We start from the raw sequence: 56887 nt of genomic DNA, 5'->3' as shown, positions 1-56887 counted from the left end.
TCGTCCTCACGCTCGTCGTCACGTTGTACTCACACCGTCCCCCAGCGGTGGTCGCCGGCGAGCCGTCCGAGCTCGGCCAGATCGCGCTCGGCGTGACTCTGTCGGATGTAGATGCTCAAATCGGCCACCCGTTGGGCATGCCGGCCGTCCTGACACAGCGGGCCCGGTCCCAGCGCGCGCCCGGTGCGGGTGATGGCTTCGTCGGCCGCGTGTTCGATGACGCTGCGGACGCGACGGGCGAGCAGTTGCGCGGTGTCGGCCCGGTCGAATGGGTCGTCGTCGATCTGGGCCGCAGCGGTGGCCAGCATTGCGTCGCCGGCCGCCAGTGCGGCGTCCACCGCGCCCAGATGGGCTAGTGAGTAGGCGTCAGCCGATTTGCTTCCGGCGCAACGGTATAGCGGTTCGGCGACCCGGCGTGCGCCGCCGAGCCAGCACGCGGCGACGCCGATCGCGGCGTGCCAGAACCCGGGGCGGTTCAGGTAGTCACCGGGGTCGCCCACAGCGACGGCGTGGGCGTTGGTGAACTGGACCGGCCGCGTGTCGCTGCCGGCCATCCCGGCGTTCCACCACGTGCTGGGCAGCGCTTTGACGGCATGGTCGGCGACCGCCACCGCGAACAGTCCCCGTCTTCCGTCGTCCAGCCGCGCGGTCACGAGCGCATTGGTGCAGAACCCGGCACCCTGGCACCACACCTTGGTGCCGTTCAGCGCGAATGCGCCGCCGCGGATATTGGTCGCCGTCAGCACCGCATCGGGGGATTCGGCCGCCCAGACGGCCCACAGCTGGCCCGATTCCGGTGGCTTGCCGCCCAATTCGTCCAAAATTGCGACGGCGTCGACGTGGGTCTCGGCGATCCGGGCCGCCGCGATGTCCTCTTCGGCGAGACGCGCCAGGCCTTGCCAGCGCTCAGCGGTACGGCCCGACGCCGGCAGCGGCAACTCGAGTCGTCCCGACTCAAGCCAATGCTGCACCAGGCCCGCAGTCACGCGCGGTCACCCGACGCCGATCTTTGCGCTGACATACCTGGTCGATTGCCCATTCGGCCGACGCTTAAACGACGCTTAAACGACACTTAAAGGGGTTGCGCACGTCAGCCGCCGGGTATCACCTATCCACGATGAAACCCGTTCAGACGGACGCACACGTGTCCGCCGAGTGTGCGCGGTTGCGTGAGGCGCTGCGTGGCGCGGCGTCGGCTCTCAAAGAGAATGGGCCGCGTTTCGCGCTGGCGGGCAGCTACGCGCTGTGGGCATACGGCGCACCCGAACCCAGCCACGATGTGGATCTGGTGGTCACCGAGGACGATGCGGCGACCGCCGCCGCGACCCTCAAAGACGCCGGATTCGCCGTCGAACACCCGCCGGAGGACTGGCTATTCAAGGCCCGCACCGGAAACACGGTCGTGGACGTGTTGCACCGGCTGAACGGCGTTCCGGTGGATCGGGCCACCCTAGACTGCGCCGAGCAGCGCGACGTGTTGGCGATATCGATGCCGGTGCTGCCGCCGACCCTGGTGGTTATCCAGAAATTGCGCGCGCTCAACGAGCACCACTGCGATTTCGCGAAGCTGCTGCCGGCCGTGCGCGCGATCCGCGAACGGTTGGACTGGGATCGCATCAGATCACGGACCGCCGACAACGACTACGCGGTCGCATTCTTGGTGCTGGCCGAGCGGCTGGGGCTGATCGACTGATCTGGCGCCAGGCTCAGTGGTTACGCAGTTTGGCGACCAGCTTGTCTTTCGTCAGGCCCGAATACCCCGAGATGCCAAGCTCTTTGGCTCTCTTCTTCAATTCCGGGACCGTCCAGTCGGCGTAGGATCCGGACTTGCCGCCCTTGCGGCCCACCGAAGACTTACCCCTACTGGCGGCCGCGTTGGAGATCCGCGCGGCCTTCTCCTTGGAGTCACCCTGCTTACGCAGTTCCTGGTACATCTCTTCGTTCTTGATCGACGATCTGGGCACGATAAACCTCCTGTGCTAGGCGGGGACGGGATCCGTCTGCCGTTGCCAGCAGCGGTGTTGGGCGAGGGCTGCGGCGAATTCGTCGACGAACCCCTCGGGAAATTCGTCGGCGGCCGCCGTGGTGGTCACGACGGCCTGGTCGCTGACGACGCTGGTGTCATCGGCGGCGGTGTCATCGGCCAGCCGGTTCTCGATGTTGGCGGCGCGGAGTAGGTCGATCCCGGCCCCGAACGCACCCACCGGCTTGAGGTGCTTGTAGGCCTCGACCACGAAGTGCACGGCGTAGCCGTCATTGGCAAGGGTCGACACCGAGCGGGGTCCGCAGGCCACCACGACGGCGTCGTAAAGGACCGACGCCATGGTGGTGAAGGCGCGGTCGACGGGCAACTGGCCGCCGGATCCGCCCTCCAGAGTTCCGCCGGCGATCGGGGCGAGGACTTCAACCATCGCACCGCGCTGCTGCATGAGCTCGATGAAGCGCTGCGTTCCGACGACGTCGACGCCGTCGGCGGCCAGCACCGCGATCTTGCGCGAGGCGATCGTGTCGGGGACGTCGGTCAGTTGGGAAAGTGCCGGCGACTCCGGCACCTCGTCGACCTGCTGGCGCTCCGGCTCGGGAAGCCCGAGCTTCGCCGCCACCTGACCCGCCAGCTCGTGGTCGATGTGGGCGAGTTGGCCCACCACCGCCGAGCGGATGTCGGGCACCTCGACCTTGCCTAGTTCGAAGGCGAACGCCGCCACGATGTGTTCGGCCTCGACCGCAGACATGCTCTTCCAGAACATCCGCGCCTGGCTGTAGTGATTCTCAAAAGACTTGGCGCGCTTGCGCATCGCAGCACCGTCGACCCGCTGGGTGTAGTGGCGGAAGACGTCGTCTTCTACTCCCGAGGCCAGCGCCGGACATCCGCTGCCCAAGGTGTTCTTGTAATAGCTGGACCGCCCCTGTGGGATCGCGTGCTGACCGTAGCCGTCCTGCTGGTTATTGAGCACCTCGGCCACCGGCCGATTGACCGGCAACTGAGCGAAGTTCGGACCGCCGAGACGGATCAGCTGGGTGTCGAGGTAGGAGAAGTTGCGGAACTGCAGCAACGGATCGTTGGTGAAGTCGATCCCCGGTACCACGTTCGCCGTGTGAAACGCCACCTGTTCGGTCTCGGCGAAAAAGTTGTCCGGGTTGCGGTTCAGCACCATCTTGCCCACGGGCCGCACCGGAACCTGTTCCTCGGGAATGATTTTCGTGGCGTCGAGAAGGTCGAAGTCGAACTTGAACTCGTCGGCCTCGGCCACTAGCTGGACACCAAGTTCCCATTCCGGGTACTGGCCCGACTCGATAGCCTCCCAAAGGTCGCGCCGGTTGTAATCGGGGTCCTTGCCTGCCACCTTCTGGCATTCGTCCCAGATCAGCGAGTGCACGCCGAGCCGCGGCTTCCAATGGAACTTCACGAAAGTGCCTTCACCGCTGTCGTTTACCAGTCGGAACGTGTGCACACCGAAGCCCTGCATCATCCGGTAGCTGCGCGGTAGCGCGCGGTCCGACATCAGCCACATGATCGCGTGCAGCGTTTCGGGCTGCAGCGAGACGAAGTCCCACAGCGTGTCGTGCGCCGATTGCGCCTGCGGAATCTCGTTGTGCGGCTCGGGTTTGACGGCGTGCACAAAGTCGGGAAACTTGATGCCGTCCTGGATGAAGAAGACCGGAAAGTTGTTGCCCACCAGGTCGTAATTGCCTTGTGCCGTATAGAATTTGGTGGCGAAGCCGCGCACGTCGCGGACGGTGTCGGCAGATCCCCGCGATCCGGCCACGGTGGAGAAGCGGACGAACACCGGGGTCCTGGTTCCGGGTGTGGTCAGAAATTTCGCCGCGGTGTACTCGGCCAGCCAGTCGTCGTACGGTTCGAAGAAGCCGTACGCGCCGGCACCGCGCGCGTGCACCACCCGCTCCGGTATGCGCTCATGGTCGAAGTGGGTGATCTTCTCCCGGGCGTGGAAATCCTCCAGCAGCGTGGGGCCTCGCTCGCCGACTGTCAGCGAATCATCGGTGCTGTCGACGCGGACGCCCTGCTGAGTGGTCAGGTATCCGGTGTCGCGGCGAACCCGGGACGGTTCCAGATCGCGCTGCTTCGGATCGGGCGTGCCGTCGGTCCCCATAGTTCCCTCCTGTGTTGCGTGGGCTGCTTGGTCTCCGGGTACCACTGATAAACCGGCGCAAACTCCGCACGTCGCGCACCTATCAACCTGCCGCAGGGTTGCCTACCCTGGAGGCGGGTAGTCGAGAGTGGTGATTCAGGCGACCGGCAACAACGGCGACCTTCGTGGGGGCGACCTTCGTGGGGGCGACCTTCGTGGGGGCGACCTTCGTGGGGTAGTGGCGATCGGTGCATCGGCGGGAGGAGTCGAAGCGCTGTCGAATCTGGCCGCCGGATTGCCGACCGATCTGCCCTACGCGTACTTGATGGCTTTGCACATTCCAGCCGGTGCACCGAGCATCCTGGCGCGCATCGTCGACCGCAGCGGGCCGCTGCCCGCGGCCGCAGCCGAAGATGGGGCGAGTCTGCAGCCGGGACACATCTATGTCGCACAGCCCGACCGGCATCTGCTCGTCGCCGATCACCGCGTGGTGTTGTCGCAGGGCCCGACCGAGAACGGACATCGGCCGGCGATCAATGCTCTATTCCGCTCGGTGGCGGTGGCTTTCGGTCCCCGCGCCGTCGGGATCCTGATGTCTGGTGTGCTCGACGACGGTGTGCTGGGGCTGGCAGCGATCCACTCGCGCGGCGGTATCACGATCGGCCAGTCACTCGACGACGCACTTTTTCCGGCGCTGCCGACCAAGGCGCGCGAAGCCGGCGTATTGGACGATGAGGCGGCCGCGGCGGACATGGGCGAAATGCTGAAAAAGCTTTCGCAGCGTGAGATCAAGGAGCCGAACATGGAACCCGACGCTCGGATGGAGCTCGAGAACCGCATCGCGATGACGCGCCGATTCTCCACCAACTTCGATACCCAGGAACTGGGTCCGGCATCGGGGTACACGTGCCCGGACTGCAACGGGTCGTTGGTTTCGATCGGCGAGGGTCATTTCCGCTGCCGCGTGGGTCACGCATGGACCCCCGACTCGCTGCTGACCGCCCGCGACGACGAAGTCGAGAACGCGCTGTGGGTCGCGCTGCGCAGCCTCCAGGAAAAGGCGAGGCTGGCCAGGCAACTCGCCGACAGCGTCGGCCATGGACCGCTCCATTCGCGCTATACCGCGCTGGCTGAGGAAACCGAAGGTGCCCTGACGGTGCTCGGCGAGCGGCTATCGGCCAGCGCCCCCCGGCCGGGTGATGTCGGTGACCCCGCGGGCTGAATTCACCGAGCCCGTCCGGGTCGACGTGGAACGGCGCGACGACGTGGCGTTCGTGGCGGTCACCGGTGTGCTGGACGGCGCTACGTACCGTGGCTTGCGCGACGCCATCATCAAGGCCGCGCTCGACGAGCCGCGCGCTGTGATCGTCGACGTCGACAACCTGTGGGTGCCGTCCGAATCCGCATGGTCGGCATTCACCAGCGCCCGCTGGCACGTCAGCGTCTGGCCGGACGTGCCGATCCTGTTGGTGTGCGAACCGGAGCGGTCGGTGCGGGCGATCACCGCCACTGGCGTGTCGCGGTATGTTCCCGTGCACCCGACCCGGCAGTCGGCGCTGGACGCCGTCCGCGATCGGTCGTTACCGCTGCGGCGGCGGGCGCGCACCCAGCTCCCCGCCACCAGGATCAGCGTCGGCCTTGCCCGCGCGATGGTTACCGATTGGCTCACCAGGTGGAACATGCGTGAGCTGATTCCAACGGCGGCGACGGTAGCGACGGTCTTCGTCGAAAACGTCCTCGCCCACACCGACAGCGCGCCGGTCCTGATCGTCGAGTCCTACAAGGACAGCGTCACGGTCGCGGTCGAGGACGGCAGTGACCGGCAGCCGGCCCGGCACGAGGATCGCGATCGAGGCGCCGACATAGTGTCCGGGCTGGCGATCGTTTCCGCGCTTTGTCGTGCGTGGCGAAGCACCCCGACGGCTTCGGGCAAGACGGTATGGGCCGTCGTCGGTCCCGAAAACAAGTTCTGACGTCGCGAGTAGTGTTCTAGCGGCAGACGCTTTCTTCGAAACGGGACCGAATGGACGGCACCACCGACGAAGCCTTCGAGGCCTTGTTGCGCTACATGCGGGATTCCCGCGGCTTCGACTTCACCGGCTACAAGCGGACGTCGCTGATGCGGCGCGTCCGTCACCGGATGGATCAGGCCGGATACACCTCGTTCGAGGAATACCTCGACGTCCTGCAGGCCAGCTCGGACGAATTCGCGTCGCTGTTCAACACCATCCTCATCAACGTCACCGCGTTCTTCCGGGATCCCGAAGCGTGGGAATTCATCAGCGCCGAGGTCATCCCGCGGATGCTGGCCGAGCGCGGTCCCGACGACCCGGTTCGGGTCTGGAGCGCGGGATGCGCGTCCGGGCAGGAGGCCTACACGTTGGCCATGCTGCTGGCGGAGGCGCTGGGTCCCGACGCGTTTCGGCAGCGGGTCAAGATCTACGCCACGGACATCGACGAGGATGCGCTCGCCGAGGCGCGCACCGCCTCGTATGACGCCAGGGCTGTCGAGTCGGTGCCGCAGGATCTGTTGGCGCGCTATTTCGAACAGTTCAACGGCCGCTACATATTTCACAAGGATTTGCGCCGTGCGGTGATATTCGGTCGCAACGACCTTGTGAAGGATGCGCCGATCTCCCGCGTCGACTTGCTGGTATGTCGTAATACATTGATGTACCTCAACGCCGAGACTCAGCGAAACGTCTTGGGGCGCCTGCATTTTGCGCTGGGTCCGCAGGGCACGCTGTTCCTCGGCCACGCCGAGATGCTGCTGAGCCACGGTGACCGGTTCACCCCGCTGAACCTGAAGAACCGGATCTTCCGCAAGGCCGCGGGGACCCACAACGGGATAGAACGCTACGATCCGGCCGCGGCGTTCTACGACCGACACGGCGAGATGCCGGGCCTTACGACGGTGCGCGACTTGGCCTTTCGCGCCAGCCCGGTTGCGCAGATCGTGGTCACCGGCGAAGACACCGTGGCGATGATCAACCAGCAGGCGGAGACCGTCTTCGGCCTATCGGCTCGCGACATCGGCCGGCTGCTGCGTGACCTGGAAGTGTCGTATCGTCCGGTCGAGCTGCGGGCCTACCTGGAGCAGGCCAAGGTGGAGCGACGTTCAGCGCGGATTCCCGACGTCAAATGGCAACGGCCGGGCGCCGAAACGGTGTGGTTCGAGATCCATGTCAACCCGCTCGTCGACGCCGAAAACGGCCTGCTCGGGGTTTCCATCGTGTTCTTCGACGTCACCGCGACGCGCGCGCTGCTGGACAAGGTCGTGCAGACCAACCGCCAGCTCGAGGCGGCCTACGAAGAACTGCAATCCACCAACGAGGAGCTGGAGACGACCAACGAGGAACTGCAGTCCACGGTGGAGGAGCTCGAGACCACCAACGAGGAATTGCAGTCCACCAACGAAGAACTCGAGACGATGAACGAGGAGTTGCAGTCCACGAACGACGAACTGCACACCATCAACGAAACGCTGCGCGAACGCAGCGTGGAACTCGACGACGCCAAGAACTTCCTGGATTCGCTGATCAATTCCGTCCAGCTGGGAATGGTCGTGGTCGACCGGGAAATGCGGGTGGTGGTCTGGAACCGTGGCTGCGAGGACCTATGGGGCCTGCGGGCCGACGAAACGACGGGCTCGAAATTGACCGGGCTGGACATCGGCTTGCCCATCGAAACGGTGCGTCCGCTGATCGGCAACGCGTTTGTCGACTCCGATACCTCCAGTCAGACGGTGGTGGACGCGATCAACCGGCGCGGCCGGCCCGCGCAAGTACGGGTCACCTGCACGCCGTTCCGCTCGCCGGGGGGAGACGTCGGCGGGGCGCTGCTACTGATGGAGGTTGTGGGCTAGGCGGGGCCGTCAGTGCCCGGGTCAGTGTCCGCGTCAGCGCCCCCACCTCAATGTCCCCATTCCGCGGCCGCGCGTGAGGCGGCCTGGTGCGCCAGTTGCGCGCGGCGCAACGACTCTTGGGCCCTGCGCCGCGCGATGGCCACCGTCTCCGCGCTGGGGCCGAGACCCGCGGACAGCTCCTCGCGTCTGCGCCGGAGTTCCATCGCACGCAGCCGGGCGGTTTCGGCGCGCGCGGCCGCGCTGTTGGGGGCCTGGATTTCCTGAATTGTTTCGGCAGCGTCGGCGGTCCGGCCGGCAGTGCCGGAACCGCTGAGGCTGCCGCTAGTGGAGCCGCCCGGCAGTGGCGCGCCTCCGACGACGTCGGCCAGGACCCCGCCGATCTCGTGGATCGGCAGCACCAGGTCAGCGCCGGCCTCGGCGGCGGCCATCGGCATCGAGGGGTAGTCGGCGGTGTCGGGGCTCTGCGCGATCACGATGCCGCCGGCTCGCTTCATCGCAGCGGTGCCCACGGCCCCGTCGCGGCCGGAGCCCGACAACACCACCGCTAATCCCCGGGGCCCATACGAGCGCGCCACCGAGGTCAGCAGCACGTCGAAGGGCCGGTCGACCCGCTCCCGCACTTTGTGCAGACAGCAGGAACCGTCGCGCCCCAGCTCCATGTGCATTTCCGGCGGGCACACGACCACCTGCCCCGGTTCGAGCGCCTGCCCGTCGGACGCCCAGCCCACCCGATGCTCCGTTGACCTGGCCAGGATCGTGGGCAGCACGCTCGAAGACCCGCCGAGATGCTGCTGCACGACGACGGCCGCGGGAAACTCGGGCGGCAGATCGTGCAGGACCACCGACAACGCGTCCAAGCCACCCGCTGAGGCGAGCAGCACCACCAGCTCAACAGCCGTGGCTTGCGTTGTCACCAATCCAGTGTCCACCCGGCAGCGGCCTACGGCAGTCCCGGCGGCGAAGCGCCCCTTTCCGGCCCCTTTCCGGCCCTTTTCCGGCCCCTTTCTGGCCCCTTTCTGGTCCCTTCCTGCCTGCGGTGTATCCACCATCCGAAGCGCTCGGGCCAGCAGACGAAGTACCGGGCAGGCTGAGTTTCGCCGATACCGCGCGCTGGGTACGGATTTATTGCGTTCATTGCGCGCGTGCTGGCCAGAGCGACCGAAGGGATCCCCGAACCCCGAAGGGAATCTGCGGTGAAGATTGCAATCGTCGGCGGTGACGACTTCGTTGGTGACGACGCCGGGCGGCTGTGCGCCGCGCTTGCAGACCAGGGGCATGACGCCACCGCTTACGTGCGGCAATCGGATCGGCCATCGGATCGATGCCCTGGAGAGGTCGGCGCCGACCGGCGCTATCGGGCCGTCGGGCTACCGGTCGGCCCCGCGAGCGTGGCCAAAGACGCCGACCTGTTGCCGTTCGTCGGCGAGTGGGCGGCCGAACTCGAGCGGCTATGGTCCGCGGATCGACCGGACATCGTGCACGCATATGGGTGGCTGGGCGGGCTAGCGGCTCAGCTGGCCGCGAGACGACAAGACCTACCAACCGTTCAGACCTTCGGGCCACTGGTGTCGTTTCCGCAATCCGCGCGGTCCGGCGGCGGCAAGCGCAAAGTCACTCGGGTCACTGAGCGCGAACGCATCGAGCCGCTCTTGGCGCGCAATGCGAACTGGGTGACCGTCGAGAGCAGCGCCGATGTCTCTGCGCTGGCCAGGCTGCGCCGCAGTCGCGCGCGAGTCTCCGTCCTGGCGAGCGGGGTCGACGTCGAGCAGTACACCTCGGTGGGTCCGGTGCTCGGCCGTGCCAATCTGCATCGCGTTCTATGTATGGCGTCGAACCCGTTGCCGGACAACGGATTCGACATCGTGATTGGCGTGATGCCAAGAGTTCCGGGCACCGAGCTTGTGGTCGCGGAGACAGATGTCACCGACCGTGCCGCCGACCGCAACCACACCAAGGCGCGCAACCGTCTCAAACGCCTTGCCGCAGAATTGGGGGTGGCCGATCGCGTGCACTTCGTCGGCACCGTCTCCGGCGACGAGCTACCGATGATGGTGCGATCCGCCGATGTTCTCGTGTGCACACCTCGGCAGCCACCGCGTGCGACCTCGGCTTTAGCGGCCATGGCCAGCGGGGTGGCGGTGGTTGCGTTGCCGGTCGGCGCGTTGATCGACGTGGTTGTGGATTCGGTAACCGGGTTGATGTTGGATCACCCCAACGAATTGGCTGCGGTTTTGAGAAACCTTCTGGCACATGACTTTCAGTGCCGGAGCATGGGTGCCGCGGGTCGCAGCCGGGTAGAGTCGCGCTTCACCTGGGACCGGGTCGCGCTCGACGCGCTGAACATATACCGGCAGCTCGGTGCCGAATACGCGCCGATGCGATCTTTGCAGCCGACGGGTACACCGTGACTACGCCCTGACTTTGTGGGCGGCGGGCGAGGTGCGTTGTAGTCTGGGATAGGCCGCGATGCCGAGTCCTACAATGACGAGCATCACCGAAAACATAGCTTCCGGCCCCGTCCTGGGCCCAGCCGGTGAGTTCGGCGCGGTCCACGTTGACCTGCACAACGCAGATCATGCCGGTCCAGCCCGCGCCCATGACGTCGATCCCGGCGCCATGCACGCCCCGGCGGCCGTCCGGTACGAGCAATTCCGCACCGGCGATCCCGTTGCGGCGACTCGATTCTTCGCGGACGCCTACACACCGGGCTGGCTGATCACCGGCCTAACTGGGGGCTCGACCGTCGCCCATCGGCGGAGTGAAGCGGCTGCGCTGAGTTTCGACGAGGTGACGATTCAGGGTCGGATGGCGTGCAAGATTCCACCCGGCGACTCCGTGCTGGTGATCCAGCCCCGGGCCGGATCGTTGTCGGTGACCGGTGGTCCGCTGCCGATCGGGGACTCACCGCTGCTGATAGCCCACGGCATGTCCTGCGTGCTGCACGTGAACGGCGCGCGCTTCGACGTCGTCACCGTCGGGGCCGAGGCGCTGCGCAAGGTCGCCGCTGACCGGCTTACTCCGGTACCGCAGCACATTCGGTTCCTCAGCTGGCGCCCACGCTCGGGCGCCGCCGTGCGCGCGTGGCATCGAGCGCTGGATTACGTGACCGCCACCCTTGCTTCGCCGGATACCGTCCACCAACCGTTAATCGCCGCGGCGGCGGCGCCCCTGCTGGCCACGGCGCTGCTCGAGTGCTACCCGTCGAACGTCACCCTGCAGCAGGACCTGCTAAGCGACCCGGCGGTGCCGGGCACGCTGAAAGACGCGGTGAAATTCATCCATCGCCACGCCGCCGGTGACGTCGGCGTGACCGACGTCGCGGCCGCGGTGCATCTGACGCCCCGCGCGGTGCAATACCTCTTCCGACAGCGGCTCGACACCACCCCGACTGAGTATCTGCGTCGCGTTCGGCTGCACCGCGCGCACCAAGACTTGATGAATCGCGACCGTTCCGAGACCACCGTCACCGAGGTTGCGCAGCGTTGGGGCTTTGCCCACACGGGCCGGTTCGCGGTGCTCTATCGGCAGACCTACGGCCAGAGCCCACACACGACGCTCAATCAATGAGCTGACTGCAAGCCGAAAAACGAAGCGGATCAGGGGTTCCGAGCCAGGAAACGAAGGCTCCGCGGCTGCTCGGGCAGGCCGAACAAACCCGGAATAGCCTGTGCGGCAGATTGTTCGGCCCTGGCCGGCGAATTGCGCGGCCTCGTTGCGGCATCGCTCTATGCGGTCGCCGGCGTACGCTATACCTCAAGTTGAGTCCACAGCTACCCGTTCACCCGGGTCATCGTCACCACGCTTGATGGGCGCAATCACATGGCTGCCTTCGCCTTCTCCGCACCGGATCTCCACAGACCAGACCTGATCGATTGTGCCGGGGCGCAACTGTGGGTACACACGCGGGGCCTAGCCACCGTCGTACGCGTCGGCGGCGAAATCGACGCGTCGAACGCCGACTTGGTATCCCGGGCGATCCGCCGCATCGAGCGGCCGGACGTTCCACTGATTCTCGATCTGCGTCACCTCGACTTTCTCGATGTAGCCGGCCTTCGCGCGCTGATCACCCTCAATCACGAAAACCAAGAAGCCAGGTTGCGGTGCGACATGGTCAGCGGTCCGACGCTGCGTCGGCTCACCCGAGTCGTGGCCGACCACGGCTTGCCTCTCGTCGATTCGGTTCCCGAAGCCCTGCAGCTCGTTGAAGAATCGCAGCACACTTGAACGAAAAACCCTCGTAAGCAAAGCTTTACGACGGACCCTGCCGGCATGGGTCGAATGGCGTCTAGCATGTGGTCATGGTCGAGATTCATTTGGAGCGGACGATCGCGGCGCCGGTGGACCAGGTCTTCGACTGGCTGGCCGACCCGGCCAACCTGGCGGCCGCTCCGCTCGTCCTCAAGGCCGGTTACGCGAAGGACTCTGCGGCGCCCGGCGCGGGTGCGGTGCGCGAGGTGGTCGGGCTTGGCACGTGGTTTCGCGAAGAGATCACGGCCTACGATCGGCCGCACACCTATTCGTACCTCATCGTCCGGTCGTTCCCGCCGTTCGACCACGAGGGCGGCACGCTGACGTTCACGTCTTCGGGCACGTCTTCGGGCATGTCTTTGGGTGGTGGCACTCACGTCGACTGGCTGACCAACTACACCCATCCGGCGGTGGCCGGCGGCAAGGTGCTGGAGGCGATCAGCTATCGGCTGCTGCGTTCCAGCTTCCTCGCGATCCTCAACGCCTGCGCCGTGGCGCTGGAGCGGTAGTCACGAATTGTGGTGCGGGACTGCCTAATTCAACAATAACCGTCATGTCCCGATCTTCACCCGCTGCATCAACTGGCCGGCGGCGTAGCGGCCGCTGAACACGGCGCCGGTGACGGTGGACGGATTGTTGACGCCGACGGCCTCGCCCGCGAGATATAGCCGGTCGCCGATCGGCTCCTGCAGCTGCCGCCGGTCGTCGAGGCCGGAGCCGGGTGCGTGAAACGAGTAGGCGCCGCGGGCGTACGGGTCGGCGGACCACGCCGAGGTCGCGACGTCAACCGGCGAGACGTCGTCGCCGAACAGTTGCCGGGCGACGGGCAGCGCGCCGGCCATAAGATCGGTCGGTGAGGACGACTCCACCGCGCGGCCACGATCACCGGCATTGAACGCCAACACAATCGGCCCCGAGGAGCTCGGCAGGGTGAACCATTGCGCCCACGCGCCGGGGTCGGTCCCCAGGTACAGGTAGAAGGCGTTCTCCGCGTCCCAGGTGCGCCGGCTGAACCGGAAGTAGCTCTTGGACAGCACGCCGAACCCGAGCGCGTCGATCGCGTGGGCGTGTCCGTCGGGAAGGCGCGGATCGAAGGTGATCGCACCGGATTTCAGCACGCCGAGGGGAACCGTGACTATCGCGGCGGGTCCCTCGAAGGAGCGGTCTTTCGTGCGCACGACGACGGAGCGGTCTCGTCGCACGATCGCGGTGACCGGGCTATTCAGCCGGATCTGCAGCCCGTCGGCCAGTAGCCGAGGCAGGGCGTCATAGCCGGTTGTGACCACGTCCTGGTCGCCGCTGCAGTAGTCGCCCTTGTCAAATGTCTTGGCGGACAGCTGATCAGCGCCGGCCGCGTACTCGTCCTCGATCTCGGTGGCGACGAAAAATGCCAACTGGGCGCGCTCGGACTCGGAAAGGTCCGCGGCAGCGGCGTGGACGGCGGTGCCGAGACTTCCGCCGTCGACATCGTCGCGGGCCTGGTCGACGAACGCGCGCCAGTGCCGTGGGTGGTAGTCCAGCGGCGGCAGCCGCGGATCAACCGCGAGCTTCGCCCATCCGTGATAGTCGGTCGGAACATGTTGTGCCTGCGCCCGCCGTGCCAGCTCCGTCAGCGGGTTGTTCGTCGTGCCGTGGATCCACGACGCGCCCATCTCGAGCGGTGCGCCCCAATTGCGGTTCGTGTACACCCTGCCGCCGATGCGATCGCGGGCTTCGATCACGCGCACCGGCCACCCCGCGTCGGCGAGGCTGCGCGCGGCGGACAAACCCGCCATCCCCGCACCGACGATGAGGACGGAGTTGGTGTCCGATCTGGTGTCCGATCTGGTGTCCGGTGGCGACGGGGCATCCGACGCGCAGGCGGCCGCCAGCGTCCCCCCGACCACGCTCGTCGTGGCCGCCAAGAACTCCCGACGCGACATCGGGGACACGTTGGTCAGCGTCTCATACCCTGCGTGATTTGATCCCGGGATTTGTTGGACGGGATTTGTTGGACGGGCGTCCGAAATTTTCGGCATATATTTGGCCGATTCCGGCAAGTCCGTCGTTGATTCCACGTAAACTCGGTCACATCCAGGGTGCGGCAACGGGGCCGTGTTCGAGGGGGGAGCAGCGATGAGTGCTCGACAAGCGACTAGCGCGATTCACCGGCTGCCGGATGCACTGCCCCCGAGCCGTACTCTGACCGTCCGCGCGGCGGACGGCACCCCGCTGCACACGGAGGTCTTCGGGCCGCCCGACGGCTATCCGATTGTTCTGACGCACGGCATCACCTGCGCGATACGCGCGTGGACGTACCAGATCGCCGACCTCGCCTCCGACTATCGGGTGATCGCCTTCGACCATCGCGGCCACGGCCGCAGCGGTGTGCCCAAGGGCAAGGGGCGCGGCGGCTACAGCCTCGAACACCTTGCGTCCGACCTGAATTCGGTGCTGGAGGCGACGTTGGCGCCGCACGAGCGTGCGGTGCTGGCGGGGCACTCGATGGGTGGCATCACCATCGCCGCCTGGTCGGCGCACTACCGCGACAGGGTTCGCCAGCGCGCCGACGCGGTCGCGCTGATCAACACCACCACCGGGGACTTGGTGCGCGAAGTGAAGCTGATGTCGGTCCCCAGGGAACTGCGCGGATTTTCGGAGGCCCGCGTCATGGCCGCGCGCGGACTGATCGGCGCGTTCGGCGGGTTTCCGGTACCCACGGCGGCCCGGATCGCGAGTCGCTACCTGGTTGCGATGCTGGCGGTCGGCAGGGACGCCGACCCGAGCGCCGCGCGGCTCATCTACGAGCTGTTCGCTCGCACATCACCGGCGGGGCGCGGCGGCTGCGCGAAGATGCTCGTGGATGCCCTGGGTTCGCGTTACCTCGAGTTGGATGGATTGACCGTGCCCACGTTGGTCATCGGCAGCGAACGCGATCGCCTGACGCCGATCGGTCAGTCCCGCAGGATCGCGCGCACCGCGCCCAACGTCGTCGGCCTTGTCGAGTTGCCGGGTGGGCACTGCTCGATGCTGGAACACCCCCGCGAGGTGAACGGTCAGCTGCGAACGCTGGCCGAATCGGTAGCCCGCGAGGTGCCCGCCCGCGAGGTACAGCTGAGTTCATAGCAGGTCGGCTCATAGCAGCTGGGCGGTGATCTCCGCGGCCGCCCGCTGGCCCGACCGGACGGCGCCGTCGAGAAATCCGGTCCACTCGTCCGCGGTCTCGGTGCCAGCCCAGTGAATCGGGCCGACGGGCTCGCGCAACCACGGACCGTATCGCGTCCACGACCCGGGTGGCACGGCCGCAGTCGGGCCGCCGGGCGCGAAATACTCTGCGCCCCAACGGTGATCGACATAGTCGAGCGGTTTGAGCGCCTCGTCGCCGAACAGGCTGGCGAAGCAGCGCAACGCATCGCGGCGGCGTTGGTCGGTGGGTAGCGAGTCGAATGCGCGGGCGTCGACGAACCCCATCAAGATGCCGGGGCCGTCGGCGTGCGGGCTGACGTCGAAAGTGATGAACACCGGGCCCTCGTCGGACAGCGCCTGGCCGGAGAAGCCGTTTTCCCGCCAGAACGGCGTGGAGTAGGCGGCGTAGGCCTTGCTGAGCCGGCCCTGCGGCCAATTCTTGGCCAGCTCGGTGTACTCGGGCGGCAGCGGGGGAGCGAATTCGATGGATGCGCGATGGGCCGGGGGGATGGCGACGATGACGAACCCGGCCTCGGTCTGGCCGCGCTCGGAGGACACCGTCACGCCGGCACCGTGTCTTTCGATCCGGCGCACCGGCGCGTTGAGCATTACCCGGTCGCCCAGTTCGGCGGCCGCCGCCTCGGCGATCTGCTGGGTGCCGCCCGGGAAACGGTCCTGCTGGGCACCGTTTTCGACGTCGAGCAGCCGGTCCAGGCCGCCGGCGGCGTGCGTGTAGCGGGCGGCGTGCAACATCGACACGTCGTCGGGTTCGCAGCCCCAGGTCACCCGCGCCATGATGGCGAGCAGGTCGCGGGACGAGGCGGTGGCGCGCATCGCGCGCAGCCACTCGCCGAGCGAGAGGTCGTCGAGCTCGCGGGCGCGGCGCGCGTCCCAGGGGGCTGCCAGCGGGATGCTGCGCGCAATTCTGTCGAATTGCCAACGCAGCCTGGCGATGTCGATCAGCCCGGTCAGTGAGAGCTTGGGGATGGTGCCGCGGTAGGAACGCGCCCAGCCGCGCCAGTGGATCACGTTCTTGCCGTCGTGGTGCGTCGGCGCGGTCGAGACGTCGAGCTCGGCCGCCAGCGCAAGGACCGCGTCCTGGGTTGGGCCGACGAAGGTGCCGCCTAGATCGGCGGGCAATCCCGCGACGCTGCCGGTGAACGAGCGCCCGCCGACCCGGTCGCGGCCCTCGAAGACCAGCACATCATGACCCTGTCGCGCCAGCTCCCGCGCTGCGGTCAACCCGGCAAAGCCGGCCCCTACCACGACGACGTCGACAATCCGGGGAGGGTCGGTCACGGGCTCTAGTCAACCGCATTTTGACGCGTTCGTAGCATAATTCTGGATTCGCGGTTACGGGGCGACCGTTAACCAGTCCTTGAAACCCGACGGGTCGTGGCGGCCCAGCGCACCGTGCTCGTAGAGGCCCCAGCCCTCGACCGGTTCCCCGTCGCCGTCGCGGCACAGCGCACGCCCGACATGGTCGATCACGCCGAAGCCGGAGCGCCCGATGATCGCCGGGTCGGTCATGTCGTATGTCAGGCGTTCGACGAACTTTTCGCCTTTCCACATGCCGTGCAGCCAGTCCGAATCGCCGCCGTATCCGCCGCCCACGTGGATGGGCACCGGCAGCTTGGATTCCACGTCGAAGTGGACCGGGGTGCCGTCGGGCGCGGTCGCGTCGATGGTGGCGCCGGTCGGGATGCGGGTACCGGAGCGGTAGTGAATCTTGACCCGCGGCCAGCCCAGCTGTTCGACCCTGCCGTCGCGCCACACCCTGGTGCAATCGTTGAGCGAACGGAACCCGTCGGGCGCCTCCTGGATGATCAGCACGATCGCGAACTCGTCGAAGGCCATCGGCACGTAGAGCCACCACATGCCCTCGAATGGCGGGTCGGCGGGCCGGCCGGCCGGCTCGGGTTCGCCGATCGGCCGGATGCCCCAGGACCGGTCGCGGCTGCCGAGCCAGGTCGCGGGGTCGACGGCGATCTCCTGCCCGTCGATGGCGATGTGGCCGCTCCAGGAGCCGAGCTGGGCGAAGCGCTGCGCGTCCAGCGTCACCCGGTTGCCGGAGCGCATCAGGTGCGGCTGTTCCTGGACGACGTCGAACAGGCCTTCCCAGGTGAGATCGGCTGCGATGCCTTCGGTTTCGTTGAGGACCAGCCGGAGTTTGTGCAGCGGCTCGATCACCTCGATCCGGTAGCCGTTGACGTTCTGGTTGAGCCGGTCCTGGTCGATGGCGTCGGACAGGTGCACCGCGGTCTGCGTGTCGCCGCGCCGGACGAGAAAGAACGCATCCTTGACCCCAAGGTTGGGGTAGTAGCCGATGCCGCTGATCACGAAGATGTCCCCGGTGCGGTCGTGGGCGTTGAAGTAGGAGCGGTCGTAGAAGTTGCGGTCCGAGGAACCCGCCCACGCGATCGGCTGGGGAACCTGATGTAGGGGGAACTCGTCGAGCGGGCCTAGCATTATTGATCCTCTCCGATTGAACCCTCACCGATTAGACCCTCGCCGATTAGACCTTCGTCGATTAAACGTCTCATCAATCCGGCGTGGTAGAACAGCGATTCGACGTCGTCGGGTTTTTCGGTTTCGCCGAAGTGCACTCGTCGCGCACCGGTGCGCATGAACACAACGGCCCACATCACCCCCGAGTAGACGTAGAACCAATGCAGGTCGCCCACGTCGACGCCGGTGAGTCGCTCATAGGTGGCACGGACGTCGTCCTCACGCATCACCTCGGGCAGGCCCGGCAGCGTCGCTAGCCCGGCGAGCTCTTGAAACACCATGTGCGCGAATATCATCCAGGCAACGTCGAGCTCCCGTGGGCCCAGCGTCACCATCTCCCAATCCAGCACCGCCACCGGGGCAAAGTCGCGGTACAGCACGTTGCCCACCCGCGCGTCACCCCACAGCAGCACGGGCTCTCGCGCGTCCACCTCGTGCGGCCAGTTGTGCTCGAGCCACTCGAAAGTCCGCTCCAGCAGCGGCGATGCGCCGATGTCGGGCACTGCGAAGTCGTACCACGCCCGCACCCAATTGAAGTGCCCCCGCAGCGCGGTATCGCCACCTTGAGAGAGAAAACCAAATGTCTTCTGGGCGTTCGGGATTGCGTGCAACTTGGCCAGCACGCCGACGGTGGCGTCCTGCAGCTCGCGCTGCCGCTCGGCGGGCGCATCGGCGAACCAATTGCCGCCGAAGGTGTAGGGCATGACGTCCGGCGGGACCTCGCCGTCGACGTAGTCCATGAGGAAGAAGGGTGTGCCCAGAACCTCTCCGGTGGGCTCGAGCCAGCGCACGCGGGGGACCGGGACATCGGTGAGTTCGCCGACCTTGCGGATGACTTCGAATTGGTGGTCCAGGCGATAGGTCGGAAAGACCTGCACGTCTTCGGCGCTGGGCGCCACCCGCGCCACGAGTTTCTGCTCGATCGGCTGCCCGTCCTGCTGCCAGCGGGCAGAGAGGATGATCGTTTCCGACGACATGCCCGTGGCGTCGACGCCGCTCTCCACGGTCACCTCGGGTTTCGCCCCGTCGGGCAGCACGGTCGACAGCCACTGCGCCATCACCGCGGGCAGCGTGGTGACGTCGCGGCTGGATCGCTGAAGTCGATCGACTTTGTCCAGCACGGGTTCATTCGACACGGGTGCTTCCATTCTTCTGCTGATACTTCTGCTTCCATTCTTCTGCTGATACTTCTGCGCGGCAATTACGATACGGTAGGTAGCGTTATGAAAGCAGACCCGTCCTACCTTGACAAGGCCCCGGGCGCCGGCCGGCCCCGGGACCCGCGCATCGACTCGGCGATCCTGTCGGCGACCGCGGAACTGCTTGTGGAGATCGGCTATTCGAATCTCAGCCTGGCCGCGGTGGCCGAGCGCGCGGGCACCACGAAATCGGCGCTGTACCGCAGGTGGTCGAGCAAGGCCGAGCTGGTGCACGAGGCGGCGTTTCCGACGGCGCCGACCGCGCTGGAATCCCCGGCCGGTGACATCGCCGCCGACGTCCGGATGATGATCGCGGCCACCCGCGATGTGTTCACCACGCCGGTGGTGCGGGCCGCGCTGCCCGGGTTGGTGGCCGACATGACGGCCGATCCCGATCTCAATGCGAGGGTGATGGCGCGATTCACCGACCTGTTCATCGCGGTCCGGGTGCGATTGCGCGAGGCCGTCGACCGCGGTGAGGCGCACTCCGAGGTGGATCCGGACCGGTTGATCGAGCTGATCGGGGGAGCGACGATGCTGCGGATGCTGTTGCGCCCTGACGAAAAGCTGGACGATGCGTGGGTGGATCAAACCACCGCAATCGTCGTGCATGGGGTAACGGGATGACGGGGCGGCTTGCGGGCCGGGCCGCAATCGTCACCGGCGCCAGCCGCGGCCTGGGCAGGGCGATCGCGCTGGCGCTCGCGGCCGAAGGCGCGGCCGTGGCCGTCGCCGGGCGCACCGAAAAGGTGTGGGACGACCGATTGCCGGGAACCATCGGTGAGACGGTCGCCGAGGTCGAGGCGGCCGGCGGACGCGCGGTGGCCGTGCGTGCCGATCTGACCGACCGCGACGACATCGCCCGGTTGGTGGATGCGGCCCGAGAAGCGTTGGGCCCCATCACAGTTCTGGTCAACAACGCCGCCTTCACCGCGCCCGGCCGTCCGCCGGGGGGACAAGGGCGCCCCAAGCCGCCGGCCCAGGCCGCAAAGCCCGCATCTGCCGGCGCAAAGCCCGACTGGCCAGGTTTCGTCAGCACACCCCTGCACGCGTTTCGGCGGCACTTCGAGATCGCGGTCTTTGCCGCCTACGAGCTGATGCAGTTGGTGTGCCCGGACATGATCGACGCGGGTGGCGGCTCCATCGTCAACATCACGTCGGTCGCGTCCCGGATGCCCGGCGACGGGCCCTACGCCGACCGCAGCGGCGGAGTCCTGCCGGGTTACGGCGGGTCCAAGGCGGCGCTCGAGCACCTCACTCAGTGCGCGGCGTTCGATCTCGCCGACCACAACATCGCGGTCAACGCGTTAGCGCCGTCGAAGCCGATACTTACGCCGGGCCTGGCGTACTACGCTCGCGAGTTTGTTGATACCGCCCCGGCGGATGAATTCGCCCGGGCCGCAGTGCAGTTGGCGCTGGTGGACCCGCGCGATGTTACCGGGCGCACGATCGGCCATCGCGAGGTCCTGGACGGCAGCTTCCGTCCGTTCACATTCGGCTAGCCACCGTCCTCCTCGGGCGGGTCAGGATCGCCGCGGAGAAGTTCGTCGGGGTGATGAGCATGGTTGATTTCGGGCGGGCCGCTGCCGTCCGTCCAGCCGAGTCGCCCGTTTTCGGTGACGACGGTGTGCCATTCGCCCCGACTTGCCCCGCCGTGGTCGCAACCGCAAGCGAAAAACAGCTTGTCCGCATCCGTGCGGCCATCCGCCATCCAGTCCGGCGCGTGGTGCACCTCGCAGTGATAGCCCGATTCCAGGCAGTTGGGGCGGGTGCAGCCACGGTCGCGCGCATAGCAGATGAGTCTCTGATCGGCTGTGGCGATGCGCTTTTGGCGGCCCAGATACAGCGGCCGGCCGGTGTGCTCGTCGAACACGGCCAGATAGTGAATTGCTTTGGCGGCCAGGCGGATCAGGTCCGGCATGGGCAGCCTGGAACCGCCACCGGTTCGCGCCGGCGCGGGCATCGGGACCGATGCGTTGGACGCCGCGTGTGCAGCCCGGTCGAGTTCGGCCAGGGTGGTGGTGGCGATCACCGTGACGGGATGGCCACGGTGCTGGCCGAGCCCACCGGACGAGATCGCCGTCTCCATACCTAACTTGAATGCGTCGTGGCGGCGCTGGGCGGGCGTGCGCTCGTCGCGCGCTTCGGCAGCGGCATCGGCACCGTTTTCGGGGTCGGCCGAGCCGTCCGGTTGATGGCGGCCGGGCCGCACCGCCGCGTCGACGGCTTCGAAGTACGCACGGGCCTCGGGGTCGAGCCAGCCCTGCAGCCGGGACATGCCGTCGGCTCCCTGCGCGCCCAGCTGCAGCCCGCGGCGGCGGGCGCGGTCGGCGTCGGTGAAAAGGCCGTCGGGATTGAGGTAGTCCGCGATGCGCTGCCCCAGCTTCGTGATCACGCCGGCATCGAGCTTGTTCGCGTGTTGGACCAACGTGCGTTCGGCATCTGCCGCGTCGCTGGGCGAAACGCAGGCCGGCAGCACGTCGATCGCGCGGCATACCGCGCGGATGTGGTCCTCGCCGACCGCGCCCGCTTGCACCGCGTCTGCCAATTCCGGCAACTCGGGCGCCAGCGGCGGCCCGGTCAGCGAGCGCCGCGGTCGAATCCTCGCCGCCAGCCTGAAGCGGCGCGTGATCTCTTGCGGGGTGATGCGCAGCCGTGCCCAGAGCGCGTCGCGTACCGCGGGCATGAACCCGGTCCCGTCCGGCGGGTCGGCGATTTCTCCGAAGAAGCGATACATCAGCCCGCGGTTGACGCGGTCCTGGGTTTCCAGCCGTTCGGCGACGTCGACGCGGAAGTCGTTGCCGACCACATCCGAGGGGATCTCGCGCAGCACCAGGTGGGCGGCATCGATCGCGTCCAGGGCGGCGCCGATCCGCTCGCGTGCCTGCTCGTCGCTGATCCGGATACCCATGGGCACCATCCTATCGAACAGACATTCGAATCCAACCGAGTTCACGCAGCTAGCTAGCGCTTTGTGGATGAAATGCTGACTGTGGATAACCTGGCGTCACGCCTGCCGGGCATGCAAGTATCGACATGCAAACTAGGAAAGCCTGTGCCGCAGAGGGCGGCAGGCAAACCGGTCGAGTGGTGTGCCAATGCCCGACAAGCCGACGGGGCGCGTTGTTGCGCTGATCGTGCTGCTGATCGTTGTCGCCGCTGCCCTGCGCGGATATCTTCCGGCCAGCGCAAGAGCGGCGCACGCCGAATCGGGCCCCAACCGGGTGGCGTTCGTCTTCGTCGTTGCGGCTCTGAGCGTGACGCTCGCGCTGGTCGCGTTCGCGGTCATCGCGCGATTGCGGGATCCACGCGCGATTGCGCCCTACAACCGGGACCTGTCCGAAATGCTCGGCACCGGCAGGGGTCGGCCGAACTGGCGCGTGTTGCTGATCGGACTCGCCGTGATCGTGGCCTGGTTGCTCATCGCGATGCTGGTGTCCCGAGCGCTTCCGCACGGCGTGGCTCCGCCCCCACAGACCCCGGCACCCAGCGCACCCCCGACGGCGCAAGTCAATCCGCAGCCGCCCCCGCCGCAGCGCCCGCAACACGACAACGGGGACATGTACGGAATCCTCCTGGCCACCACCGTCCCGATGCTGTTGATCATCGTCGCGGGGTCGGCCGTCATGTCCCGGCGGCGGTGGAGGGCCTCCGCACCGGGCACGGTCGTCAATGACTACACCGACGATGACATCGAGCCCGCGGCACCCAAACCCTCGGAATCGCTTGTGCGAGCGGCCGAACTCGGGCTCGCCGAGATCGGTGACCTCAATCGCGAACCGCGCGAGGCCATCATCGCGTGCTACGCCGCGATGGAAAGCGAGCTCGCGAATGTTCCGGGCGCCGCCCCTCAGGATTTCGACACCCCGACCGAGGTACTGGGCCGAGCCGTCGAACACCATGCGCTGCACGCGGATAACGCGGTGCAGCTGGTGAACCTGTTCGAAGAAGCACGATTCAGTCCGCATGTGATGAACGAGGGACATCGTGACGTAGCGGTACAGGTGCTGCGGCTCGTCCTTGCCGAGTTGCGGAGTCCGGCATGAAAAGGCTTATTTCCCTGGGCGTTTGCCTTATCGTCGGTGTTGAGCTGCTGGCGCTGATCGTGCACGATCGCCGCTTCGTGTTGGTGGCCTCCGGAGTCGCTTTGGCGTTGATCCTGCTCAGCGTCCGGCGTGTCCTGGCGCACGGGACGCGATCCATGGCCGAGCCGGATGCCGACGATCTGGGCGATTCGTTGCGCCGGTGGCTCGCCACCACCGAGACCACCATCCGCTGGTCGGAGTCCACCCGATCCGACTGGGACAGGCATCTGCGCCCGATACTTGCGCGGCGGTATGAAATGGCAACGGGCCAAAGGCAAGCCAAAGATCCGGCGGGTTTTCACTCGACAGGCCAAATGCTGTTCGGCGACGAATTGTGGGAATGGGTGAATCCCAACAATGTCGTGCGCGGCGGTGACCACCGGCCCGGTCCGGGCCGCGCGACGTTCGAAGAGATTCTCCGGAGGCTGGAAGAGGTATGAGAGGAAGAGGTGTGAGAGGAAAGGTATGACAGCGGATATGACACGGATATGACACTGATATGACGACCATGCCGGCCGCGACGACCACCGCGCACTGCGAGGCGGTGCTCGACGAAATCGAACGCGTGGTGGTGGGAAAGCGCGCCGCACTCACGCTGATCCTCACCGCGGTGCTCGCGCGCGGCCACGTGCTCATCGAAGACCTGCCGGGCCTCGGCAAGACGCTGATCGCCAGGTCCTTTGCCGCGGCGCTGGGGCTGCGATTCACCCGGGTGCAGTTCACGCCGGATCTGCTGCCCGCCGACCTGCTGGGCTCGACGATCTACGATATGCAGTCGGGGCGCTTCGCGTTCCGCGCCGGGCCCATCTTCACGAACCTCTTGCTCGCCGACGAGATCAACCGCACGCCGCCGAAGACCCAGGCGGCCCTGCTGGAGGCGATGGCCGAAGGCCAGGTAAGCATCGACGGCGAAACCCATAAGCTGCCAACGCCATTCATCGTTCTGGCAACCGACAATCCGATCGAGTACGAGGGCACGTATCCGTTGCCGGAGGCGCAGCTGGATCGCTTCGCGATCCGGCTCGAACTGCGATACCTCTCCGAGCGTGACGAGACCTCGATGCTGCGCCGACGGCTGGAGCGCGGTTCGGCCGAGCCGACCGTCAGTCAGGTTGTGGACGCGCCCGATCTGCTGGCGATGCGCGAATCGGTCGAGCAGGTGACGGTGCACGAGGACGTCTTGCATTACGTGGTGTCCCTGGCCAACGCCACCCGGCACCACCCGCAGGTCGCCGTCGGCGCCAGCCCCCGCGCGGAACTCGATCTGGTTCAACTCGCCCGTGCCCGTGCACTATTGCTCGGCCGGGACTACGTGATCCCCGAGGACGTCAAGGCGCTGGCCACCGCGGCGGTCGCGCACCGCATCACGCTGCGGCCGGAGATGTGGGTGCGGAAAGTGCAGGGCGTCGACATCATCGAAGAACTGCTGCGGCGATTGCCGGTGCCCCGGGCACGAGGGGGCACCGGATGAGTCCGACTGGATAAGAGAAGTGACCGAAGGCCATGAAGTCCAGTTTCGCTGGCGTCCATCGCAATTGACGCGTGCGATCGCGACGTGCGCCTTGGTTGCGCTCGCGGCCGCCGTGATCGGGGCGCGTTGGCAGCTGATCGCATTCGCGGCGCCGCTGCTGGGTGTGCTGTGCTCGATCAGCTGGCAGCGCCCGGTGCCGACGCTGCAGGTACACGGCGAACCCGACGTGCAGCGATGTTTCGAAAACGAGCAGGCACGAGTGACCGTTTGGGTAACACAGGGAGCCGACGGTGCATCTGCGGTCGAGCTCACGGTGGTCGGCGTCGAAGGCATGCAGCTCGAAGTTCTCGACACGGATTCCCGCGACGCGAAAACGGTTGCGGCTACCGCGCAACGCTGGGGGCGCTACCCCGTCCGGGCGCGCATCGAAGTGATCGCGCGCGGCGGGCTGCTCGCGGGGACGGCCACCGTCGACGCCGCCGACGTCCTGGTGTTTCCGCTGACGCCGCCGCAGTCGACGCCGATCCCGCAGACCGAGCTGCTCGACCGCCTGGGCGCCCACCTCACCCGGCATATCGGACCGGGCGTCGAATACGCCGACATTCGCGCCTACGTGCCCGGCGATCAGCTGCGGGCGGTGAACTGGCCGGTGAGCGCGCGCCGCGGGCATTTGCATGTCACCGAGCGGTTGACCGACCGCGCCGCCGACGTGGTGGTGCTGATAGACACCTACCGGCAGCCGGCGGGCCCGGCAACCGACGCCACCGAGCGGACGGTCCGGGGGGCGGCGCAGGTGGTGCAGACGGCGTTGCGACACGGCGATCGCGCGGGAATCGTCGCGCTGGGCGGCAACCGGCCGCGCTGGCTCGGCGCCGACATCGGGCAGCGCCAGTTCTATCGGGTGCTCGATACCGTGCTGGGTGCCGGCGAGCGATTCGAAAACACCACTGGCACACTGGCGCCGCGCGCCGCGGTTCCCGCGGGAGCGATCGTCATCGCGTTCTCCACGCTGCTGGACACCGAATTCGCGCTGGCGCTGATCGACCTGCGCAGACGAGGCCATGTCGTCGTCGCCGTCGACATCCTCGATAGCTCCCCGTTTCAGGACGAGCAGGACGCCCTGGTGGATCGGATCTGGGCGCTGCAGCGATCCGCCATGTATCGCGACATGGCCACCCTCGGCGTCGACATTGTCTCCTGGCGAGGCGATCGCAGCTTGGATCAGTCGATGGGTGTACTGCCGGACCGGCGCCGCCGGGTGCGGGGACGGCTGCGGGTGTAGCAGTGCCACGCCCAGCCTTAACACTCACCGCCTCAACGGTTTTCGGCCTGCTGATGGTGGGCCTGGTCGCGGTTGGATCCCATGGACCGGCGGCTGTGGCCGGGGTGCTGGCACTGCTTGCCGTGGCCGTGGGAGTGCTCGCTCGACCCGCCGCCACTGTCGCGGTGCTGCTGGTGGTCGCCGTGATCGTGCTGTCCGACCCGCAGGAGGTGCTCACCGCGCTGTCGGGGCTCTGCGCGGCGGCCTATCTGGTAAGCCGCCACGCGGGCGGCAGGTCCACCCGTGTCGTGTTAGGCAGCTGGCCGACAGTTGTTGCCGCCGTGGGGTTTACCCTCGCTGGGATCGTCGCGACGTCGTTCCCGCTGCAGTTGCCGTGGTTGCCGCTGGCCGCGCCGTTGGGGGTACTGGCGATCTACCTGTTGGCCACCCGGCCGTTTCTGGGTATAACTCGCGACTAACCGGCGCCCGCGGCGAAGTGGAGCAGCTGCGCCGCGTGATCGGTCAGATCGAGCAACGGCTGCGGGAAGATCCCCAAGACCACTGTTACCGCCGCACATACCGCGATCGCGGCCTTACTCAGGATGCCCGGGGTTACCACTCGCGGCGTGTCGTCGGTCGGTTCGGTGAAGAACATCGACACGATCACCCGCACATAGAAGTAGGCGGCGATCCCGCTCGCGATCACACCGATGACCACCAGGGGCACCGCGCCGCCCTGCGCGGCGGCCTTGAACACCGCGAGCTTGCTGACGAATCCACTGGTCAGCGGAATGCCCGCAAAGGCCAACAGAAACATCGAAAGCATCACTCCCACAATGGGTGAGCGCTGTCCGAGCCCGGCCCAGTGCGAGAGGTCGGCATCCTCGACGCCGTCCGCGTTGCGGATCAGGCCGACGATGGCGAACGCACCGACTGTGCTGAAGCTGTACGCGACGAGGTAGAACAACGTCGCGGAGAGACCCGCGTGGTTGTCGGCGATAACGCCGGTGAGGATGAACCCGACGTGTGCGACCGACGAATAGGCCAGCATCCGCTTGACGTCCGTCTGATTCACCGCGGTGATCGTGCCGACCGCCATGGTCAGGATCGAGATCGTCCACAGCACCGGCCGCCACTGATCGTGCAGCGGGGGCAACGCGACGTAGACCACCCGGAGCAGCGCGCCGAACGCCGCGACCTTGGTGGCCGCGGCCATGAAGCCGGTGATCGGTGTGGGCGCGCCCTGGTAGACGTCGGGAATCCACGAGTGGAACGGGACCGCGCCGACCTTGAACAACAACCCGACCGACAACAGGGCGACGCCGACCAACGCCATCGAGCTATCGCCATGAGCCGCAAGAGCTTCGCGGATGCCGGGCAGCGTGAGCGTGCCCGTCGCGCCGTAGAGCAGCGCAACACCGTAGAGGAAGAATGCCGAGGAGAAGGCGCCCAGCAGGAAGTACTTCATCGACGCTTCCTGGGACAGCAGCCGACGATGACGGGCCAGCCCGCACATCAGGTACAGCGGCAGCGATAGCACCTCGAGCGCGACGAACATCGTCAGCAGATCGTTGGAGGCGGGGAAGACCATCATGCCGCCGACGGAGAGCATCAACAGCGGAAAGAGTTCCGTCTGGGCGACGCCGGCCCGCTCGGCCTCGCGCTCGATTTCGCTTCCTGGCACCGCGGACGCCTGCGGGGCAAAGGAATCCAGGCCCCCCGAATTCAAGCCGCCCGCGACGGCCGCCTTGCTATCCGACGCAACACTTTCCGACGCAACGCTTTCCGACGTGACCGCGCTGCGTTCGGCGATGAAGATCACCGCCATCACCGCGACCAGCAGGATGGTGCCCTGCAGGAAGAGAGTCGGCCGATCGATGGCCATCGCTCCGAGTACCGCGCTGTGACCGGACGCTGGAGTCGACTCGCTCACCTCGATCGCCGCGAAGAATGCGGCGAGCAGGCCGCCAAGGGCGAGCGTCACCTGGGCGCCGTAGCGAATCCGCCTGGGCAAGAACGCCTCCACCAGGACACCGGCCACCGCGACGCCGAAAACGATGAAGATCGGGCACAGCAGGAAGTACTCGACACTGGGGGCGGGGAGAGTCATCGGTGCGGTCCTTCGGCTGTCCTGGGCGCGGTACCTGCCGGGGCACCGGGTGGCACCTTCGGTGCGGGATCATGCTGTCCGATGGTGGTCATGGTGTTCTCGACCGCGGGATTTATGACGTCCAGGACCGGCTTGGGGTAGACGCCGAGAACGATCAGCAGCGCGATCAACGGTGCCACGACGATCATTTCGCGTGGCGCCAGATCGCGGATCCGTTCGTTGTCGCGCGCCACCGGCCCGGTCATCATGCGCTGATAGAGCCAGAGCATGTAGATGGCCGAGAGGACCAGCGCGGTGACCCCGAACGCCGCCGCCAGCCAGTACCGGTTGAAAGTTCCCAGCAGGACCAGGAATTCGCTGATGAACGGGGCCAGCCCGGGCAGCGACAGGGTGGCCATGGCCGACACCAGGAACGTGCCGGCCAGGATCGGGGCCACCTTCTGCACGCCGCCGTAGTCGGCGATGGCCCGGCTGCCGTGCCGTGCTATCAGGAAGCCCGCGATCAAGAAGACCGCGGCGGTGGACAATCCGTGGTTGAGCATGTACAGCGTCGAGCCGCTCTGGCCCTGGCTGGTCATCACGAAGATGCCCAGGATGATGAAGCCGAAGTGCGAGATGGAGGTGTAGGCGATCAGACGCATGATGTCGGCCTGACCGATCGCCACCACCGCACCGTAGATCACGCCGATGACGGCCAGCACGATGATCAGCGGGCGGAAGTACGTTGAGGCGCTGGGGAACAGCTGCAGGCAGTAGCGCAGCATGCCGAAGGTGCCGACCTTGTCCATCACCGCCATCATCAGCACCGCGGTCGCGGGTGTGGCCTCTACCGCGGCGTCGGGAAGCCAACGGTGGAACGGCCACAGGGGGGCCTTGATCGCGAACGCGAACATGAAGCCCAGGAACAGCGCCTTGATCACCGCGGGGTCGGCGCTGTAACGGCCGGACGCGAAGCCGGCCACGATGTCGCGGAAGTCGAACGAGCCCGAACCGTGCTGCGCGGTCACCACGTACAGCCCGATGACGGCCGCGAGCATGATCAGGCCGCCGAACAGGTTGTACAGCAAGAACTTCACCGCGGCGCGGGACCGCCCGGGGCCCTGACCGAAGCCGCCGATGAGGAAGTACATCGGGATGAGCATGGCCTCGAAGAACACGTAGAACAGCAGGACGTCCAGCGCTATGACCGAGATCAACACCATCGACTCGATGGCAAGTGTCAGTGCGACGTAGGCGTGCACGCCGCGGGTGCGCTCGCCGCCGTCGTTCCAGCCGGCCACCAGCAGCAGCGGAATCAGCACCGTGGTCAGCAGCACCAGCACCACCGCGATGCCGTCCACGCCGAGGCTGTACCCGGCGCCGAAGGCCGGTATCCAGCGGTGGCTTTCGACGAATTGGTAAGGCGCGCCACCCGCCTTAAAACCCATCGCAATCACGACCGACACCGCCAGCGTCGCAACGCTGACCACCAGGCCGCTCCACTTGGCGAGCCGCCGCAGTCCCGGTGGCATCAGGATGATCAGCACCGCACCCGCCAGCGGCACCAGCCACAGCACGCTCAGCCACGGCACGTTGGGTAGGAAAGGTCCGCTCACCACAGCCGCACCGCCAGGATCAGCGCCGCCACCAGCACGGCGCCCGTCAGCATCGACAACGCGTAGTTGCGGGCGAAGCCGGTTTGCAGTCCCCGCAGGCGATTCGAGGTCGCGCTGACGAGAGCCGCCAGCGCGTTGACCGAGCCGTCGACGCCCGCGTTGTCGACCTCGACCAGCGCCGAAGTCAGTTGCGCGCCTGGGCGCATGAACACCTCCTCGTTGAAGGCATCGCCGTAGAGGTCGGCGCGTGCGGCGGCGGTGAGGCCCGAGACACGGACGGGAGCCACGCGCGGGATCGGCGCCCGGGCGTACATGCGGTAGGCCACCGCGATACCGACGGCGACCACACCCAACGCCAGGGCGGTACTGACCCAGACCGGGATGGCGTGGGTCACTTCCTCGTGCGCCCCGACCACCGGTTGCAGCCAGTGCTGCAGGGTGCCGCCGATGGCGAACAGCCCGCCCGAGAACACCGACCCGACGGCGAGCAGGATCATTGGCCACGTCATCACGGCCGGTGCCTCGTGCGGATGGGCACCCGGCGCCCAACGCTTTTCACCGAAAAAGGTCATCAGCATGACCCGCGTCATATAGAACGCGGTAATCCCGGCGCCAAGCAGCGCGGCCCCGCCCAGCAGGTACCCGCGGGCGCCGCCGGCGCCCAGGGCCGCCTCGATGATGGCGTCCTTGGAGAAGAAGCCCGCAAACGGCGGAACCCCGATGATCGCCAGATATCCCAGCCCGAACGTGGCGAACGTGATCGGCAGCGCGGCGCGCAGGCCGCCGTAGCGGCGCATGTCCTGCTCTTCGTGCATCGCATGGATCACCGCGCCGGAGCCGAGGAACAACCCGGCCTTGAAGAAACCGTGGGTGAGCAGGTGCATGATGGCGAACGCGTAGCCGGCCGGGCCCAAGCCGGCGGCCAGGACCATGTAGCCGATCTGGCTGATCGTCGATGCGGCGAGCGCGCGTTTGATGTCGTCCTTGGCGCAGCCGATGATCGCACCGAACAACAGGGTCACCGCGCCGACGATGACGACCGCCTGCTGCGCGTCGGGCGCCAGGTTGTACAGCGGATTGGACCGCACGATCAGGTACACCCCGGCGGTCACCATGGTCGCCGCGTGGATCAGCGCGGACACCGGTGTGGGACCCTCCATCGCGTCCCCCAGCCAGGCCTGCAGCGGAACCTGCGCGGACTTGGCGCACGCGCCGAGAAGCAGCAGCAGGCCCATCGCGGTCAGTGCGCCACGCCCTGCGGCTGGTGCGCCGGCGAATACTCCGGCGTACGACAGCGTGCCGAAGGTGCTGAACATCAAGAACATTCCCAATGCCAGACCGGCATCACCGACCCGGTTCATGACGAACGCCTTCTTGGCCGCCGTGGCCGCCGACGGCTTGTGATACCAGAACCCGATCAACAGGTAGGACGCCAGGCCGACGCCTTCCCATCCGACGTAGAGCACAACGTAGTTGTCCGCGACCACCAGCAGCAGCATCGAAGCCAGAAACAGGTTGAGGTAGCCGAAGAACCGGCGGCGATCCGGGTCCTCGGCCATATAGCCGACCGAATAGATGTGGATCAGCGAGCCGACGCCGGAGATCAGCAGCACGAAACACATGGACAGTTGGTCGATCTGCAGCCCGAAGTCGATTGAGAGTTGCCCGACCGGAATCCAGCTGAACACCTTCTGATGGATGACGCGGTCGGCTTCGCTTCGTCCGACCATTTCGGCGAGCAGCGTCACGCCCACCCCGAACGCGGCGAGCGCGGCGATGCAGCCCAGCAGGTGGCCCCACGCGTCGGTGCGCCTGCCGCCGAACAGCAAGATCGCGGCGCCGGCCAGTGGCAGCGCCACGATCAGCCAGGCGAAGTGTGTCCCCAAAGAATTAATCACGGTGGCGTTCTTAGCCTTTGAGTAGGTTCGCGTCGTCGACCGACGCCGATTTGCGGGCACGGAAAATGGTCATGATGATGGCCAGGCCGATGACGACTTCGCAGGCGGCCACCACCATCGTGAAGAACGCGATCATCTGGCCGTCCAGGTGGCCGTGCATCCGCGCGAAGGTGACGAACGCCAGGTTGACGGCGTTGAGCATCAGCTCGACGCACATGAACATCACGATGGCGTTGCGACGCATCAGCACGCCGGCTGCCCCGATGGTGAACAGCAACGCCGAAAGATAAAGATAGTTGGCCGGATTCACGACTTACCGCCTGTGATCGGAGTCTTCTTGCCGTCGGCTCCGCGGCTTTCCAGCATGCGCGACACCGACAATGGCGAATACGAGCCGTCCGGCAGCATCGCGGCCACGTCGACCGCGTTGTGACGTGCGTACACGCCCGGGTTGGGCATCGGGGTGGGATGCCCACCGGCGCGGAAGCGCTCCTGCGAGAGCTCCCGCTGCGTCTTGCGCCGCTCGAAACGCTCGCGGTGGGCCAGCACCATCGCCCCGACCGCGGCGGTGATCAGCAGGGCGCTGGTCAACTCGAAGGCCCACAGGTATCGCGAAAAGATCAGCGCCGCCAGGCCTTCGACGTTTCCGTTGGCGTTGGCGGTAGTCAGCCCGGTGAATCCGCCGACGGCGACGTTGCCGATGGCGGCGATCAGCAAGACGCCGAACCCGACACCCGTTATCACCGCCGCGACGCGCTGCCCCCGCAGCGTCTCCTTCAGGGATTCCGCGGAGTCGACGCCGATCAGCATCAGCACGAATAGGAACAGCATCATCACCGCGCCGGTGTAGACCACGACTTGAACGACACCCAAGAACAGCGCGTCCTGGACCATGTAGAACACCGCCAGGATGATCATCGTCATCGCCAGGAACATCGCCGAGTACACGGCGTTGACGGACAGCACCACCCCCAGCGCGCCCAGCACCGCCAGCGCACCCAATACCCAGAACGTCACCGCTTCACCCGTGGAGGTGCGGGTGATGGTGTCTTGCGCCAAATTCTGCGCAACATTCTGCGCAACATTAGAAGCCAGATTCGTGGCCAGCACCGCGTTCACCGGCTGTCCCCGCCGTTGTCGTTGTGGCCATTGTGGTTCTGGCGCAACCCATTCGGGCCCACATTGCCCTGGTAGTAGTCCTTGTCGGTGGCACCGTCGGCTCTGGGGTGCGGCGGCGCAGTCATTTCCGGCAGCAGCGGCGCGAGGAGCCGGTCCTTCTCGTAGATCAGGTCGGCGCGGTTGTCATCGGCCATCTCGTAGTCGTTGGTCATGGTTAGCGCCCGGGTCGGGCAGGCCTCGATGCACAGGCCGCAGCCGATGCAGCGCAGATAGTTGATCTGGTACACCCGGCCGTAGCGTTCCCCCGGCGAAAAGCGGGCCTCGTCGGTGTTGTCCGCGCCCTCGACGTAGATGGCGTCGGCCGGGCAGGCCCAGGCGCACAACTCGCAGCCGATGCACTTCTCCAGGCCGTCCGGATACCGGTTGAGTTGATGACGGCCGTGGTAGCGCGGTGCAACCGGGCCCGGCTTCTCCGGGTACTCCTCGGTGACCCGCTTTTTGAACATCGAGCCAAACGTCACGCCGAACCCGGCGACGGCATCCAAGAATTTAGCCACGTACTTTCTCCTTGCCCGGCAGCGGTGGTGTCGGGAATGCCGGTGCTGTGCCGATGCTTTCCGAGCTTTCCGGACGCCGCTTGCGGAGCTGGCGTGCCAGCGCGCCCGAACCCGGGGTGCTGAACGGCCTTTGCAGCGACAGCACCAGCAGCGCGGCGACGACAGAGCTGCTGACCACCAACACCGGCGTCCAGTGCTGGAAGCCCTGGTTGCTCGCCGACCGGATCACGGCTGCGATCATCACCCACACCAACGAGACGGGAATGAGCAACTTCCAGCCCAGCCCCATGAACTGGTCGTAGCGCAGCCGGGGCAGGGAAGCCCGCAGCCACATGTAGATGAACATGAAGGTCCACAACTTGGCGACGTACCACAGCACGGGCCACCAACCGGTGTTTGCGCCCGGCCACATATTGAACGGCCAGGGAGCATGCCAGCCGCCGAGGAACATGACCGTGGCGAGCGACGAAACCGTCATCATGTTGACGTACTCGGCCAGCATGAACATCGCGAACTTCAGCGACGAGTATTCGGTGTGAAAGCCGGCGACGAGTTCACCCTCGGCCTCGGGCAAATCGAATGGGGCGCGGTTGGTTTCGCCCACCATGGAGATCAGGTAGATCACGAACGACGGCAGCAGCAGGAAGATGTACCAGACCCGATCCTGGGCGGCCACGATCTCCGAGGTCGACATCGACCCGGCGTAAAGGAACACAGCCGCGAACGACAGGCCCATCGCGACCTCGTATGAGATGACCTGGGCCGTGGACCGTACCCCGCCGAGTAGCGGGTAGGTGGAGCCCGACGCCCAGCCGCCCAGCACGATGCCGTACACACCGATCGCCGAGAGGCCCAGGATGAACAGCACCGCGACGGGCAGGTCGGTGAGCTGCAACGGTGTGCGGTGGCCGAACACCGACACCTCCGGCCCGAACGGAATGAACGCGAAGGCGGTGAACGCGGGGATCACCGAAAAGACCGGCGCCGCAAAGTAGACGAACTTGTCTGTGCCGCCGGGGGTGATGCTTTCCTTGAGCGCCAGCTTGATTCCGTCGGCCAGGCTCTGCAGGGCGCCCCACGGCCCTGCCCGGTTGGGGCCGGGCCGCAGCTGCATCCAGCCGAGAATCTTGCGTTCGAGCAGGATCGCAACGAGCACGTTCAACATCAGGAAGACGAAGATGGCCAGCGCCTTGCCCAGCACGAGCCACCATGGGTCGTGCCCGAAGGCCGTCATCGCCGTGGTCGTCATGCGTCCGCTCCGGTCTTCGCGCCGATTTTCGCGCCGATTTTCACAACGGCGCCGAGGGTTACGCCCAACTGCCGGTGCACGGCCGAACCGGGGGAGTTCAGCGGGAGCCACACCACCCGGTCGGGCATGTCGGTGACGTTGAGCGGCAACGTGATTGACCCGCGCGGCGTGCTGACGGTGACGGCGTCACCTTCGGCGGCGCCGATCTCGGCGGCGGTATCGGCCGAAAGCCGCACCACGGGTGCGCGCGCCGTCCCGGCCAGATGCGGCTCCCCGTCCTGCAGCCGACCGCTGTCCAGCAGCATCCGCCAGCCGGTCAGCACGGCCTCGCCCTGGCCCGGTTGGGCCGGTTGCGGGCTCGCGACCTGTGGGCCTGCGGCGTGCTTGCCGCCCCACGCGCCCAGCCCGGACATCTCCTCGCGCGCCGCTTCGACGCTCGTCACATTCAGGTAGACGCCCATTTCGTCGGCCAGCGCGTCCAGTACCCGGTGGTCCGATTGGCGGGCTTGCTGCGTGGTGCCGTGCAGCGCGGGGCCGAATTCCCGGTGGCGGCCCTCCCAGTTGACGAACGCGCCGGCCTTCTGCGTCGTCGATGCGACCGGAAAGACGACGTCGGCGCGTTCGGTGACGGCGCTGTGCCGCAACTCGAGGCTGACCACGAAGCCGGCGGCGTCCAGCGCGGCCAGCACCGCGTCCGGATCGGCGAAGTCGGCCGGTTCGACACCGCCGACCAGCAGCGCGCCCAGCGTCCCATCCGCGGCCGCGGCCACAATGCCCTCGGCGTCACGCCCAGGGGCAGAAGGCAATTCGTCGACATGCCACGCCGCGGCAACCTGCTCGCGGGCGGTGTCGTCGGCAACAGGGCGGCCACCGGGCAGCAGCGTGGGCAGCGCGCCCGCGTCCAGCGCACCACGTTCCCCGGCCCGCCGCGGCACCCACACCAGCCGCGCTCCCGTGGCTTCGGCGAGCCGGGCCGCCGCCGAGAATCCGCCGGGCACACTGGCCAGGCGTTCCCCGACCATGATGACCGCGCCCGGACTGGACAGCAGGTCCCCGATCTCTCCGGTGGCCAGGCCGTCCAGCGTCGAAGCTTCGCCGCCCGGAACGGTTTTGAGCAACCGGCCGGACATCTTGGTCAGTGCGCGGGTGGCGAACGGGGCGACGGCGTATATCGGAACACCGTTCTTGCGGGCCGCCTTGCGCAGCCGCAGGAACACGATGGGCGACTCGTCTTCCGGCTCGAAGCCGACCAGCAGCACCGCCGGCGCCGACTCCAGATCGGAATAGCTGACGGTCACCGGCCGCCCCGCGACGCGGGCGGCGAGGAAGTCGGCTTCCTCGGCCGAATGCGGGCGGGCCCGGAAGTCGATGTCGTTGGTGTCCAACACCATTCGCGCGAACTTCGAATACGCGTAGGCGTCTTCCCAGGTTGCGCGGCCGCCGACCAGCACGCCGGTGCGTCGCCGGGCCGCCTCGAGGCCCTGGGCCGCGGCCACCATCGCATGTGACCAGGACGCCGGTTGCAGCGTGCCGTCGGCGTCCCGGATCAGGGGTGTGGCAATCACGTCGGGCTGGGTGGCGTAGGTGAAGGCCCACCGGCCCTTGTCGCAGTTCCACTCCTCGTTGACTTCGGGGTCGTCGCCGGCCAACCGACGCAGCACCTTGCCGCGGCGGTGGTCGGTGCGCTGTGCGCACCCCGACGCGCAGTGCTCACACACGCTGGGGCTGGAGACCAGGTCGAACGGGCGGGCCCGGAATCGGTAGGCCATCCCGGTCAGCGCGCCCACCGGGCAGATCTGCACCGTGTTGCCCGAGAAGTACGAGTCGAACGGCTCGTTGGCGTAGATGCCGACCTGCTGCAGGGCGCCCCGCTCCTGCATGTCGATGAACGGATCCCCGGCGATCTGCTCGGAGAACCGGGTGCAGCGGGCGCACAGGATGCAGCGCTCGCGGTCCAGCAGCACCTGCGAGGAGATGTTGATCGGCTTGGCGAAGGTGCGCTTGACATCGGTGTAGCGAGAATCGGCGCGGCCGTTGGACATTGCCTGGTTCTGCAGCGGGCATTCACCGCCCTTGTCGCACATCGGGCAGTCCAGCGGATGGTTGATCAGCAGCAGCTCCATCACGCCGTGCTGCGCCTTGTCGGCGGCCTCGGAGGTCAGCTGCGTCCGCACCACCATGTCATCGGTGGCCACGGTGGTGCACGACGCCATCGGCTTGCGCTGCCCCTCCACCTCGACGAGGCACTGCCGGCAGGCGCCGACGGGATCCAGCAGCGGGTGATCGCAGAACCGGGGGATCTGGATGCCCATCAATTCGGCGGCGCGGATCACCAGAGTTCCCTTGGGAACACTGATTTCGACGCCGTCGATGGTCAGTGTCACCATCTCGGGCTTGCTCACCTGGTTTTCGGTGTCGGCCGCCTGAGTCATTGAGCTAGCTACCTCCGTTGGCCGTCAGCATGGACGCTCGGGGATCGAAGGGGCAACCGCCGCCTTCGACGTGCGCGACGTACTCGTCGCGGAAATGCTGGATCGACGACATCACCGGGCTGGCGGCGCCATCGCCCAACGCGCAGAACGACTTTCCCAGGATGGTGTCGGAAATGTCGGACAGCTTGTCGATGTCCTCGTGGGTGCCCTTGCCGGTTTCCAGTCGCTCGTAGATCTTGTCCAGCCAGAAGGTGCCCTCTCGGCACGGCGTGCATTTCCCGCACGACTCGTGCTTGTAGAACTCGGTCCAGCGGCGCACCGCACGCACCACGCAGGTGGTCTCGTCGAAGATCTCCAGCGCCTTGGTGCCCAGCATCGAGCCGGCCCCGCCCACGCCCTCGTAGTCCAGCGGCACGTCGAGGTGCTCGTCGGTGAGCAGCGGAGTCGAGGACCCACCGGGCGTCCAGAACTTGAGCCGGTGCCCGGCGCGCACCCCGCCGGCGTAGGCGAGCAACTCGCGCAACGTGATTCCCAGCGGCGCCTCGTACTGGCCCGGTCGGGTGACATGCCCGGACAGCGAATACAGCGTGAAGCCAGGCGATTTCTCGCTGCCCATCGACCGGAACCATTCGACCCCGTTGAGGATGATCGACGGCACGCTGGCGATCGTCTCGACGTTATTGATCACCGTGGGGCAGCCGTACAGCCCGGCCACCGCGGGAAACGGCGGCCGCAACCGGGGCTGGCCGCGCCGGCCCTCCAGCGAGTCGAGCAGCGCGGTTTCCTCGCCGCAGATGTAGGCGCCGGCGCCGGCGTGTACGACCAACTCCAGGTCGTAGCCGGACCCGGCGATGTCGCGACCCAGATAACCGGCGGCGTAGGCCTCGGCGACCGCGTTCTGCAGGCGGCGCAGCACCGGTAGCACCTCGCCGCGCACGTAGATGAACGCATGGCTGGCCCGGATCGCGTAGGCGGCGATGATGACGCCCTCGACGAGCACATGCGGCGTCGCCAGCATCAGCGGAATGTCTTTGCACGTACCGGGTTCCGACTCGTCGGCATTGACCACCAGGTAGTGCGGCTTGGCGGCAGCCCCGGTGTCGCCCTGCGGGATGAACGACCACTTCGTGCCGGTGGAGAAGCCCGCGCCGCCCCGTCCGCGCAGCCCGGAGTCCTTGACGGTGCCCATCACCGCGTCGGGCTCCATGGCCAGGGCCTTCTTCATCGCCTGGTAGCCGTCATGGCGGTGATAGGTGTCCAACGTCCAGGACTCGGGGTCGTCCCAGTAGCGGCTGATCACGGGGGTGAGCGGCGTTGCCTGCACCGTAGGACCGGCCATCAGCGCTCCTCCCCGGGCGCCGGCGGCGCCTGCATGTCGAGTTCCTTCGCCACCTTCAGGCCGGCCAGCGTCGCGGCGCCGGCGCCGCCCTGACCCTGGTCGGGGCGCTCGTCGGGCAGGCCCGCCAGGATGCGTGAGGTTTCGCGGAAGGGACACAGCGGGGCGCCGCGGGTGGGCGGCGCGGGGTTACCCTCGCGCAGCGAGTCGACGAGTTCGCGTGCCGACTCCGGCGTCTGGTTGTCGAAGAACTCCCAGTTGACCATCACCACCGGCGCGAAATCGCAAGCGGCATTGCACTCGATGTGTTGCAGCGTGACCTTGCCGTCCGGGGTGGTCTGGTCGTTGCGGACGCCGAGGTGGTTCACCAACGCCTCGAAAATGGCGTCGCCACCCATCACCGCGCACAGCGTGTTGGTGCAGACGCCGACGAGGTAGTCGCCGGTGGGGCCGCGGCGGTACATCGTGTAGAAGCTCGCGACCGCCGACACCTCGGCTCCCGTCAATCCCAGTTGCTCGCCGCAGAACTCGAGTCCCGCGGGCGTCAGGTACGAGTCCTCGGACTGCACCAGGTGCAGCAGCGGCAGCAGCGCCGAGCGCTTGTTCGGATAGCGACCGATGATCTCCTTGGCGTCGACCTCAAGCCGCGCGCGCACCTCCGCTGAATACGATTGCGGCGCACCCTCAACGACGAATTGGCTGGGTTCTTCGGGGGGTGGTCCGAGCCGGATGAAGACGCGCTCCCCGCCGCTGCTACCGACTTCGGGCACCGTCATCGGTCGACCCCGCCCATCACGGGGTCGATGCTCGCGACCGCGGTGATCAGATCGGCGACCATCCCGCCCTCGCACATCGCGGCGACCGACTGCAGGTTGGTGAAGGACGGGTCCCGGTAATGCACGCGGTAGGGGCGGGTGCCGCCGTCGCTGACCATGTGCACGCCCAGCTCGCCGCGCGGCGATTCCACCGAGACGTAAACCTGGCCCGCCGGAACGCGAATGCCCTCCGTGACCAGTTTGAAGTGATGTATCAACGCCTCCATCGAGCTGCCCATGATCTTTGCGATGTGCTCTTCGGAGTTGCCCATGCCGTCGGGCCCGACCTTCAGGTCGGCCGGCCAGGCGATCTTGCGGTCGTCGACCATGATCGGCCCGGGCCGCAGCTTGTCCAAACACTGTTCGACGATCTTGATCGACTCCCACATCTCCTTGACGCGAATCATGTAGCGCCCGTAAGCATCACACGTGTCGTCGGTGATCACGTCGAATTCGTAATTTTCGTATCCGCAGTAGGGTTCGCTCTTGCGCAGGTCGTGCGGTAGGCCGGTCGCGCGCAGGATGGGGCCGGTGATGCCCAGCGCCATGCAGCCGGCCAGATCCAGGTAGCCAACGCCCTGGGTGCGCGCTTTCCAGATGGCGTTCTCGTTGAGCAGATCGCCCATGTCGCGCAGGGGCTTCTTGAGTTCCTCGAGGGCTGCGGCGATTTCGGTTTCCGCGTTGGGGGGCAGGTCCTGCGCGACACCGCCGGGCCGGATGTAGGCGCTGTTCATCCGCAGCCCGCTGATCGATTCGAACAAGTTCAGGACGATCTCGCGCCCGCGGAAGCCGACGAACATGGGGGTCATGGCCCCCAGCTCCATGCCACCGGTCGCCAGGGCGACCAGATGCGACGAGATCCGGTTGAGCTCCATCATCATGACGCGGATGACGTTGACCCGCTCCGGAATCTCGTCGGTGATGCCGAGCAGCTTCTCCACGCCCAGGCAGTAGGCGGTCTCGTTGAAAAACGGTGCCAGGTAATCCATTCGGGTCACGAAGGTGACGCCCTGCGTCCAGTAGCGGTACTCGAGGTTCTTCTCGATTCCGGTGTGCAGGTAGCCGATTCCGCAGCGGGCCTCGGTGACGGTCTCGCCTTCGATTTCGAGGATCAGCCGCAACACGCCGTGGGTGGACGGGTGCTGGGGTCCCATGTTGACGATGATGCGTTCCCCGGGGTCGGCCTCGCGGGCGGCGTCGACGACCTTCTCCCAGTCCTGGCCGCCGGCAACCACGATCGTCTCGGCGGCGCCGTCATCGTGCGTCGAATCAGTGATAGTGCTCATCAGTTGTAGGCTCTCCGCTCATCGGGCGGGGGTATCTGCGCGCCTTTGTATTCCACGGGAATCCCGCCGAGTGGGTAGTCCTTGCGTTGCGGATGCCCGTGCCAGTCGTCGGGCATCTCGATGCGGGTGAGCGACGGGTGCCCGTCGAAGATGATGCCGAAGAAGTCGTAGGTCTCGCGCTCGTGCCAGTCGTTGGTCGGGTAGACCGAAAACAGCGACGGGATGTGTGGATCACTATCCGGCGCAGACACTTCCAGTCGGACGCGCCGATTGTGCGTGATCGACTGCAGCGGGTAGACGGCGTGCAGCTCGCGCCCGGTCTCGTGCGGATAATGCACCCCGCTGACGCCGAGGCAGAGCTCGAAGCGCAGGTGGGGTTCGTCGCGAAGGCGCTGGGCGACCTGCGGCAGCAGCTCCCGGCGCACGTGCAGGGTCAGTTCGTCGCGGTACACCACGACTTTCTCGATGGCGTCTTCGAATTCGATGTCGCCGGACTCGAGCGCTTGCGCGAGCCCATCGACGACGTCGTCGAAGTAGCCGCCGTAGGGCCGGGGGCTGCTGCCCGGCAGCGTGACCTCGCGCACCAGCCGCCCGTACCCGGACGTGTCACCGGTCCCGGACGCGCCGAACATGCCGCGGCGAACGTTGATGACTTCCTCACCGGGAGCGGGGACGGACCCGCCCACCTCGCTGGCGGCTACCTTCGGGTCGTGATCCGGTGAGCTCATCGCAGCAGTCCACGCATCTCGATCGTCGGCCTGACCGCCAGGGCCGCCTCCTCGGCTTCGGCGATGGCACGCTCGCGGTTGACGCCGAGCGGCATTTCCTGAATCTTCTCGTGCAGCTTGAGGATTGCGTGCAGCAGCATCTCCGGCCGCGGGGGACACCCGGGGAGGTAGATGTCCACCGGAACGAGGTGGTCCACCCCCTGCACGACCGCGTAGTTGTTGAACATCCCGCCCGACGACGCGCAGACACCCATGGCCAGCACCCATTTCGGCTCGGCCATCTGGTCGTAGATCTGCCGCAGCACCGGCGCCATCTTCTGACTGACCCGCCCGGCAACGATCATCAGATCGGCTTGCCGCGGCGTCGCGGAGAAGCGCTCCATCCCGAAGCGTGCGATGTCGAATCGCGGCCCCGCCGTCGCCATCATCTCGATCGCGCAGCACGCCAAACCGAACGTAGCCGGCCACAAAGAGTTCTTGCGGACATAACCCGCGACCTTCTCGACGGTAGACAGCAGGATCCCGCCGGGGAGTTGTTCTTCCAGGCCCACGTCTTACCTCAATCCCACGTCAGGCCGCCGCGGCGCCACACGTAGGCGTACGCCACAAAGACCGTGAGCATGAACACCACCATCTCGACCAGCGCGAACGTCCCCAGGGCGTCGTAGCTGACCGCCCACGGATACAAGAACACGATCTCGATGTCGAAGATGATGAACAGCATTGCGGTCAGGTAATACTTCACCGGGAACCGCTGCCCGGGCCTCGCCTCCGGACCGCTCACCGACGATTCGGTGGGTTCGATCCCACACTCGTACGCGGCCAGCTTGGACTTGTTGTAGCGCGACGGGCCGACCAGGCTCGCGATCGCGACCGAGCCGACGGCGAACGCGGCGGCGATCGCGCCTAGCACCAGGATGGGTATGTAGACGTTCAACTCGCTCCATGATCCGTCGTGTGGGCCGCCTCGATGCTGAGTGGCGGCCGGCGGTAACCGGGCTGCTGTGACGAACCGGGTCTGGAGTGCGCCACAGTGACTTTCAACATAGCGTCGCCAGCGCGGGCGCACGTGCCCGGGGTGCTGCTATTTGCCCGGTCTTAACGTCCCCGCATCAGGGCGCGTCGTCGCCGGGGTGCTAAGCGACCGCCCACACGGCCTAGATTTCCGTGTCGGCGCAGGTGGGAGCGGTAATTGCTAGTGAGTGGGCGTGCGCAGCAGGCCCAGTGCCGTCCGGCCCAGCACAATCGGGTCGAGCGGATGCGGGACCGCGGCCTCGGCGCGCGACCAGCTGGCCAGCCACGCATCGTCCGGGCGCCCCGTGAGGACCAGGATCGGTGGGCAGTTCGCGAGTTCGTCTTTGAGTTGCTTGGCGATGCCCATGCCGCCGGTCGGGGTCGCCTCGCCGTCGAGGATGGCCAAGTCGATGCCGCCCTCGTCCATCGTGCGGATCACCATCGGGCCCGTCGCCACCTCGACATAGCTCAGCTCCGGCAGATCCGGGTGCAGCCGCTTGCCCAGCGCCCGCATCACTTGGTCGCGCGTGTGGGCGTTGTTGCTGTAGACGAGGATCCGCAGGGCCTCGCTGGATTCGGTATTGGGGCTCGAGGCGGGCACGGTGCAGATGCTACTGGTGCCGCGGCGGTCTCACCGGGGCGCCCGCACGAAGATGGCATCCGCCGCCACCGTTGCCGTCGCGCCGATCATGCCGAACCTGTTCCAGCCCAAGTCGAACTGGGATCGGTCGACCTTGGTTTGACCGCTGATTTGGATGGAGCCGTCCTCGAGCTCGGTGATGGTGACGGGTAGGGGCAGCGGAGCGGTGATGCCCTTGATCGTGAGGTTCGCCCGCAGATCGGCGGCTTTGCCTTTCGGCGGGCCCTCGGTGGGATGCACCGCGGTGACGACGACGCTGATCTCGCCGAAGCGCTCGACGTCGAAGAAATCGGCCGAGCGCAGGTGCCTGTCGCGGCGTTTGATTCCGGTGCTCAGCGATGCGGCGCGGATGTCGAGTCGGCCGAAGACCGCGCCCTTGCCGGTGAGTTGTCCGTCGCCGCTGAAGTCGGTGAAACGGCCCTTGACGTTCAGCAGGCCCCACATGTTTTTGACCTTGAAGGTGATGGCCGAGCGATCCGGAACGATGTTCCACACGCCGGCCATCTCGGGATCGTTGAGCAGCGTTTCCAACGTCGTCATGTCGCCTCCTTAGTCAGAACCGGTCAGAACCCGTCAGAACCGGCCTCATCTCATCAGGGGATCGATGCCGGCGGGGTCAAAGTACTCGTCGATCCGGTGGATCAGCCCGTCGGTGCCCACCTTGATCACGATGCAGACGTGTAGCGAGATCGATTGTCCGGCATGGCCGGTGGCGTGCAGGAGGTGTTGCTGGACGAAGCCGCCCACCGATCCGTCATCAAAGACCTGACGGTCCAAGATCTCGTAGTGGCGCTCGGTCGTGACGTCGATGAACCAGTCGATGACGCGCAGCGCGCGGGCCTTGTTGTCATCGCGGCGCGCACCCACCCGCCAGACGGCGATGTCGTCGCTCCACATTCGGTCGACGATCGCCTTGTCGCCCTTTTCGATCGCCGTGAACAGGCGCTCGGCCACGTCGACGATGGCCTCGGCGGTAGCGGGCATGGCTCTGGCTCCTATTCCCCGTCATATTCACGGTCGTAATATTCACGGTCGTATCCGGGATGGGCGACCGCCAGTCGCTGCCGCACCAATGTCCGCAGGCAGGCCGTGACGCCCTCCGAGTTTTCGTCGAGCTCACCCGCACGGATCGCGGCGGCCAGACCGGCCTCGTCGTCGAAACCCAGGGCGGCGAGCGCCGCACGGGCCTGCGCCGCACCGTCGTCGAGCAGTTCGCGTTCGACGGTGCGCAAGACGTTGGCGGCCACCCGCGCGTGGAAGTTGACCTGCCCGGTGGTCGCCTCTCGGACGTCGGCTTTGATGAGGCCTTCGATGAATTCGGCCACGGCCGCCACCAGCTCGGCCGCCGTCGGCCGCCCGTGCAGCTGTTCACCGGACGTCATGTGCGGGCCCCTTCCGCGAGCAGGTCGAGCAGATCCCACTCGGTTTCGCAGACGCGGCGCCCGATCGCCGCCAGTTCCACCGAGCGGACCTGCCCGCTCAGGTGACGCTCGGCCTGGTGGCGGCAGATGACGCCCCAGCGCAGCGTGGCCAGCACCAGCCACCAGTGAAGCGCCCCTCGATCGACGGTAGCCCCGCCGGCCTCTTCATAGGCGAGCAGAAAGCTCTCGATGCTGCCCAGCCCGCCGGCGCCGAGGCTCGGCGGGGCGCCGAACCGCCAGGCCCGGATGCAAAACCAGGCCAGGTCTTCGTAGGCCTGCCCGACGTGCACCAGCTCCCAGTCCAGAACGGCGGCGAGGTCGGATCCGTCGACGATGAGGTTTCCCATCCGGAAGTCGCCGTGCACCAGCACGCTGGGCGACGGCTGCGGCTGGTGGGCCGCCAGCCAGCGAAACCCCCACTCGAAGGTGGCCGTGGTGTCGCCCATCGCGTCGAGGCGCTCGCGCCATTCGTCCAGTTGGTTCTCGTGTGTGAGGCCGGGCAGGTTCTGCTCGGCGCGGTGGATGGCGGCCAGTGCCCGGGCGCACTGTTGGAGCAGCCGCGCCCGGCCCTGTTGCCCATCGGTGCTGTCGAGCTGACGCTGGATGCGCCGAACGATGGTCTCGCCCTTGATCTCGTCGCAGACGAGGTACGGATTGCCCAGTGCGGCAGGCGAATCGTCGGCGACGAGGATGTGCGGGACGGGCGCCCCGGCGGCGGCTGCCGCGGCCTGCGCTCGTGCTTCCAGTTCCATGCCGGCGTGCACGTCGTCGGGTGGGCCGGTGCGCAGGATGAGCGAACGGCGTTGGCCGTCCGTGACCGCGTCGAAGGCCCACGTGGCTCGGCTGGCGCCACCGGTGAGTGCGCGCAGGTTGTCGATACGCACGTCGGCGCCCAGTGCCGGGCCCAACACCGCGGGCAATCCCTCCTGCAAATTCACGTGCAAATTCACTTGCTGCCAAACTTGAACAACCGCTGGGCCACTCGGCGGATCTGAATCTCCTCGGCGCCCTCGGTGATCCGGTAGCGGCGGTGATGGCGGTAGATGTGCTCGAACGGTTCGTGACGGCTGTAGCCGAGACCGCCGAAGATCTGCATCGCACGGTCCGCGGCGTCGCAGACCAGCCGGTTGGCGCGGTAGTTCGCCATCGACACCTTGTCGGAGACCTCCATGTGGTGGTTGCGGTCCAGGTGCCACGCTGCGTACTGCACCAGCAGCCGCACCATCTGGGCCTCGGTCTGCAGCTCCGCCAGTGGCCATTGCACGGCCTGGTTGACCGACAGCGGCTTGCCGAACACCGTGCGCCGACCCGCGTATTCGGCGGCGCGGTCGATGCAGTATTGCGCCGCACCCAGGCTGCTGGCGGCCTGACGAATCCGGTTCTCGTGCAAGAACGTCTGCGCGACCTCCAGGCCGCGGTCCACCTCACCGAGCACCGCGTCAGCCGGCACCCGCACGTCGGTCAGCTCCACTTCGCCGTGGTCGGTGGGCATGTTAAAAGTCCACCAGTAGTACGGCACATCGAATCCCGGCGCATCGGTGGGGACCAGAAACGCGGTGATGCCGCGGGCCTGCCCGGGCTCACCGGAGGTGCGGGCGAAGATCAGGTCATGGGTGGCGCGATGCACGCCGGTGTTGAATCGCTTGGAGCCGTTGATCACCCACTCGTCTCCGTCTTGCTTGGCGTGGGTTTCCAGCCAGGTCGCATCGGAGCCGTGCGCGGGCTCGGTGAGGCCAAACGCCATCGAGCGTTCGCCGGTGATCAGCGCTTCTGACCAGGCCCGGCGTTGCTCGTCGGTGCCGAAGCGCTCCATCATGATCACCTGCGGGAAGTTCCCGACGATCGAGGATTCGTTCTGCAGGTCGTTGTGCAGGCCAAGACCCTTGTGCGCCAAGTGTTCCCGAATGACGGCCATGTCGACGTTGGAGCCGTCGCGCCCGCCCAGCGAGGCCGGTAACCCGTAGCGCAGCCAGCCGGCCGCATCGGCCCGCCGGCGCATCTCGGCCAGCAGGTCCTCCCACTCGCGTGTCGGGATGCCGTCGTTGTCCCAATCGGTGCGGGCGTGCTCTCGGCGCTGGTCGAAGTACTGCATGTTCTCGGCCTGCAGCGGAGCGATTTCGCGCTCGATGAAAGCGTCCATGTCGGCAAGCAATCCCGGAAGGTGTTCCGGCAGGGTGAAATCCACGATGATTCTCCTCGAAATTTCGTTATGCGCCGTAGAGCGTTTTCTTCCAGACCGTCGACAGGGTTGCGATGGCTTCCTGGTCGCTGACTTCCAACCCGAGGCCGGACGGTCCAACGACCACGGTGGTGAAGTTTTCGAACAGCAGCGCGATGGCGGCCGCAATGTGTTCGGGGTTGAGCTCGGCCCCGTAACCCTGTTCCTGGGCGCGGCGGACCGAGGCGGCCACGATGTCCATGCCGAAACGCCGAAATTCGTTCTGGACGGCCGCGAAACGCTGCTGGGTGGCGCCCAGCTGGGCGACGGCGATCATGATGCCGATGTTCTGCTTGAAGATGTTCCAATAGCCGGTGACCACCGAGGTGAAGAACGCGTCGTCGTCGGGCGACTCCGGCAGGCGAACGCTCAGCCCGGACGGTGCCACGACCTCGTGTAGAAACGACTCGGCCAGCGCGGCCAGCAGGTCTTCCTTGTCAGCGAAGTACCGGTAGAACACCGCCGGCGATTTACCGGCGGCGGAGGTGATGTCGGCCAGCGTGGTGCCGTGAAAGCCGCGCTCGGCGAACAGTTTACGGGCGGCCTGTTCGATGGCCTGCCTGGTCTGGCGGCCCTTGGAGGTCAGCTCTCCCGACGGCATCAGGCCCCCGGCACTTAATGTCTCTGTCGGTCGCCGGCACGCAACAGCGCGCTCGGCAGATCATGGCCGACAACCGACTTCGCGACTTCGGCCGCGGCGATGGCGGCCTGCAGGTCGACGTCGACTTCGATGTCGCTGTCGCGCAGCAGGTACACCAGATCCTCGGTGGCGATGTTGCCGGTGGCGCCGGGTGCGAACGGGCAGCCGCCCAGCCCGCCGACCGAGGCATCCAGGCGGGTGACCCCGGCGCTGACCGCCGCGTAGGCGCTGGCCAGCCCGGCGCCGCGGGTGTTGTGGAAGTGCCCGCCCAGTGGCATGTCGCCGAGGATCGGACGTAGTTGCGAGACAAGCGAACTCACCCTGCGCGGGGTGGTGGTGCCGATGGTGTCGGCGATCGAGAACCGGTCCACGCCCCGCTCGCGGGCGGCGGCGGCGATGTCGAGGACCCGCTGCGGCGGGGTGGGGCCCTCGAATGGGGAGTCCCACGCCGTCGCGACGATCACCTCGACCGTGACCCCACTGCCGTGCGCGATGGCGATGATCTCGCCGATCTCGTTGGTGGCCTCGGCGCTGGTGCGCCCCACGTTGGCCTTGCTGAACGTGTCGTCTGCCGCCACGACGTACTCGATCGACCGCAGGCCGGCGGCGACGGCCCGTTTGGCCCCGCCGGGGCTGGCGACTAAGGCCGAGAACTCGATGTCGGGGTAGTTGTGCAGCTGTGCCGCGAGTTCGGCGGCGTCGGCCATGGACGGCACCTTGGTGGGGGAGACGAACGCGGTGGCCTCCACCTCGCGGACTCCCGTGGCGGCCACGGCCGCGAGCAGTTCCAGCTTGGCCGACAACGGGATTGGCTTTTCGATCTGCAGGCCGTCACGCAGGGAGATCTCGCGAATGTCGACGTGCGTCATAGCACCTCCTCGGCCCTAAGCTCCTCGAGTTCCTCGGCGGTCTTGCCCAGCAGCCCGATGTAGACGTCGTCGTTGTGCTGTCCGGGACGCGCCGGGCCGGCGTTGCGGACCGCGCCCGGGGATTCGGAGAGCAGCGGCACGATTCCCGGTCCCAGCACGTTACGCCCGACGCGTTCGTCGTAGTGCTCGACCAGCATGCCGCGCGCCCGCAGCTGTGGGTCGTCGACCACCTCGGCGACCGTGTTGATCGGCCCCGAGATCACGCCTGCGGCGGACAGCGTTTCGATGATTTCGCCGGGTTGCCGTTCGGCGGCCCACGCGCCGATGATCTTGTCGAGCTCGTCCTGGTTGCGCCCGCGCGCCCCATGCGTGGCGAAGCGATCGTCGGTGGCCAGTTCCGGGCGGCCCATCGCCGCGCACAGGCGCGCGAACACGGTGTCCTGGTTCGCGGCGATCACCACCCACGAACCGTCGGCGCTGCGATAGATGTTGGACGGCGCGATGCCCTCCAGTCGGGTGCCCGACGGCCCGCGCACCACGCCGCCGACGTCGTAATCGGGAATCGTGGATTCCTGTACGGCCAAACATGATTCGGTGAGCGCGACGTCGACGACCTGGCCGCGGCCGGTCACGCCGCGGCGGTAGAGCGCGGCCAGCGCGCCCTGGGCGCCGAACATCCCGGCCAGGCTGTCGCCGAGCGAAAGCGCGAGCCGGGGCGGCGGGCCGCCCGGAAAGCCGTTGAGGTACCTCAGCCCGCTGGCGGCCTCGGCCACCGAGGCGTAGCCCGCCTTGTGTGCGTCCGGCCCGGTCTGCCCGTAGCCGGATACCCGGACCAGGATGATGCCCGGGTTGCGTTCGCTGAGGACGTCGTAGCCCAGGTTCCACTTCTCCAGCGTGCCGGGCCGGAAGTTCTCGACCACGATGTCGGATTTTTCGACGAGCTCGCAGAACAGCTCGCGGCCGCGCGGCCGGCGCAGGTCGAGCGTGATCGCCCGCTTGTTGCGCGCGTGCACGGTCCAGAAGACGTGGTGCCCGTCGAGCTCGGCCTGGCCCCACGTGCGCAACGGGTCCGGGGCGCCGGGCGGTTCCACCTTGATGACATCGGCGCCCATGTCGCCGAGTAACCGGCCCGCAAACGGTCCGGCGATCAGGGTGCCCAGCTCGAGCACCCGGATGCCGGCCAGCGGGCCGGTAGGAGTCATGCGGTCTCCGCGAAGTCGTGGCGTATCAGCCAGTCGGTGATGATCTCGACGGCCTGCCGCAGCTTATCGCGCTGGTCGGGGCCGGCGTAATAGTGCGTGGCGCCCGGGATTTCGTGCATCTCCTTGTCGGGGTGTCCGATCGCCTCGAACAGCCGCCGGGTGTGGCTGGGCGTGCAGGCATCGTCGGCCAGGTTGCCGATCACCAGAGCGGGGACCGCGATATCGCGCCCACACTCCACGCCGTCGCCGCGGGCTTCGTCGTAGCTCCACTGCGAGAGCCAGCCGCGCAGGGTCGAGAAGCGGGCCAGCCCAACGGGGCTCATGTTCACCACTTGGGGATCGCCCAGGTAGCACGTGCCCGGGGTGCGTTCGTTGGGGTCGACGGTGGGGTCCAGCCAGCGCGGGTCGGCCATGGTGCCGTGCACGACGAATCCGAACTCGTCGTCGGGGCGGCCGGCGGCCTTGAGTTCGTCGAGCTTTTTCCGGACCCACGCGGTGATCCGCCGGTTGCGCTCGATCTGAGCCTGCCGGTAGCGCGCGAGGAACTCTTCGCTGTAAGGCGGCTGGTTGGGGTTGTCGGGGTTGTACAGGTCGAGTTCGGGATCGCGCTTGGTGGGGTCGGATTCGTCGAGGATGGATGCGTCCAGCCATTCGGTCAGCGTGCCGTGCCGGCTGATGTGCGCGGCGAGCAACATGATCCCGTCGGCGGCGGGCAGGTCCAGCGCGGTGAGATCGGGGCCGTCGCCGGACGGGCTCGACGTGATGGTCGCGTGCTGCGCCTGCTGCTGGTAGAACACCGACAGCGAACCGCCGCCACTCCACCCGGCCAGCACGACCTTCTCGTAGCCCAGCCGCTTCTTGGCGTCCTTGATGCACTCGCCGAGATCTTCGACCACCTTCTCCATCAGCAGCGCCGAATCTGTGCCGCGGAACCGGCTGTTGCAGTAGATGACGTGGTGGCCGGCCCGGGCCAGGCCGTTGATCATCGGCAGGTATGCGCCGCCGCCGATCGGGTGCATGAACACCAGCACGGTGTCCGACGGCTTGTTGGGCTTGAGCAGATAGCTCTCCAGCACGGTGATCTCGGCTAGCCCGCCGTAGACATCGCGGACGCTCGAATTGTTCTGGAAAGCAACGAGATACGGGATTCGGTCGTATTCGTGTTTCACGGCGGAGTTCACGGCGGAGTTCACGAGTGCTGTCCTAGGTCGTGCGCCAGCACCTCGGCCGAGGGTGTCAGGCGCCGGCGCGTGTCGATGGCGATGACTTGCCAGTCGACGCGCGAATGCTCGTCGAATTTGCGGCGGGCCCGCTCCCGGGCCTTCTCCGGCGCGCCATGGTGAACCCCTTGCGGCGCATGGGAAATCAGGCCCGGCGGCATCGGGATGCCGTAGAGCGAGCCGCCGTGAAAGAAGGCGATCTCGTCGTAGTCGACGTTGCGGTGATACCAGGGTGTGCGCTCGGTGCCCGGGATGCCTTCGGCCGGCCTGGGCAAGAAATTCATCACGTAGACGCCGGTGGCCTGCATGAACAAATGGACGGTCGGCGGCAGGTGGACGCTGTCGGAGGTGATGACGTTGTAGTCGGCGATGTTGAATGTGAACGCGAAGTTGTCGCCGCGCCAGCCTTCGACATCGATCGGATTGTGTTGGTAGTAAAGCGTCGTCGGGCCGCCCTCGTGTACCAGGCGGACCTCGTACTCGTCACGGCCGTCATCCTCGATCGGTTCCGGCTCGGGGATCGTCGCCTGCGACGGGTCGAAAGGGAAGTGACGGCCCAGCGACCCGGGCGGCGGCACCCGGAATTCGTCACTGGACTCGATCATCAACAGCGTGGTCTCGCGGTCGGGCACCTGGCGCCAGGTGCACGCCTTGGGGATGTAGACCCAGTCGCCTTCGCGGTAGCGCAGCGGCCCGAACTCGGTCTCCAGCAGCCCGGTGCCGTCGTGGACGAAGCACAGCAGATCCCCGTCGACATGGCGGGCGTAGAACGGCATCGGGTCATGCCGACGGCTCAGCAGGATGCGGCAGTCGGCGTTGCTGAACATCAGCAGCGGGCCACCGTTGGCGTCGGTGGCGTCGCTGGGTTTGAGTTCGCTGGACAACACGTCGAGGGGGCGCAGCGGGCCCACCGAGCGGTAGGCGGTGGGGTCGTTGCGGCGGTAGATGTTGGCGGTTCGGCCGACGAAGCCGCCGCGCCCCAGCTCGTCGTCTTTGAGGCCGTCAAGATCGGCGTGCAGCCGGCGCGGCGTTTTCCCTTTTCGCAGGTGAACGAAGGATTCCATGGAGACTCCAGGCTCGGGCAGGGGAATAAGACAGCACAAAACTGAAAGTGACATTACTTTCTCTTTTGTTGGCACACAAGGGTCCGTTGTGTCGCCGATCAACCGGGGCCGAGACGCGCGTCAATCGCGGACGCGGACGACGACCTTCCCCTTGGCGGTGCGGTTCTCGAGTGACGCGACCGCCGCGGCGGCCTGCTCCAGCGGGTAGACCTCGGGCGTGGGCGGCGTCAGCCGGCCCGAGCTGAGCAGGCCCTCGAGGCCGGCCCACTGCTCGGCGAGCGCGTCCGGGTGCGTGGCCGTCCAGGCGCCCCAGCCCACGCCGACGACGTCAATGTTGTTGAGCAGCAGCCGGTTCACCTTCACGGTCGGAATCTCCCCGCCGGTGAACCCGATGACCAGCAGCCGCCCGCCCGGGGCGAGCGAGCGCAATGAATCGGTGAACCGATCGCCTCCGACCGGGTCGACGACAACGTCGACGCCGCGGCCGCCGGTGAGCTCCTTGACCGCGTCCTTGAACCCTTCGGCCAGCACCACATCGGTGGCGCCGGCCGCCGTCGCGACGTCCGCCTTGTCTTCGGTGCTGACGACCGCGATGGTTCGCGACGCCCCGAGCAACGACGCCAGCCGCAGCGTCGACGTCCCGATCCCGCCGGCGGCGCCGTGCACCAGCACCGTCTCACCCTCGCCCAACCGGCCGCGCACGGTCAGCGCGAAGTACACCGTCAGGTCGTTGAACAACAGGCCAGCGCCCGCCTCGAAACTCACGTTGTCCGGAAGCTTGAACACCCGATCGGGTGAGAGGATCGCGACCTCGGCCATGCCGCCGGACAGCATCGTCAGGCCGACGACCCTGTCGCCGGGACCCACGTGAGCGCCGTCCGGCGCGGAGCGCACGACGCCGGCGATCTCCGCGCCGAGCACGAACGGCGGCTCCGGCCGGTACTGATAGAGGCCACGGGTCAGCAGCGCGTCGGGGAATGCCGCGCCGGCGGCGTGCACCTCGACAACCACGCCATCACCCGCGGGTTCGTCGACGTCGCTTACCTCGATCGCGTCAGGACCATCCAGCCGAGTCACCCGTGCAGCGCGCATGGTCGGACAGCCTACTTTCAGCTCAGAATCCGCCGGCGACCCGCACCACCGCCCGGCCGGTGAATGCGCCGGCACGCACCCGATCGATCACACCGACGACGTCTTTGACGTCGACGTCGCTGACGACCGCGTCCAGATGACGCGGCCGCAACGAGTCGCCCAGCAGCGCCCACAACTTCCGGCGCCGGGCGATCGGCAGCAGCACCGAGTCCATCCCCAGCAGCGCGACGCCGCGCAGAATGAACGGCATCACCGTGGTGTGCAGGGCCGGACCCCCGGTGAGGCCGCTGGCGGCCACCGCCCCGCCGTAGTCGACGGCGCTGAGCACATCGGCCAGCGTCGCGCCGCCCACGCAGTCCACCGCCCCGGCCCAGCGCGCCTTGGCCAGCGGCCGCGGTTTGGCGTCGGGATCCTCGGGCAGGCGCCCGATAACCTCCGCGGCGCCAAGCTCTTTGAGCAACTCGGCGGCCTCTTCCTTGCCGCTCGAGGCCACCACTCGATAGCCGGCGGCGGACAGTAGGTCCACGCTGACGGAGCCGACCCCACCGGAGGCCCCGGTGACGACGACGGATCCGGCGTCCGGCTTGATGCCCCAGTCGATCAGCGCCTGCACACTCATCGCGGCCGTGAACCCGGCGGTGCCGATCGCGGCGCCCTCGTGCGGGCGCAACGCGCCGAGCGCCACCACCTGGTCGGCCGGCAGTCGGGCGTATTCCGCGTAGCCGCCGTGATGGCCGGTGCCGATCGCGTACCCGTGAGCCAGCACCTGGTCGCCGATGGCGAAATCGGCCGACTGCGACTCGACCACTTCGCCGGTCAGGTCGATGCCCGGCACCACCGGGTAATCGCGCACCACGCCGCCTTTCGGCGTCAGCGCCAGCGCGTCTTTGAAGTTGACGCTCGAATACAAGACCCGGATGGTCACCTCACCGGGCGGTAGGTCGGATGGGCTCAGTGTCTCGACCGACGCAGTGATCCGGTCACCGTCTTGGCGCGCGACCAGCGCGTGAAAAGTGTCCATTCCTCGACGCTAACCTCACCGTATGGATTCCTTTCCACTCGGTCGCGTTTCCGTCGCCCGCATCGGCTTCGGCGCGATGCAACTGCCCGGCCCGAACGCATTCGGGCCACCGCGGGATCGCGACGAGGCGCTGGCGGTGCTGCGCCGCGCCGTCGAGCTCGGCGTCAACCACATCGACACCGCTCAGTTCTACGGCCCCGACGTCGCCAACGAGCTGATCCGCGAGGCGTTGCATCCGTATCCGGAGAACTTGGCCCTGGTGAGCAAGGTCGGCGGCCACCGCGACGACACCGGCGCCTGGCTGCCGTTTACCGAGCCCGCCGACTTGCGCCGAGACATTGAAATGAATCTGCTCACTCTCGGCGTGGACCAGCTTGCCGCGGTCAACCTGCGAGTGTTCGAAAGTGACGGGCCGGACCAATTGTTCGACGACCAGCTCTCGGTCATGATCCAAGCCCGTGACGAGGGATTGATTGGCGGCATCGGGCTGAGCAACATCAACCGCGACCACTTACTGCACGCGCTGGAGCGCACCGAGATCGCCTGTGTGCAAAACGCTTTCAACCTGATTCACCGGGAGTCGGCCGCGGTGCTGGACGAATGCACGGCCCGGGGCATCGCGTTCGTTCCATTCTTCCCGCTGGGGGCCGCCTTCGTGCAGCCGAACCCGGTCCTCACCAACCCGCTGGTGCAGCAGATCGCGGAGCGGATCGGGCGCACCCCGGCCCAGGTCGCATTGGCGTGGACGCTGAGCGTGGCACCCAACGTGCTGCTCATCCCGGGCACCTCGTCCGTGCGGCACCTGGAGGAGAACCTCGACGTTGCCTCGATCGAGCTCGATGAGGAAAGCCGCGAACGGCTGAACGCGGTCGGTTGATGCGCGTCAGACCCGCGACCGCCGCCGATGCCGCGGCGTGCGTCGAGATCTACCGCCCGTACGTGCTGGACACCGTGATCACGTTCGAGACGGAGGTGCCGACGGTCGAGGAAATGGCGGAGCGCATCGTCAACGCGCGGGTGACGCACGAATGGCTGGTACTCGACGTCGACGGGGACGTCATCGGTTACGCCTATGCGCACCAGTTCAATTCGCGCGCCGCCTACCAGTGGTCGGTCGAGACCAGCGTCTACCTCGCCCAGGACCGGCGACGCGAGGGCGGTGGCCGTATGCTCTACGCCGAACTGCTGCGCCGGCTCACCGAACGCGGTTTCCGGCGCGCGTTCGCCGGCATCGCCCAACCCAACGACGCCAGCAATGCGTTTCATCAGACGTTCGGCTTTCGGCCCGCGGGCCACTACCGCAGGGTCGGATGGAAACTCGGCGCGTGGCACGACGTCTCGTGGTGGCAGCTCGACCTGCCCGGGCCCGACGACGCCGACCCGCCGCGGCCGATCGCTACTTGAGCTCAGCCGACGACAGGCCCAGCAGGCGACGCGCGACCACCAGCTGCTGGATCTGCTGCGTGCCCTCGAAGATGTCCATGATCTTGGAGTCGCGCGCCCACTTCTCGAGCAGCGTGTGCTCGGAATAGCCCGTGGTGCCGACCAATTCGACGGCCTTGAGGGTGATGTCGCTACCCACCCGTCCGGCCTTGGCCTTGGCCATGGACGCCTCTTTGGAGTTGGGGATCTTGTTGTCCGCCTGCCACGCCGCGCGCAGGGTCAGCTGGTAGCTGGCCTCCCAGTCGGCCTCCATCCGCAGGAATTCGGCCGCGGCGGCACTTTGGACGTGTGACGGCTTGTCGTAGGAGATCTCGACACCGGCCTCCGTCAGGATCTTGCGCAGTTCCTCCAGCGCTGCCCGGGCGATCCCAATGGCCATCGCGGCCACCACCGGACGGGTGTTGTCGAACGTCTCCATTACGCCGGAAAACCCTTTGCCCGATTCGATTTCGGGGTTACCGAGCAGGTTGTCCTTCGGAATGCGGGCGTTGTCGAACCGGATGACGGCGGTGTCGGAGCCCTTGATGCCGAGCTTGTTCTCCAGTCGCTCGACGGTGACGCCGGGGTGTTCGCGCGGAACGATGAACGACTTGATCGCCGGCCGCCCCTGCGATTTGTCGAGCGTCGCCCACACCACGATGTGGGTGGCCCGCGAACCCGCTGTGACGAAGATCTTTTCGCCGTTGATCACGTATTCGTCACCGTCGAGCGTGGCAGTGGTTGATACCGCCGCGGAGTCGGATCCGAAGCCCGGTTCGGTGATGGCCATCGCCGCCCAGACCCGGCCCAGCCGCTGCAGTTGCTCGTCGGTGGCCACACCGGAGATCGCCGCGTTGCCCAGGCCCTGATAGGGGATCGACAGCATCATCGCCGCGTCGCCCCAGCAGGCCTCCAAAGTCTGCAGGACCGCGGCCATGTTGGCGCCGTTGCGGTTTTCTTCCTTGCTTTCACCGCTGCGGAACGCCTCGGCCCCGGCGAGACCCAGGGCGTTGGACTCGGCTGCTCCGGCGAACAGGCTGGCCAACGTGTCTAGCTCGACCGGGTAGGCGTGCTCTTTGAGGTCGTACTTGCGGGCGATCGGTCGCATCAGCTCCGCGCCGGCCTGGTGCGCTTTGTCGATCACCGCGTGCATTTTGCGGGGCAGTTCCAGATTGATTGCCATGATTGGTCTTTCGCTTGAGAAGTCCGACTTGGATGACTACTTAGATGACCAGTTAGATGACGACGACGCCCTCGGCGACACCGATGGCCCGCAGGTCCCGGTACCAGCGTTCGACCGGGTGCTCCTTCGTGTAGCCGTGGCCGCCGAGCAGTTGCACGCCGTCCAGCCCGATCTGCATGCCCTTGTCGGCGCCGAGCCGCTTGGCCAGCGCCGCCTCGCGGGCGAACGGAAGCCCCTGTTCGGCGCGCGCCGCCCCGCGCCAAGTGATCAGCCGCAGCCCGTCGAGTTCGATGGCGATATTGGCGCACATGAACGCAACGGCTTGGCGGTGGGCGATCGGCTCGCCGAACGCTTCGCGCTCTTTGACATACGGGATGACGTAGTCGAGGACCGCGTGCGATGTGCCGACGGCCAGTGCCGCCCAGCCCAGCCGCGACAGCGCGAGCGCCTCGGAGTAGTCGTCGTCGGTCGCCTCGTCCTCGCCCAGCCGGGCGCTGGCCGGAACCGACACGCCGGAGAGTTCGACCTGGCCCAGCGCCGCGGAACGAATCCCCATGCTCGGATCCGCCTTGACGGTAAGGCCTTTGGCGGACGACTCGACGATGAATAGCGCCGGTTTGCCGTTCAGCTGCGCACCGACGATGAACAGCTCGGCGTCGGCTGCGGCGGGGACCAACGACTTGACCCCGTCGAGCCGGTATCCGCTCGGTGTCCGCACGGCGGTCGTCTTCAGCCGGGTGGGATCGAACAGCGGTTGCGGCTCCGCGATGGCCACACAGGCCTGCGGGACGTTCTCGCCGGCGAACTCCGGCAGGTAGGTGGCCTGCTGGTCCGCGCTGACCCATTGGGGCCTGTCTCTTATA

At 67.0% G+C, this 56887-nt stretch carries 55 protein-coding genes and 1 pseudogene; 17 read left to right on the top strand and 39 right to left on the bottom strand.

Going from position 1 to position 56887, the window contains the following annotated elements:
- Positions 1 to 29: 29 nt before the first annotated feature.
- Entirely contained in the window at positions 30 to 986 is a 957-nt protein-coding gene (locus A5744_RS21885; protein WP_076064469.1) for an acyl-CoA dehydrogenase, read from the bottom strand.
- Between the two features lie 131 nt (positions 987 to 1117).
- Here A5744_RS21885 and A5744_RS21880 point away from each other — a divergent pair, with 131 nt between their 5' ends.
- A complete protein-coding gene (locus A5744_RS21880) occupies positions 1118 to 1693 on the top strand; it encodes a nucleotidyltransferase (protein WP_076064468.1) in 576 nt (191 codons plus the stop codon).
- 13 nt (positions 1694 to 1706) lie between these two features.
- Here the strand turns inward: A5744_RS21880 and A5744_RS21875 are convergent, their stop codons facing one another.
- Both A5744_RS21875 and A5744_RS21870 read right to left on the bottom strand, forming a co-directional pair.
- Positions 1707 to 1964 (bottom strand): Rho termination factor N-terminal domain-containing protein, encoded by a 258-nt coding sequence (locus A5744_RS21875; RefSeq protein WP_076064467.1) that lies wholly within the window; start codon positions 1962 to 1964, stop codon positions 1707 to 1709.
- Between the two features lie 15 nt (positions 1965 to 1979).
- Entirely contained in the window at positions 1980 to 4112 is a 2133-nt protein-coding gene (locus A5744_RS21870; protein WP_076064466.1) for a catalase, read from the bottom strand.
- Positions 4113 to 4329: 217 nt separating this feature from the next.
- Here A5744_RS21870 and A5744_RS21865 point away from each other — a divergent pair, with 217 nt between their 5' ends.
- Genes A5744_RS21865 through A5744_RS21855 form a run of 3 tightly spaced genes read left to right on the top strand, consistent with a single transcriptional unit; the run spans position 4330 to position 7956 of the window.
- On the top strand, positions 4330 to 5313 hold the full coding sequence (locus A5744_RS21865) for a chemotaxis protein CheB (RefSeq protein WP_076064465.1): 984 nt from the start codon (positions 4330 to 4332) through the stop codon (positions 5311 to 5313).
- Positions 5297 to 6064: an STAS domain-containing protein gene (locus A5744_RS21860; protein ID WP_240563149.1), complete on the top strand. Its 768-nt coding sequence runs from the start codon at positions 5297 to 5299 to the stop codon at positions 6062 to 6064. The genes A5744_RS21865 and A5744_RS21860 overlap by 17 nt, the downstream gene beginning before the upstream one ends.
- A 50-nt stretch (positions 6065 to 6114) precedes the next feature.
- Entirely contained in the window at positions 6115 to 7956 is a 1842-nt protein-coding gene (locus A5744_RS21855; RefSeq protein WP_076064463.1) for a CheR family methyltransferase, read from the top strand.
- A gap of 47 nt (positions 7957 to 8003) precedes the next feature.
- Here A5744_RS21855 and A5744_RS21850 read toward each other — a convergent pair whose 3' ends face one another.
- On the bottom strand, positions 8004 to 8870 hold the full coding sequence (locus tag A5744_RS21850; RefSeq protein ID WP_240563147.1) for a chemotaxis protein CheB: 867 nt from the start codon (positions 8868 to 8870) through the stop codon (positions 8004 to 8006).
- Between the two features lie 279 nt (positions 8871 to 9149).
- Here A5744_RS21850 and A5744_RS21845 point away from each other — a divergent pair, with 279 nt between their 5' ends.
- Positions 9150 to 10364: a glycosyltransferase gene (locus tag A5744_RS21845; protein WP_076064461.1), complete on the top strand. Its 1215-nt coding sequence runs from the start codon at positions 9150 to 9152 to the stop codon at positions 10362 to 10364.
- Between the two features lie 73 nt (positions 10365 to 10437).
- Positions 10438 to 11523 carry a helix-turn-helix transcriptional regulator gene (locus A5744_RS21840; RefSeq protein WP_139331456.1) on the top strand — a complete coding sequence of 362 codons (1086 nt, stop codon included), beginning with the start codon at positions 10438 to 10440 and terminating at the stop codon, positions 11521 to 11523.
- Positions 11524 to 11865: 342 nt separating this feature from the next.
- Here the strand turns inward: A5744_RS21840 and A5744_RS25150 are convergent, their stop codons facing one another.
- Positions 11866 to 12174, bottom strand: a complete 309-nt coding sequence (locus A5744_RS25150) for a hypothetical protein (RefSeq protein WP_240563145.1) — start codon at positions 12172 to 12174, stop codon at positions 11866 to 11868.
- An 80-nt stretch (positions 12175 to 12254) separates the two neighbouring features.
- On the opposite strand from A5744_RS25150, the gene A5744_RS21830 reads away from it, so the two are divergent.
- Positions 12255 to 12713, top strand: a complete 459-nt coding sequence (locus A5744_RS21830; RefSeq protein WP_076064544.1) for an SRPBCC family protein — start codon at positions 12255 to 12257, stop codon at positions 12711 to 12713.
- A 42-nt stretch (positions 12714 to 12755) separates the two neighbouring features.
- On the opposite strand, the gene A5744_RS21825 is transcribed toward A5744_RS21830, so the two are convergent.
- Positions 12756 to 14135: an NAD(P)/FAD-dependent oxidoreductase gene (locus A5744_RS21825; protein ID WP_076064458.1), complete on the bottom strand. Its 1380-nt coding sequence runs from the start codon at positions 14133 to 14135 to the stop codon at positions 12756 to 12758.
- Between the two features lie 184 nt (positions 14136 to 14319).
- On the opposite strand from A5744_RS21825, the gene A5744_RS21820 reads away from it, so the two are divergent.
- Entirely contained in the window at positions 14320 to 15309 is a 990-nt protein-coding gene (locus tag A5744_RS21820; protein ID WP_076064457.1) for an alpha/beta hydrolase, read from the top strand.
- 9 nt (positions 15310 to 15318) lie between these two features.
- Here A5744_RS21820 and A5744_RS21815 read toward each other — a convergent pair whose 3' ends face one another.
- From A5744_RS21815 to A5744_RS21805, 3 genes are read right to left on the bottom strand one after another with little or no spacing between them, the layout of a single operon-like run.
- Positions 15319 to 16668, bottom strand: a complete 1350-nt coding sequence (locus A5744_RS21815; RefSeq protein WP_076064456.1) for a flavin monoamine oxidase family protein — start codon at positions 16666 to 16668, stop codon at positions 15319 to 15321.
- A 54-nt stretch (positions 16669 to 16722) separates the two neighbouring features.
- Entirely contained in the window at positions 16723 to 17838 is a 1116-nt protein-coding gene (locus tag A5744_RS21810) for a hypothetical protein (RefSeq protein ID WP_076064455.1), read from the bottom strand.
- Complete coding sequence (locus A5744_RS21805; protein ID WP_076064543.1) at positions 17838 to 19013, bottom strand: phosphotransferase family protein; 1176 nt, start codon at positions 19011 to 19013, stop codon at positions 17838 to 17840. Before A5744_RS21805 ends, A5744_RS21810 begins: the two co-directional genes overlap by 1 nt.
- 87 nt (positions 19014 to 19100) lie before the next feature.
- Here A5744_RS21805 and A5744_RS21800 point away from each other — a divergent pair, with 87 nt between their 5' ends.
- The gene (locus A5744_RS21800) at positions 19101 to 19703 is read left to right on the top strand and encodes a TetR/AcrR family transcriptional regulator (RefSeq protein ID WP_076064454.1); all 603 of its coding nucleotides are present in this window, start codon (positions 19101 to 19103) and stop codon (positions 19701 to 19703) included.
- Positions 19700 to 20578, top strand: a complete 879-nt coding sequence (locus A5744_RS21795; protein ID WP_076064453.1) for an SDR family NAD(P)-dependent oxidoreductase — start codon at positions 19700 to 19702, stop codon at positions 20576 to 20578. The genes A5744_RS21800 and A5744_RS21795 overlap by 4 nt, the downstream gene beginning before the upstream one ends.
- Here A5744_RS21795 and A5744_RS21790 read toward each other — a convergent pair.
- Positions 20575 to 21987: a 13E12 repeat family protein gene (locus A5744_RS21790; protein ID WP_076064452.1), complete on the bottom strand. Its 1413-nt coding sequence runs from the start codon at positions 21985 to 21987 to the stop codon at positions 20575 to 20577. The genes A5744_RS21795 and A5744_RS21790 overlap by 4 nt on opposite strands.
- A 187-nt stretch (positions 21988 to 22174) precedes the next feature.
- Here A5744_RS21790 and A5744_RS21785 point away from each other — a divergent pair, with 187 nt between their 5' ends.
- Genes A5744_RS21785 through A5744_RS21765 form a run of 5 tightly spaced genes read left to right on the top strand, consistent with a single transcriptional unit; the run spans position 22175 to position 26372 of the window.
- Positions 22175 to 23122 (top strand): DUF4129 domain-containing protein, encoded by a 948-nt coding sequence (locus A5744_RS21785; protein WP_076064451.1) that lies wholly within the window; start codon positions 22175 to 22177, stop codon positions 23120 to 23122.
- Complete coding sequence (locus A5744_RS21780) at positions 23119 to 23601, top strand: hypothetical protein (protein WP_076064450.1); 483 nt, start codon at positions 23119 to 23121, stop codon at positions 23599 to 23601. The genes A5744_RS21785 and A5744_RS21780 overlap by 4 nt, the downstream gene beginning before the upstream one ends.
- A gap of 59 nt (positions 23602 to 23660) precedes the next feature.
- Positions 23661 to 24632 (top strand): MoxR family ATPase, encoded by a 972-nt coding sequence (locus tag A5744_RS21775; protein WP_076064449.1) that lies wholly within the window; start codon positions 23661 to 23663, stop codon positions 24630 to 24632.
- 19 nt (positions 24633 to 24651) lie between these two features.
- Entirely contained in the window at positions 24652 to 25914 is a 1263-nt protein-coding gene (locus A5744_RS21770) for a DUF58 domain-containing protein (protein ID WP_076064448.1), read from the top strand.
- 53 nt (positions 25915 to 25967) lie between these two features.
- Positions 25968 to 26372, top strand: coding sequence for a hypothetical protein (locus tag A5744_RS21765; RefSeq protein WP_076064447.1), 405 nt, complete (start codon positions 25968 to 25970; stop codon positions 26370 to 26372).
- On the opposite strand, the gene nuoN is transcribed toward A5744_RS21765, so the two are convergent.
- The 27 genes and pseudogenes from nuoN to A5744_RS21630 form a co-directional block, all read right to left on the bottom strand.
- Positions 26369 to 28003, bottom strand: coding sequence for an NADH-quinone oxidoreductase subunit NuoN (gene nuoN / locus A5744_RS21760; protein ID WP_076064446.1), 1635 nt, complete (start codon positions 28001 to 28003; stop codon positions 26369 to 26371). The genes A5744_RS21765 and nuoN overlap by 4 nt on opposite strands.
- Positions 28000 to 29598 (bottom strand): NADH-quinone oxidoreductase subunit M, encoded by a 1599-nt coding sequence (locus A5744_RS21755; RefSeq protein ID WP_076064542.1) that lies wholly within the window; start codon positions 29596 to 29598, stop codon positions 28000 to 28002. The genes nuoN and A5744_RS21755 overlap by 4 nt, the downstream gene beginning before the upstream one ends.
- Positions 29595 to 31496, bottom strand: a complete 1902-nt coding sequence (gene nuoL / locus A5744_RS21750) for an NADH-quinone oxidoreductase subunit L (RefSeq protein WP_076064445.1) — start codon at positions 31494 to 31496, stop codon at positions 29595 to 29597. The genes A5744_RS21755 and nuoL overlap by 4 nt, the downstream gene beginning before the upstream one ends.
- A 10-nt stretch (positions 31497 to 31506) precedes the next feature.
- Positions 31507 to 31806, bottom strand: a complete 300-nt coding sequence (gene nuoK / locus A5744_RS21745) for an NADH-quinone oxidoreductase subunit NuoK (RefSeq protein WP_076064444.1) — start codon at positions 31804 to 31806, stop codon at positions 31507 to 31509.
- Positions 31803 to 32591, bottom strand: coding sequence for an NADH-quinone oxidoreductase subunit J (locus A5744_RS21740; protein WP_076064541.1), 789 nt, complete (start codon positions 32589 to 32591; stop codon positions 31803 to 31805). The genes nuoK and A5744_RS21740 overlap by 4 nt, the downstream gene beginning before the upstream one ends.
- Positions 32592 to 32611: 20 nt before the next feature.
- A pseudogene (nuoI, locus tag A5744_RS21735) lies at positions 32612 to 33184 on the bottom strand (NADH-quinone oxidoreductase subunit NuoI); the annotation flags it as partial.
- Positions 33165 to 34406, bottom strand: a complete 1242-nt coding sequence (gene nuoH, locus A5744_RS21730) for an NADH-quinone oxidoreductase subunit NuoH (RefSeq protein WP_076064540.1) — start codon at positions 34404 to 34406, stop codon at positions 33165 to 33167. The pseudogene nuoI and the gene nuoH, both read right to left, overlap by 20 nt.
- Positions 34407 to 34417: 11 nt before the next feature.
- Entirely contained in the window at positions 34418 to 36853 is a 2436-nt protein-coding gene (locus A5744_RS21725) for an NADH-quinone oxidoreductase subunit G (RefSeq protein WP_076064442.1), read from the bottom strand.
- Positions 36854 to 36857: 4 nt separating this feature from the next.
- Positions 36858 to 38192, bottom strand: a complete 1335-nt coding sequence (gene nuoF, locus A5744_RS21720) for an NADH-quinone oxidoreductase subunit NuoF (RefSeq protein ID WP_076064441.1) — start codon at positions 38190 to 38192, stop codon at positions 36858 to 36860.
- On the bottom strand, positions 38192 to 38965 hold the full coding sequence (nuoE, locus tag A5744_RS21715; RefSeq protein WP_076064440.1) for an NADH-quinone oxidoreductase subunit NuoE: 774 nt from the start codon (positions 38963 to 38965) through the stop codon (positions 38192 to 38194). Before nuoE ends, nuoF begins: the two co-directional genes overlap by 1 nt.
- The gene (gene nuoD / locus A5744_RS21710) at positions 38962 to 40290 is read right to left on the bottom strand and encodes an NADH dehydrogenase (quinone) subunit D (RefSeq protein ID WP_076064439.1); all 1329 of its coding nucleotides are present in this window, start codon (positions 40288 to 40290) and stop codon (positions 38962 to 38964) included. Before nuoD ends, nuoE begins: the two co-directional genes overlap by 4 nt.
- A complete protein-coding gene (locus A5744_RS21705) occupies positions 40290 to 41018 on the bottom strand; it encodes an NADH-quinone oxidoreductase subunit C (RefSeq protein ID WP_076064438.1) in 729 nt (242 codons plus the stop codon). Before A5744_RS21705 ends, nuoD begins: the two co-directional genes overlap by 1 nt.
- Positions 41015 to 41569 (bottom strand): NADH-quinone oxidoreductase subunit B, encoded by a 555-nt coding sequence (locus A5744_RS21700; RefSeq protein WP_076064437.1) that lies wholly within the window; start codon positions 41567 to 41569, stop codon positions 41015 to 41017. The genes A5744_RS21705 and A5744_RS21700 overlap by 4 nt, the downstream gene beginning before the upstream one ends.
- 8 nt (positions 41570 to 41577) lie before the next feature.
- Positions 41578 to 41955 (bottom strand): NADH-quinone oxidoreductase subunit A, encoded by a 378-nt coding sequence (locus tag A5744_RS21695; RefSeq protein ID WP_076064436.1) that lies wholly within the window; start codon positions 41953 to 41955, stop codon positions 41578 to 41580.
- 258 nt (positions 41956 to 42213) lie between these two features.
- Positions 42214 to 42633, bottom strand: coding sequence for a response regulator transcription factor (locus tag A5744_RS21690; RefSeq protein ID WP_076064435.1), 420 nt, complete (start codon positions 42631 to 42633; stop codon positions 42214 to 42216).
- A gap of 30 nt (positions 42634 to 42663) precedes the next feature.
- Positions 42664 to 43212: a YceI family protein gene (locus A5744_RS21685; protein WP_076064434.1), complete on the bottom strand. Its 549-nt coding sequence runs from the start codon at positions 43210 to 43212 to the stop codon at positions 42664 to 42666.
- A gap of 45 nt (positions 43213 to 43257) precedes the next feature.
- Complete coding sequence (locus A5744_RS21680) at positions 43258 to 43656, bottom strand: nuclear transport factor 2 family protein (protein WP_076064433.1); 399 nt, start codon at positions 43654 to 43656, stop codon at positions 43258 to 43260.
- Positions 43657 to 43667: 11 nt separating this feature from the next.
- Entirely contained in the window at positions 43668 to 44054 is a 387-nt protein-coding gene (locus A5744_RS21675) for a DUF6285 domain-containing protein (RefSeq protein ID WP_076064432.1), read from the bottom strand.
- Positions 44051 to 45031 (bottom strand): phosphotransferase family protein, encoded by a 981-nt coding sequence (locus tag A5744_RS21670; RefSeq protein ID WP_240563143.1) that lies wholly within the window; start codon positions 45029 to 45031, stop codon positions 44051 to 44053. The genes A5744_RS21675 and A5744_RS21670 overlap by 4 nt, the downstream gene beginning before the upstream one ends.
- Positions 45032 to 45039: 8 nt before the next feature.
- On the bottom strand, positions 45040 to 46278 hold the full coding sequence (locus tag A5744_RS21665) for an acyl-CoA dehydrogenase family protein (RefSeq protein WP_076064430.1): 1239 nt from the start codon (positions 46276 to 46278) through the stop codon (positions 45040 to 45042).
- A 22-nt stretch (positions 46279 to 46300) separates the two neighbouring features.
- Positions 46301 to 46912, bottom strand: coding sequence for a TetR/AcrR family transcriptional regulator (locus A5744_RS21660; protein ID WP_076064429.1), 612 nt, complete (start codon positions 46910 to 46912; stop codon positions 46301 to 46303).
- 14 nt (positions 46913 to 46926) lie between these two features.
- The gene (locus A5744_RS21655; RefSeq protein WP_076064428.1) at positions 46927 to 47820 is read right to left on the bottom strand and encodes a hydroxymethylglutaryl-CoA lyase; all 894 of its coding nucleotides are present in this window, start codon (positions 47818 to 47820) and stop codon (positions 46927 to 46929) included.
- The gene (locus A5744_RS21650) at positions 47817 to 49022 is read right to left on the bottom strand and encodes a CoA transferase (RefSeq protein ID WP_076064427.1); all 1206 of its coding nucleotides are present in this window, start codon (positions 49020 to 49022) and stop codon (positions 47817 to 47819) included. The genes A5744_RS21655 and A5744_RS21650 overlap by 4 nt, the downstream gene beginning before the upstream one ends.
- The gene (locus A5744_RS21645; protein ID WP_076064539.1) at positions 49019 to 50191 is read right to left on the bottom strand and encodes an alpha/beta fold hydrolase; all 1173 of its coding nucleotides are present in this window, start codon (positions 50189 to 50191) and stop codon (positions 49019 to 49021) included. The genes A5744_RS21650 and A5744_RS21645 overlap by 4 nt, the downstream gene beginning before the upstream one ends.
- Before the next feature lie 20 nt (positions 50192 to 50211).
- On the bottom strand, positions 50212 to 51306 hold the full coding sequence (locus tag A5744_RS21640) for a homogentisate 1,2-dioxygenase (RefSeq protein WP_076064426.1): 1095 nt from the start codon (positions 51304 to 51306) through the stop codon (positions 50212 to 50214).
- Positions 51307 to 51426: 120 nt separating this feature from the next.
- Positions 51427 to 52398, bottom strand: coding sequence for an NADPH:quinone oxidoreductase family protein (locus A5744_RS21635; protein ID WP_076064425.1), 972 nt, complete (start codon positions 52396 to 52398; stop codon positions 51427 to 51429).
- 22 nt (positions 52399 to 52420) lie between these two features.
- Positions 52421 to 53419: an acryloyl-CoA reductase gene (locus A5744_RS21630; protein WP_076064424.1), complete on the bottom strand. Its 999-nt coding sequence runs from the start codon at positions 53417 to 53419 to the stop codon at positions 52421 to 52423.
- Between the two features lie 22 nt (positions 53420 to 53441).
- Between A5744_RS21630 and A5744_RS21625 the strand changes: the two genes are divergently transcribed.
- Positions 53442 to 54296 (top strand): oxidoreductase, encoded by an 855-nt coding sequence (locus tag A5744_RS21625; RefSeq protein ID WP_076064423.1) that lies wholly within the window; start codon positions 53442 to 53444, stop codon positions 54294 to 54296.
- Complete coding sequence (locus A5744_RS21620) at positions 54296 to 54823, top strand: arsinothricin resistance N-acetyltransferase ArsN1 family B (RefSeq protein ID WP_076064422.1); 528 nt, start codon at positions 54296 to 54298, stop codon at positions 54821 to 54823. The genes A5744_RS21625 and A5744_RS21620 overlap by 1 nt, the downstream gene beginning before the upstream one ends.
- Here the strand turns inward: A5744_RS21620 and A5744_RS21615 are convergent.
- Both A5744_RS21615 and A5744_RS21610 read right to left on the bottom strand, forming a co-directional pair.
- On the bottom strand, positions 54816 to 56024 hold the full coding sequence (locus A5744_RS21615; RefSeq protein ID WP_076064421.1) for an acyl-CoA dehydrogenase family protein: 1209 nt from the start codon (positions 56022 to 56024) through the stop codon (positions 54816 to 54818). The genes A5744_RS21620 and A5744_RS21615 overlap by 8 nt on opposite strands.
- 52 nt (positions 56025 to 56076) lie before the next feature.
- A partial coding sequence (locus A5744_RS21610; RefSeq protein ID WP_139331450.1) for an acyl-CoA dehydrogenase occupies positions 56077 to 56887 on the bottom strand: 811 nt, incomplete at its 5' end.

This window comes from Mycobacterium sp. IS-1264, from assembly GCF_001954195.1.
GTDB lineage: Bacteria > Actinomycetota > Actinomycetes > Mycobacteriales > Mycobacteriaceae > Mycobacterium.
The sequence above is the reverse complement of the archived record's forward strand: the minus strand, read 5'-3'. Positions and strand labels throughout refer to the sequence as shown.

Bases quoted from the DNA above. Each gene is read 5' to 3' on its own strand.
- A5744_RS21880 (WP_076064468.1), top strand. From the start codon at position 1,118: ATGAAACCCGTTCAGACGGACGCACACGTGTCCGCCGAGTGTGCGCGG.
- A5744_RS21870 (WP_076064466.1), bottom strand. From the start codon at position 4,112: ATGGGGACCGACGGCACGCCCGATCCGAAGCAGCGCGATCTGGAACCG.
- A5744_RS21855 (WP_076064463.1), top strand. From the start codon at position 6,115: ATGGACGGCACCACCGACGAAGCCTTCGAGGCCTTGTTGCGCTACATG.
- A5744_RS21840 (WP_139331456.1), top strand. From the start codon at position 10,438: ATGACGAGCATCACCGAAAACATAGCTTCCGGCCCCGTCCTGGGCCCA.
- A5744_RS21830 (WP_076064544.1), top strand. From the start codon at position 12,255: ATGGTCGAGATTCATTTGGAGCGGACGATCGCGGCGCCGGTGGACCAG.
- A5744_RS21820 (WP_076064457.1), top strand. From the start codon at position 14,320: ATGAGTGCTCGACAAGCGACTAGCGCGATTCACCGGCTGCCGGATGCA.
- A5744_RS21810 (WP_076064455.1), bottom strand. From the start codon at position 17,838: ATGCTAGGCCCGCTCGACGAGTTCCCCCTACATCAGGTTCCCCAGCCG.
- A5744_RS21800 (WP_076064454.1), top strand. From the start codon at position 19,101: ATGAAAGCAGACCCGTCCTACCTTGACAAGGCCCCGGGCGCCGGCCGG.
- A5744_RS21795 (WP_076064453.1), top strand. From the start codon at position 19,700: ATGACGGGGCGGCTTGCGGGCCGGGCCGCAATCGTCACCGGCGCCAGC.
- A5744_RS21790 (WP_076064452.1), bottom strand. From the start codon at position 21,987: ATGGGTATCCGGATCAGCGACGAGCAGGCACGCGAGCGGATCGGCGCC.
- A5744_RS21785 (WP_076064451.1), top strand. From the start codon at position 22,175: ATGCCCGACAAGCCGACGGGGCGCGTTGTTGCGCTGATCGTGCTGCTG.
- A5744_RS21780 (WP_076064450.1), top strand. From the start codon at position 23,119: ATGAAAAGGCTTATTTCCCTGGGCGTTTGCCTTATCGTCGGTGTTGAG.
- A5744_RS21775 (WP_076064449.1), top strand. From the start codon at position 23,661: ATGACGACCATGCCGGCCGCGACGACCACCGCGCACTGCGAGGCGGTG.
- A5744_RS21765 (WP_076064447.1), top strand. From the start codon at position 25,968: ATGGTGGGCCTGGTCGCGGTTGGATCCCATGGACCGGCGGCTGTGGCC.
- nuoN (WP_076064446.1), bottom strand. From the start codon at position 28,003: ATGACTCTCCCCGCCCCCAGTGTCGAGTACTTCCTGCTGTGCCCGATC.
- nuoH (WP_076064540.1), bottom strand. From the start codon at position 34,406: ATGACGGCCTTCGGGCACGACCCATGGTGGCTCGTGCTGGGCAAGGCG.
- A5744_RS21725 (WP_076064442.1), bottom strand. From the start codon at position 36,853: ATGACTCAGGCGGCCGACACCGAAAACCAGGTGAGCAAGCCCGAGATG.
- nuoF (WP_076064441.1), bottom strand. From the start codon at position 38,192: ATGGCCGGTCCTACGGTGCAGGCAACGCCGCTCACCCCCGTGATCAGC.
- nuoE (WP_076064440.1), bottom strand. From the start codon at position 38,965: ATGACGGTGCCCGAAGTCGGTAGCAGCGGCGGGGAGCGCGTCTTCATC.
- nuoD (WP_076064439.1), bottom strand. From the start codon at position 40,290: ATGAGCACTATCACTGATTCGACGCACGATGACGGCGCCGCCGAGACG.
- A5744_RS21705 (WP_076064438.1), bottom strand. From the start codon at position 41,018: ATGAGCTCACCGGATCACGACCCGAAGGTAGCCGCCAGCGAGGTGGGC.
- A5744_RS21685 (WP_076064434.1), bottom strand. From the start codon at position 43,212: ATGACGACGTTGGAAACGCTGCTCAACGATCCCGAGATGGCCGGCGTG.
- A5744_RS21680 (WP_076064433.1), bottom strand. From the start codon at position 43,656: ATGCCCGCTACCGCCGAGGCCATCGTCGACGTGGCCGAGCGCCTGTTC.
- A5744_RS21675 (WP_076064432.1), bottom strand. From the start codon at position 44,054: ATGACGTCCGGTGAACAGCTGCACGGGCGGCCGACGGCGGCCGAGCTG.
- A5744_RS21660 (WP_076064429.1), bottom strand. From the start codon at position 46,912: ATGCCGTCGGGAGAGCTGACCTCCAAGGGCCGCCAGACCAGGCAGGCC.
- A5744_RS21655 (WP_076064428.1), bottom strand. From the start codon at position 47,820: ATGACGCACGTCGACATTCGCGAGATCTCCCTGCGTGACGGCCTGCAG.
- A5744_RS21650 (WP_076064427.1), bottom strand. From the start codon at position 49,022: ATGACTCCTACCGGCCCGCTGGCCGGCATCCGGGTGCTCGAGCTGGGC.
- A5744_RS21640 (WP_076064426.1), bottom strand. From the start codon at position 51,306: ATGGAATCCTTCGTTCACCTGCGAAAAGGGAAAACGCCGCGCCGGCTG.
- A5744_RS21635 (WP_076064425.1), bottom strand. From the start codon at position 52,398: ATGCGCGCTGCACGGGTGACTCGGCTGGATGGTCCTGACGCGATCGAG.
- A5744_RS21630 (WP_076064424.1), bottom strand. From the start codon at position 53,419: ATGGACACTTTTCACGCGCTGGTCGCGCGCCAAGACGGTGACCGGATC.
- A5744_RS21625 (WP_076064423.1), top strand. From the start codon at position 53,442: ATGGATTCCTTTCCACTCGGTCGCGTTTCCGTCGCCCGCATCGGCTTC.
- A5744_RS21620 (WP_076064422.1), top strand. From the start codon at position 54,296: ATGCGCGTCAGACCCGCGACCGCCGCCGATGCCGCGGCGTGCGTCGAG.
- A5744_RS21615 (WP_076064421.1), bottom strand. From the start codon at position 56,024: ATGGCAATCAATCTGGAACTGCCCCGCAAAATGCACGCGGTGATCGAC.